This window comes from Dendrosporobacter sp. 1207_IL3150 (assembly GCF_036763085.1).
In the GTDB taxonomy this organism is placed as follows: Bacteria; Bacillota; Negativicutes; order DSM-1736; family Dendrosporobacteraceae; genus JBAIYU01.
In genome coordinates this window covers 57,672-105,891 of sequence record NZ_JBAIYU010000009.1, presented here as the reverse complement: position 1 = coordinate 105,891, position 48,220 = coordinate 57,672, and the positions used below count along the sequence as shown (strand labels likewise).

The window sequence follows — 48,220 nt, the reverse complement described above, 5'->3', positions numbered from 1 at the left end:
TGAAGAACCTTGATGGCTCTTTATAATTCGAAATTGCTTTTGTTAATTCGTTTGCACGATTAACGTTTTGTGCTCAATGAGCACCGCACATCTGGCATTAATTCTTCTTACATTGTTTAGTTTTCAGAGAACACTCAGGTTAACTTGCGTTCAACCTTATTTGTTTCGCCGCCATGTGACAGCTTATCTATATTAACACAATCAATTCATCGCGTCAACATATTTATTTTGGTATTTCGTACCACCGGACATCGGCGGCTCAGTTATAATATCACTTTTCGGCTTATAATGTCAATATGTATCTTATACCAATTATAATGTCTTTCAAATACTAACCGGCAATACCACAAGGTATTGCCGGTTAGTTCTACTCACACTCTTCTTCTTGAGTATTACCAATTGATGCTCCAAGTATATTCAAGGCCTCTTCTTGAGGCAATTCTTGAACATCTTTTAGTTTCCTTTCAATAGTTCGTGATTTACGCGCTGCTGTGTCAATTGAATTGCTAGCTTCTTGCAGTTTTTTGTGGGTCTTATCTAAAAGAATACCAAATTTCCCAAACTCGCTCTTCACTGCACCTAGAACACTCCAAACTTCTGAACTCCGTTTTTCAATTGCTAATGTTCGAAAACCCATTTGCAAACTATTTAACAGTGCTGCTAATGTAGTAGGTCCAGTAATGATAACTTTATGTTCCCTCATCAAAATATCGCATAGTCCAGCTCGACGTAAAACTTCTGCATACAAACCCTCTATCGGAAGAAATAGTATAGCAAATTCTGTTGTTGCTGGTACGCTTATGTATTTACTAGCTATATCTTTGGCTTCAGCTTTAATACGGTTTTCTAATGCTTTGGCCGACTCTTCAGCTAGATTAAAATCCCCTTGCTCCTGAGCATCTAATAACCGCTGGTAATCTTCTTGCGGAAATTTCGCATCGATAGGTAACCAAACAACGGTTCCCTCTTTATCTCTGCCTGGCAATTTTATAGCAAACTCTACCCTATCGTTACTACCTGGTTTAGTTGCAATATTTTGTGCATATTGTTCAGGAGTTAGTATTTGATCCAGTAAATTACCTAGTTGCATTTCTCCCCATATGCCTCTTGTCTTAACGTTTGTAAGTACCCGCTTAAGATCACCTACTCCCAAAGCAAGATTCTGCATTTCACCAAGCCCTTTATGAACCAGCTCTAATCGTTCGCTTACAAGACGAAAACTTTCACCCAGTCTTTTTTCTAACGTATCGTTAAGCTTTTCATCTACTGTTTTGCGCATCTCATCTAATTTTTTGGTGTTATCTTCTTGAATTGCCTTTAACTGTCCCTCGATTGTTTCTCTAAGCTTATCAATACGCTGTTCATTCCTTTGCGTTAGATGATTTAACTGCTTAGCAAAACTGTCTAGCTGAGATATCTGAGTTGAAGTGTTCTCGTTCATACGACTTACGACTGACTCATTAAAGCGGTTTAGTGCATTAAACACTTCTTCCCGCAGCCCTCTGGCATTATTTCCAGTCTCTACACGACTTTTCGCCATCTCATCTTGTAGTGATTTTTCAATTCTTTCTAGACTTTTTTCAATACTATAAATACTAACGGACCAATCCTTTCGACTATTCGCCGAACGTATTACAAAAAAAGTAAGTATTATTATACTTAATAAATTTACTATTGCTAAGACTGGTAATAAAAGATCCAAAATTACACCCTCATTTCTTTTTCAGGCCTATACCCTTCGATGGATAAAAAACTGCCCTCGTCCGAGAGCAGTAAAATGCTAGCCTAATATATTAATACAAACCGAACGCTGCCGTGGACCATCAAATTCACAAAAATAGATTCCTTGCCAGGTTCCTAAATATAATTTGCCGTTAACAATTGGTACTGTAACAGAAGCTCCGACTAAAGAAGCCTTGACATGAGCTGCAGAGTTACCTTCACTATGAAGATATCGAAGCTTAGGCACCATTTCTTCAAAGGCCGCAAGCATATCATCGATTACATCTGGATCCGCATTTTCATTGATTGTAATACCAGCCGTAGTATGCGGCACAAAAACTTGGCACATTCCGTTTAGAATCTTACATTCGGCTGCAATAACTGAGACTTTCTTAGTAATGTCAAGCAATCCTGTCTTGGGTGTTCGTAGTTGAATAACCTTCACTATAAAAACACTCCTATTAGCCAGTTATTTTTGAAATTCGCTCAGCTAGCCATTCAACCCATTTATCAGAAAAACCAGTCTCATTAATCAACATTGTTACACTATCAATTCGTTGCTGATCAAGAAACATAATTACCCGTTCTTTTAAAATATTCGATTCTGAATAAAATTCAATGCTTGGTGTTCCGTCAACTGGAAACAAAACAGTATATTCATTATAGATTTCTTCAGCCATCGATTCATATATATCCAGAGGCTTCCCAACGAAAGCATCAAATTTAGTTTCATTTACTCGAGTTAAATACCCATGTATCATCTTCGCTAATGCTGCAGTTTTTTCTTGATAATCTTTTACATATTGAACTGCATCCTCATTTGAAACAATAAGCTTGACTAGTACTTCACGAATTGCCATATAGCCTGACAAATTGTACTCTGTCAGCTGTTCTACATCAGTAATACTTTCAAGCCAAGATAAAATAATTTTATCGAATAGCTCATCAGCAGTTACGACAAACTGATTATCAAGCTGATTTACTTGCTTGCATAGATTATAGATTGCTTGTCTATCGTCTTCAGTATTTTTCAAACACTTTTCGTAACAATTTTCACAGTAACCAATTTGTTGGTAAACAATCGGCTCTCCTTTTTCTACAGCCGGAAAACTCAAGCCTAGTTTTGCATATAGGTTCTTTTGAGCTGATAACCGAGATTTTTCGATATGAACATTTCCATCATGCTTAAAACTTACATCATGACTTTCGCCACAAGCTGAGCATTTATAGTTCTTTTTACTAACTCGTATTGGTGCGTACTTATCAGACTTTGGAACAATAAAGTAATACATTGTAGTTTCGACAAACGTGTAATTGAAAACATTCTGTAAATTGCCTGTAACAGAATGACTTTGTTGATCTTTAATAGTCATATTGCACTCCTCAGTAAAAGTAAAAATTAAATTTAACCAATATTTTATTCGGGCTAAAACTAAAAAATCCTTTCAAGTAGAACCTCTACTTTTAAACCATATTAGTAAAAAACAAAATGACTAAAACCTCACAGAGTGTTGTTTGCATACATTTAACACATATTTTAAACACAAAAAAACTTCTGATTACTCAGAAGTGATTTTTAGAATGGTGCCGAGGACCGGAATCGAACCGGTACGGAGCTCACGCCCCGACGGATTTTAAGTCCGTTGCGTCTGCCAGTTCCGCCACCCCGGCAATATAAAGTTTTGGAGGCGGCACCCAGATTTGAACTGGGGAGTAAAGGTTTTGCAGACCTCTGCCTTACCACTTGGCTATGCCGCCGTATTATGGAGCGGAAAACGAGATTCGAACTCGCGACCCTCGCCTTGGCAAGGCGATGCTCTACCACTGAGCTATTTCCGCAAATGGTGCCTCAGGGCAGAATCGAACTGCCGACACGAGGATTTTCAGTCCTCTGCTCTACCGACTGAGCTACCGAGGCAAAATGGCGACCCGGATGGGACTCGAACCCACGACCTCCGCCGTGACAGGGCGGCATTCTAACCAACTAAACTACCGGGCCTCATAATTAAACGCATAATCTATATTATATCACTACGCGTTACTTGTCAATACTGCTTTTTATTTTTCTTAAGCACTTGTGACAACAAAGATTATTATACTAGCTGTTTATTTCTTTGTCAATACATTTTGTAAATATATTATGTCGCTAATACCTTGCGAATAGTTTCTACAACTTGATCCGAATTAAATGGTTTTACAATAAAGTCAGAAGCACCTGCCTTAAGTGCATCAGTAATTATTGCCTTTTGACCTAAAGCAGTAACCATTATTATTCTAACTAAAGGATTTTCGTCGTGTATAATCCTTACCGCCTCAATCCCATCCATATTAGGCATAGTAATATCCATCGTAATTAAGTCAGGCTTATGTTGACGGTACATTTGTACCGCCTGCTTTCCGTCCCCTGCCTCAGCTACTATTTCATGACCATTTTCGATTAGCACCTTCTTAAGCATCATTCGCATAAAAGCTGAATCATCACAAACTAAAACTCTAGCCATATCCTACCTCCATTAACCCTTAACATAAACCAGCTTTACGATATAAGTCAAAAAAATGATGCGTTGGGCCGACACCTTTACCAAGTGAAAAACCATTTGTTATAGCCATCGTAATAAACTTTTTAGCTTCAGCAACTGCTTCTTCGACCGATAGTCCTTTAGCTAGTCCAGAAGCAATAGCTGACGAAAAAGTACAACCAGTTCCGTGTGTATGTATTGTATTAATTCTCTCATTGGCTAAGGTGATAAATTCGCTGCCGTCATATAGTAGGTCACAAGCATTACCAGGTAAATGCCCACCTTTGACCACTACATATTTTGAGCCCATTTCATGAATTTTAATAGCTGCATTTCTCATATCGTTTTCATTTGCAACTTCAAAACCAACTAATTCAGATGCCTCATAAAGATTTGGGGTAACCACTAGGGCTAAGGGTATCAAATATTCCTTAAGTGTGTTGATAGCATCTTTTTTCAAAAGATGACTTCCACTTTTAGATACCATAACTGTATCGACAATAATATTTTTAGCATCATGACGAACTAGACTCGAGGATACTGTTTTGATTATTTCAGAATTTGACAACATACCAATCTTTACTGCATTAACCTTTATATCATCATAGATAGCATCAATTTGATCTACAATAATTTCAGCATCCATATCACGTATATTTGTAACTCCACAAGTATTTTGCGCTGTAATTGCTGTTATTACGCTCATTCCAAATACCCCAAGGGCTGCAAAAGTTTTTAGATCAGCTTGAATTCCAGCGCCACCGCTAGAATCAGAGCCAGCTATAGTTAAGGCTGTATTCAACATAAGTGTTTCCTTCCTGCTAATATATTTAACGCTTACTTAATCGATTTCTTCATCTGTTCTAATGTTGGAATAAGGTGAAGCGAAAGCTTATCTTCTAGATCTGATAATGTCTTTGACTCAAATGCCGAAGCCATCTGCGGAGTTCTATTTATCCTAATTTCTCCGAAAAATTCGTCTCGGTAAATATTATAATATATTATTAAATTACTTTCAGAAAAAAAATGACTATAGTCTAAGATAATGTACGAACCATTAATTATTTTAAGAGGCTGCTGTGGATTAATATAAAGATCAAATCCGGCGATATTTCTAGGCAATTGCTCTGAATAGTGCCAGTCGATTATTCTTTTTTCTCTAAAGATATAATCAAGATTATTTATATCAAATACAGCGAGCCTTAACAATGTTTTTTCTAGTTGTTGAATTAATACAGTTTCAAGCATCGATAAATCTGAAACTATATAACTAATATCGCAGTATTCAGTCAGCCCGACAGTTATACGAGCTACATATTCTTTGGTAGCAGAATCATAAACTACTGCAAACTGCCTGCGTGCCGATTCATTAATATATGTAAATATATTATATACTACTCCGCTATCGACCATGTTTTCAATAAGCCTAAAACCGTGTATCTCTTGCGGCAACTTACGTATGTATTCCCAGTCAGCTATTTTCTTTATTATTTCTTCCATTAAATTCTCCCTCTTCTAGACTATTTTCTTATTCTGGATCGATAGTTAAAAAACCTTCTGAGACTATCACCAAAATAGCTACTATAGAATAACATGCATTATCTTAATGCAACGTAGGAGGGAAATCATGAGAAAAAAGACGCTGACTAAGCTAATGGCATTGCTTCTGGTCGCTTTATTTTTAACCGCTTGTGCCGCACAGCCACAAGCCCAAGTATCAAAACAAGCACCAGCATGGGCACCAGGCCTTACGCCTTTGCAGCAGGAAACAACCGTTTTGGTTGGCATGAAACAGGTTATTTCTGATGCAGGCATCCTGATAGGTATGGCTAAAGGATATTACAAAGATCTAGGAATTAAAATTGAACCAGTACAATTCAACTCAGGTCAAGAAATGATTAACCAGCTTGCAGCCGGACAATTAGATGTTGGCGCTACTGTAACATCATCAGGTTTGCTAAATGCCATGTCCCGAGATATTCCAGTTAAAATTGTTGCTGACAAAGGAATAAACGTACCTGGTCAAGGATATTATCGATTAGTTATCCGTAAGGATTTAGTTGACACAGTAAAAGACTACGCTGACCTTCGGGGTAAAAAAATAGCCATAGTAGCAACTGCATCACTTGATGAAATCGCACTCGATCGAGTCCTCCAAAAGGGCGGTCTTAATACCAAGGATGTAGACGTACAAGTAATTCGCTCGTTCCCGGATATGTTGGTCTCACTAGCTAACAAAAGCATAGATGCCGCAATGGTAATCGAACCATTCGTAACTCAAGGCATTAGTAAAGGCATTTTAGATCCGTGGAAAGATCCATCCGAATATGACCCAGATGCTCAAACAGCTCTATTGGTATTCGGAACCAGTATGACAAAAAATCCTGAATTAGCCAATCGCTTCATGACTGCATATATTAAGTCACTGCGAGATTATAACGACGCCTTCTTTAAAAACAAGGGCAAAGCCGAAATAATTGATATCCTCTGTAAATATTCAGTCATTAAAGATCCTGCACTTTACGAAAAGCTATTCCCGACAGGCTTAAACCCTAACGGATACGTTAAAATCAAAGGAATTGAATTGGATTTAGCATGGTATAAAGCAAATAAACTATTAAAATCAGACATCCAACTACAAGACGCAGTAGAAAATAAGTTTGTCGATTTTGCTTTAAAAATACTTGGCCCGTATCAATGAATCTAAACTTTAATGAGGTGAGTGCATGGCAAAACTATCAAATAACACTACCGTAATTCGTACGCTTTCGATACTATCGCCTTTGACACTCCTTTTCATTTGGGAATTCCTTGCTAGAATAAACGCAATCGATGTTAGGCTTTTTTCTAGTCCCTCTCTTATATTACAATCATTCGTGCCATTACTACTTTCAGGAGAGCTATTATACAACACTGCCGTGAGTATCCAGCGTGTAATTTTAGGTTTTATCGCCGGATCAATTCCTGGTATACTAATCGGAATTAGCATGGGCCTATCACCTCTAGTTCGATCTGCAATAGAGCCTATGATAGCAGCTACATATCCAATTCCAAAGTTAGCATTAATGCCATTAATTCTCTTAGTATTTGGTTTGGGAGAAACATCTAAAATCTTTACTATAGCAATCGGTGTCTTTTACCTAGTTGTTATTAATACTATGGCTGGGGTTCTTAGTATCGATAAAATCTACCTGGATGTTGCCAAAAACTTTGGTGCAAGTCGAAAAGACTTTTATCTTACGGTAGCTCTGCCCGGAGCTTTACCAATGATATTTGCTGGTTTAAAACTTGGAATGGGCATGGCTTTGATACTGATTGTAGCGGCCGAATTATCAGCAGCTAAAGCAGGTGTCGGCTGGATGATCTGGCGCTCATATGATATGTTTGACATAGAGCAAATGTTTGTGGCTTTGATAATGCTGTCTATATTAGGCTATCTCTTCTCTCTTGTCCTCGACCTAGTCGAACGCTTAGTACTGCCTTGGAAGCAGCAATGTCCGTAAGGAGGTGCAGTAATAATGTTATCGGATGAACGAATAGCTATTGAAAACGTGAGCAGAGTTTTTAATACAAAACATGGTCAGGTAGCTGCACTTCATGATATTAATCTATCTATAAAAGATGGTGAGTTCTTTTGTATAGTCGGGCCCAGCGGGTGCGGCAAAACAACCTTGCTAAGAATATTAGCTGATTTAGAAACAGCTTCCAGTGGAAATATAAAAATTAAAGCCAGTGATACTAGCCGCCCTACAAATTCAATGGTTTTTCAGGAACAGTCCATCTTCCCATGGATGACTGTAATCGAAAACGTTTCATATGGTTTAAGGATGCGCGGTGTACCTAAAAAACTTCGTACAGAAATCGCTGAACATTACATAAATATGATTGGACTAACTAAATTTACTAACGCTTATCCATGCCAGCTTTCGGGCGGTATGAAGCAACGAGTTAGTGTTGCTAGAGCATTTGCTAATGATCCAGAAATACTACTAATGGATGAACCATTTGGAGCTCTTGATGAACAAAATAGAATTATTCTGCAACAAGAGCTGTTGCATATTTGGGAAACTAGTAAAAAAACTACAGTTTTTATAACTCATAGTATTGATGAGGCATTATGTGTCGGCGATAGAGTTATGATAATGACAGCTCATCCAGGAACAATAAAAACAATTATCGATATTGATCTCCCGCGCCCTCGCGATATTTCTGAAATTCGTACCACATTACGCTACAATGAGCTTTTCCAAACTATCTGGCTAAGCTTACGAGAAGAAGTTTTAAAAGTAAAAAATCAAGAGTTAGATAAATAAAAAGAAACAACCAACTGGGTACCCAGTTGGCTGTTTCTTTTTATTTCGTCTCGAAGGTGTGACAATTCGTTTCTTGTGAGTACCCTGCCTTGCTGCTGCCATTATCAACGTTTACTTCTATCTCCGATGCTGTACAACGGTGACCTTGGCTCCAGTATCTGCAGTTTTCAACGGTACACATAACGTCCTTTGCCATTATATCACCTCCAAATATATTATCTGCAAATTTTCGTTTAATATTTTAGAATAACTCATATTAGTTTTGGTAATTTATTATATTAAAAAAGAATATAACACCTTCTATCTAATCGATAGAAGGTGTTATTATAAGTAAAAATTAAATTTATAGTGGCAGGGGCAGTAGGACTTGAACCCACAACCAACGGTTTTGGAGACCGCTACTCTACCAATTGAGCTATACCCCTATGGAGCGGAAAACGAGATTCGAACTCGCGACCCTCGCCTTGGCAAGGCGATGCTCTACCGCTGAGCTATTTCCGCAAATGGCGACCCGGATGGGACTCGAACCCACGACCTCCGCCGTGACAGGGCGGCATTCTAACCAACTAAACTACCGGGCCAAACAGGCGTTATATTCACGCCTTACGGAAATATATAATATCACAATTACTCTTCAACTTCAACATCTATTTTTTTCCATTATCGGTAATCACTATTAAAATCCTCTCTTTTTCTCTCTTTATTAACGGTTTAACATATTTTACATAAGTTTTGATTTAGTAGATTAAGATAATATAATAGTTATAAATTATTTTGTGAGGATTACTATGAATAAACCTAGCTTTTCTAACTGGTCGACCGCCGAAAAGCACCTTTCACTTAAATCAGATATAATGTCAAATTTAATTAGCAAATATGGCCCTTGCTCACTTGAGCCTCGTGTAGATTTTTTTGCTTCCTTATGTGAATCAATTATTTCACAGCAATTAGCAACTAAAGCTGCAGATGCAATAAACCGAAGGTTTACTGCGTATTATAATTATAAAGTTGGACCAGAACTTATTCTATCTACAAGCATCGAACAATTAAGACAGTTAGGCTTATCAAATCAGAAATGTAATTATATATTTGATTTAGCAGCAAAATTTCAGGCTAATGAAATTACTCCTAATGCTTTTTTTACAATGAGCGATCAGGAAATTATCGATCAGTTGATAAACGTTAAAGGAATAGGTATTTGGACAGCCCAAATTTTTCTAATATTCGCGTTGAATCGTCCTGACGTATTCCCAGCAGACGACTTAGGTTTAAAGAAAGCGCTGCAAAATTTGTACTTACTAGACGCTTTGCCAAATAAAACGCAAATTGAGAATTTAACTACACCTTTCAAACCTTACCGGACTACAGCAAGCTGGTATTTATGGCGCAGTCTTGAAAACAAATAATATAAACTAAGCTTTAAACATAAACAAGCCCGGTTGCTCAGCAACCGGGCTTAAATTTCTTGACTAAATTTTTCTGCTGCCCCGTTTAGTCATAGGTATCCCACTTTGGCATAGAGGGCAATTATCTGGCTGATATGTTGTAACAGTAAGATTTAGCAGAGCTTTGTATGGAACGCTAAATTGAGCTTTTCCGCCGCTACGGTCAACAAGCATACCAATCCCCACTGGTACTCCACCTTGATCTAATACAACATCGAGCACCTCTTGAATAGAGCCTCCAGTAGTTACTATATCTTCGACTATCAGAACCCGCTCACCAGGTTTTATAACAAAACCACGTCTAAGAGTCATTTTTCCATTTTCACGTTCAGTAAAAATAGCGCGCGTTCCAAGACTTTTGCCAACTTCATGAGCTAAAAGTATTCCACCTGTAACAGGGCCGACTACTACTTCAACATTTTCATCTGCGAATTTCTTTGCTAGCGCCTCGCATAATTTAGCTGTGTAATTTGGATGCTGAAGCACTTGAAATTTTTCAACATACATAGGACTATGTAAACCTGATGTAAGCAAAAAATGTCCTTCCATTATAGCACCAGTTTCAATAAATAACTGTTTTACCTCATCTTCATTCATCTTTAAAGCCCTCCATCTCTTGCAATATCAGCTCTGCTGCCTCACGTGGGTTGGAGGCAGCCGTGATTGGACGCCCAACTACCAAATGACTAGCACCCGCATTTAGTGCGCCTAACGGTGTAGCTACGCGGCTCTGGTCATTCAAAGCTGCCCCTTTGGGTCTAACACCAGGTGTAACAATAAGGAAATCCTCGCCACATTCTCTTTTTATAAGAGTCGCTTCTTGCGGGGAAGCCACCACTCCATCGATTCCTGATGCTTTCGCTAAGCGTGACAAACGAACAACTTGATCAGCTATATCTGAGCTTTGACCTAGAGCCGACCATTCAGCTTGATTAATGCTTGTAAGTACAGTAACTGCTATTAACTTAGGACGGGGAACACCTAGTTTTTCTGCCTCCGCCTTAACGGCATGCGCTGCAGCTTCAAGCATTGCCGGTCCGCCAGACGCATGCACATTAAGCATAGAAACACCTAGTCGAGTAAGTGATGATAAACCCTTGGCCACAGTATTAGGTATATCGTGCAGTTTCAAATCTAAAAAAATCTCTTTATTTAAAGTGCGCAGATATTCAATTACCTCGACCCCAACACTATAAAATAATTCCATGCCAACTTTATAAAACTTTACTGTATCACCTAATTTTTCGACCAAGCTCTTAACACTTTCCATATCAGAAAAATCAAGTGCTACTATTAATCGATTATTGCATCTCATGGTTTCACTCCTATCGGGCCTACGCCTCGCCAATTTTGACTTTCCCGATTAGCTGCCCAACATGAGTCAAGCCTCTTTGAAGCAAGTATTTCTCAATACCTTCGGCTATTTCCATTGAGACACGCGGATTTACAAAATTAGCTGTTCCGACAGCTACCGCACTAGCGCCAGCGAGCAGAAACTCGATAGCATCCTCGGCTGTCATAATTCCACCCATCCCAATTATAGGTACTTTTACCGCGTTGGCAACTTGCCATACCATTCTTACCGCAACCGGTTTAACCGCAGGACCGGATAACCCTCCAACAACATTACCAAGTATCGGTTTCCAAGTACGTACGTCTATAGCCATTCCTAATAGTGTATTGATCAGCGATATTGCGTCAGCTCCAGCGGCTTCAACTGCTCTTGCCATTTCTGTAATATCTGTAACATTAGGAGACAATTTAGCTATAACAGGCAGCCTGGTGTTTTTCTTTACCATATCAACAACGCTTGCAGCACTATTACAATTGGTACCAAAAGCAATCCCGCCCTGTTTAACATTAGGACACGAAATATTAAGTTCTAAGCCTGCAACACCATCTACATCGAGAAGCTTTGCAATTTCCCCATATTCTTCAACTGTATTACCAGCAATGTTTACTATAATCGGAACATCATATTTCGATAAGCTAGGTAGAATATAGTTCAAAAATTCATCAGCACCCGGATTCTCCAAACCAATGGAATTTAGCATTCCAGCAGGAGTTTCAGCGATCCTAACTCCGGAATTACCGCTTCTTGGCATTAACGTTGTGCCTTTTACAACAACAGCACCAATTTTGTTTAGATCAACAAAATCGCTATACTCCATACCAAAACCAAAGGTACCAGACGCCGTCATGACCGGCGTCTTCATTTTGATACCAGCAATATCAACAGGCAGCAGATCTGCAGTCATTAAAACACCTCCCCAGCCCAAAAAACAGGACCGTCAGTGCATACTTTTTTCCTTTTACCTTCTTTTCCTGCACAGGTACAAGATAAGCAAGCCCCGACTCCGCAAGCCATATGTTCTTCAAGTGAAACTTGGCAGGGTATTGCGAAGTTTTTAGCAATCGCCGCTATTTTTTCAAGCATAGGACGCGGACCGCAAGAGTAAACCATATCATAATTTCCTGATTCTAATAGTTCAGGAAGTAAGTCAACTGTAAAACCACGCTGGCCGACAGAGCCATCATCAGTCGCTATGTGTACTCTGTCACATATTGTGCTATAAATGCTGCTCCAGAACATCTCTTGTTCACTGCGACCGCCCATTAATATCTCTACTGGACGCGGACATAGCCGCTGAGCCAAAAAGACCAGCGGCGCTAAGCCCATTCCGCCGCCAACAAGCAACGGCTTTTTACATTCAAGATTGAATCCTCTGCCCAAAGGGCCCATGCAATCGAGAACTTCATCAGACTTTAGTTGAGCTAATAGAGCAGTACCATGCCCAACAATACGATAAATAGTACTCACTGTACCCTTTGCAACATCTACATCAGAAATACTAAGCGGGCGCCTAAGCAGCGGGTGATAGCTGTCTGCGATTTTTACGTGAATAAATTGCCCAGGAACGGCTTTTCCTGCCAGTTCTGGTGAATAAATAGTAAGTCTCTTGACCAAGTTTGAAATAGTCTCATTCTTCAATACTGGGGCTTGGACTACCAATTTAGACAAGATTATCCCCTCCGCCGACATAGTCTTGCAGCGCTAACGCATAAACCAATCTACGCTCACGCATGAAATTGAGTACATGCAATACTTCCTTAGCAGTATCCATTGAAGTAAAGCAAGGAATTGCATGCTCAACTGTAGCTCGGCGAATTTTAAAACCGTCTCGTTCAGGTTCTTTACCTTGCGTTAGTGTATTTATTACCATGTTTATTTTACCTGTTTTTATCATCTGAATTATGTCAGGTTTATGTTCGTGTACTTTTTGAACAATGTCCACATTCAGCCCTAATGTTTCTAGATGCTGAGCAGTTCCAGTAGTAGCGACTATGCTATAACCTAACTCAGCAAAACCTTTCGCGAGTTCACCGGCCTCAATTTTATCTTTATCTGCAACTGTAAATAGTATTGTGCCTTGTTCCGGGACATTCATACCAGCTGCTGTTAAAGCCTTATATAAAGCCCTAGCATAATGATAGTCTGTACCCATTACTTCGCCTGTTGATTTCATTTCTGGCCCTAGTGAGATGTCTACTTGAAGCATTTTTGCGAAGGAGAATACTGGTGCTTTTACAGCAATATATGGTTTAGGCGGCATTAAGCCTGGCTTATAGCCGAGTGACCTTATCGTTTCTCCTAATGCAATCCTAGTAGCCACATTAACCATAGGTACATTAGTGACTTTACTTAGAAAAGGAATAGTTCGGCTTGAACGTGGGTTTACTTCGATTACGTAAACGGTATCTTCAACTACTACATACTGTATATTCAGTAAACCTTTAACATTCAATCCCACAGCTAACCGTTTAGTATAATCAACAATAGTATTGATAACTTTCGCAGGCAATGTTTGTGTAGGATAAACTGCAATGCTATCACCTGAGTGTACACCAGCTCTTTCTACATGCTCCATTATGCCTGGGATGAGTACATCCTCACCATCAGATATTGCATCAACTTCAACTTCAGTTCCTTGCATATAACGGTCTACCAGAACTGGATGCTCCGGAGAAGCTTTAACTGCGCGAGTCATATAATTCTTCAGTTCAGCTTCACTATAGACAATTTCCATAGCACGGCCGCCTAAGACGTAAGATGGGCGAACTACTACCGGATAACCGATTTTTGTAGCCTCAGTAACAGCGTCTTCAGAATTAGTTACAGTCGCTCCTTGTGGTCTAGGGATTCCTATGTCTTCGAGCAGTGCATCGAATTTTTCTCTATCTTCAGCCCTATCAATATTTTCTACTGAAGTACCAAATACTTTGATACCAGCTTTAGCCAGCGGCCCTGCTAAATTGATAGCAGTCTGCCCTCCAAATTGAACTATTACTCCTTCAGGTTGTTCCTTATCAATAATATTGAGTACATCTTCTGGAGTAAGCGGTTCAAAGTATAGGCGATCAGATGTGTCAAAATCCGTACTTACAGTTTCAGGGTTATTATTAACAATTATTGATTCTAATCCCATCTCACGGAGTGCCCATACTGAGTGTACTGAGCAATAATCAAACTCTACCCCTTGGCCTATGCGGATAGGTCCTGATCCCAATACCAACACTTTACGCTTATTTGAGATGCTTACTTCATCTTCTTGGGCGTAAGTTGAGTAATAGTAAGGAGTAGCCGCCTCGAACTCAGCTGCACATGTATCTACCATCTTGTAGCACGGCAAAACCTTTTGATCTTTTCGAAGCGTTCGAATTTCATCAGTATTCCTATTTGTTATTTCAGCGATAGATTTATCGGCAAACCCTATCTTTTTGACCGAAGCCATTAGTTCAGGAGAAAGTTCTTCATTCGCTAAACGATTCTCAAAGGAAATAATATTCTTAATTTTGTCTAAGAACCAATGGTCAATTCCCGTTATTTGATGAATTTCCTCTGGGTCAATATTACGGCGAATAGCCTCAGCTACTACGAAAAGCCGCTCATCGTTTGCGAGCTTAAGATTGCTTTGTATTTCTTCAGTCGAAAGCTTGGCTATCTCAGGTATATGGAGGCGGTGAAGCCCAATTTCTAATGAACGAACGGCTTTCAATAACGCCCCTTCAAATGTGCGATCAATTGACATTACCTCGCCAGTTGCTTTCATTTGCGTACCTAATATTCGATCTGCAAACATGAATTTATCGAAAGGCCATCTAGGGAATTTAACTACAACATAATCTAAAGTTGGTTCAAAGCAAGCCATGGTTTTTTGAGTTACAGCATTAACTATCTCATCAAGGTGATAACCGATTGCAATTTTAGTCGCTACTTTGGCGATTGGATAACCAGTCGCTTTAGAAGCTAACGCACTAGATCGACTTACTCGCGGGTTAACCTCAATAACGTAGTATCTATTGCTGTGAGGATCTAATGCATATTGTGCGTTACAACCACCCTCAATACCAAGTTCACGAATTATTCTTAATGATGCGCTGCGCAGCATTTGATATTCATAGTCGTTAAGGGTTTGCGAAGGGGCAACAACGATACTGTCACCAGTATGGATTCCTACTGGATCAAAGTTTTCCATATTACATACCGTGATACAGTTATCATTTGCATCACGCATTACTTCATATTCTATTTCTTTCCAGCCAGCTACACTTCGTTCAATCAACACTTGCCCAATCAAGCTGTATTTTAAGCCTCGAGTAACGATTTCGACTAATTCTTTATCACTGCTGGCTATACCGCCACCTGTTCCGCCCATTGTGTAAGCAGGGCGAACAATGAGTGGATAGCCTATTTCTTCAGCAAATTCCAGGGCACTTGCAATATCCTCAACTATTGTACTTTCAGGTATCGGCTCACCAAGAGCCTGCATAGTTTCTTTAAACAGTTCTCGATCTTCAGCCTTTTTTATTGCTTCAATCGACGTTCCCAAAAGCTCAGCATTGTACTTTTCAAAAATTCCTCGCTCAGCTAATTTAAAAGCTAGATTTAAGCCAGCTTGTCCGCCTAGAGTTGCCAAAACACCATCTGGCCGCTCTTTTGCAATTATTTCTTCGAGAAACTCAGGTGTAAGAGGTTCTATATAAACACGGTCAGCAATATTTGCATCTGTCATGATAGTAGCGGGATTACTATTAACCAACACTACCTTAATTCCTTCTTCTTTTAAAGCCCGGCAAGCCTGTGTTCCAGCATAGTCAAACTCAGCAGCCTGTCCGATAACAATCGGCCCGGAACCTATTACTAGTACCTTACGTAAATATTCCTTTTTAGGCATAATTTATTCCCCTTTCGTGAGCAGTGTCCAGAATTCATCAAACAGATAGGTGTTATCATCAGGTCCAGGCGCCGCCTCAGGGTGGTATTGTACGGAGAATAACGGTATATCTTTATGACGCATACCTTCAACAGTACCATCATTAACTGCCCGATGGGTAATTATTAGATTTTTGCCATCAAGTGAATTCTCATCAACCGCATAACCATGGTTTTGCGATGAAATGTGTATTCTGCCAGTTGCCAAATTCTTTACAGGCTGATTAGAACCACGATGACCGAACTTAAGCTTATAGGTATCAGCTCCAAGTGCTAAGGCTAGCAGCTGGTGGCCTAAGCATATCCCAAAAACAGGTTTCTTACCTAACAATTCTTTTACTGCTTCTATTGCTTCAGGCACATCTTTAGGGTCCCCAGGTCCATTTGATAAAAATACGCCATCTGGGTCCATAGACATAATTTCTTCAGCTGTTGTATGAGCTGGCACCACTGTTAGATTACAGCCAATTTTGTGAAGCGAGTTTAGAATATTCTGTTTAACGCCGAAATCCATTACAACAACATGCGGCCCATCGTTAGCCATGCGGTAGACTTCTTTAGTTGTTACTTCTTGGACAACTTTAAGCTGAGGCGGTGTTGCAAATAATTCAGCAATATCAGCATTAGAAGCACCTTCAGGCACAATTATGCCTTTCATAGTGCCTTGCGAACGAATGCGTCTTGTGATTGCTCTAGTATCGACGCCATAAATACAAGGAATATTTCTTGCCTTCAAGTAATCAGCTAGAGTACCTTCAGCCTGCCAATTGCTAGGTTCGGTACAAAGCTCACTAATTACAAAGCCGCGGACAAAAGGCTGTCTTGCTTGCTCAAACAATTCAGCAACTCCGTAGTTACCTATAAGTGGAAATGTTAATGTTACAATTTGACCGCAGTAAGATGGATCGGTAAGAATTTCTTGATAACCCGTCATTCCAGTATTGAAAACTACTTCACCAACTGCACTGCATTCTTGCAGCATATTTCCATAAAAAACACTGCCATCCTCTAGTATTAATTTACCCTTCATTCATGCACCTCGTTATTTTGCATAATAATTTTACCATTCACGATAGTTGCTACAGCCTTACCTTTTAATTTACTGCCATCATAAGGTGTATGTTTTCCTCTTGTATAAAACTTCTTGCTATCTACGACCCATTCAAATTCAGGATCTATTATAGTAATATCAGCTGCTGCGCCAACTTTTAGCTCACCACGATCTAGCTTAAGTATACGCGCAGGTGAAGTGGACATTCTTTCTATTATTTCAGTTAAGCTAAATTTACCTGTATGATATAAATTAGTTAGGATTACACCAAGAGCTGTTTCTAAACCCGCAAAGCCGCTTGGAGCATAGCGGTATTCCCTGTCTTTTTCTTCAAAGGCGTGCGGCGCATGGTCTGTAGCAATAGCATCAATTGTGCCATCCTTTAGACCATCGATAAGAGCGTCAACATGATCTTTCGATCTAAGCGGAGGATTAACTTTTGTCGCTGTATCAAAAGAGTTTACTGCTTCATCAGTCAGCGTCAAGTGATGAGGAGTTACTTCAGCTGTAACTTTCACCCCACGTTTTTTCGCCTGACGGATTAGTTCAACAGCCCCTTTACTACTGATATGCGCAATATGAACTTTTGCGCCAACATATTCAGCCAGCATTATATCTCTAGCAACTGCTATATCTTCAGCAACTGAAGGCCTTCCTTTCATTCCGAGCAAAGCCGAAACAGAACCCTCATGCATAAATCCGTCACCAGCAAGCGCTTCGTCCTCGGCATGTGAAATTATCGGAGTGTCAAAAGGAGCTAAATACTCAAGTCCATTCAAAAGTAGGTTTGCATTATCAACATAATGACCGTCATCAGATATAGCTACAGCACCAGTAAAAATCATATCCCCTAATTCCGCTAATTCTTTGCCCTCTTGCCCCTTACTTAGTGCTCCAATTACCTTAACATTGACAACACCCTCTGTTTGAGCACGATGCAGCAATCCGGCAACTAAAATCGAATTATCAATTATCGGTTTTGTGTTAGGCATGCATGCTATGGTTGTGAATCCACCAGCTGCTGCTGCCCTAGTACCTGAGCCAACATCCTCCTTAGCTTCAAGTCCAGGTTCCCTTAGATGTACATGCATGTCAATCAGACCGGGAGTAATTACCAAGCCTTCTGCATCAAACACCTTTGCATCACCAGCCGATAAGTTTTCACCAATTTGGCTTATACTTCCGTTTTCTATTAGTATGTCTGCAATACCATCGAATCCATCGACAGGATTGATTAACCGTCCAGATTTAAGCAGTAGTTTCAATGTTCTTACCTCCCATTAGCACTAAATACAGCAATGCCATCCTTACTGCAAGTCCATTTTTAACTTGCTCCTGTATAGCTGATTTTTCGCTATAAGCAACATCAGGCGCTATTTCTAGACCTCTATTCATTGGACCTGGGTGCATAATCAATGCATCCGGTTTAGCTAAAGCAAGTCTTGCTTGGTTTATTCCAAAGATACGAGCATACTCTCTAGCTGATGGGAACAAGCCTTTTTTCTGGCGCTCAAGCTGTATTCTTAGCACGTTAACAACATCTGCCTCGTCTAATGCATCCTCTACTCTATTATGAACATGTATGCCGGCTTGGTCTAAAAACCGTGGAAGTAGTGTTTGTGGACCAGCTACATGTATTTCCGCCCCCATTTTCTTTAAACCCCAGATATTTGATCTCGCTACACGGCTGTGTAAGATATCACCTACTATTGCGACCTTTAAGCCTTCGATACGGCCTTTATATTGCCTAATTGTAAACATATCAAGTAAACCTTGCGTTGGATGCTCATGTGCGCCATCTCCAGCATTTATAATTATTGGGCTAACGGTGTTGGACGCATACTGAGCTGCCCCCTCGGCTTCATGACGCATAACAATTACATCTACACCCATTGCTTCAACTGTCATTAGCGTATCCCGAAGACTTTCTCCCTTAACTACACTGCTTGCGCTGGTAGTAATATTTACTACATCAGCTCCCAAGTATTTTCCCGCTAGTTCAAATGATGTACGAGTTCTGGTGCTAGGCTCAAAAAATAGATTAATAATTGATTTACCACGGAGAGTGGGTACTTTTTTTATATCCCGATCAATAATATGCTTCATTTCTTTTGCAGTATCTAATACAAGCTCCATCTCGGATGCCAACATATTCTCTAATCCGAGAATGTTTTTACCGCGAAGCGACACCTGACCTTTATTCATAATCATTCCCCCTAATAAATAAACTCCCTGCCGTGGGCGACAAGGAGTTATACAGAGGCATCGGGTATAAAATACCATACCAAGCTAACTTCCTTGCCGACCTCTCTGGATCAACTTAAAGGATAGTATTTGTACTTTTGTATGCAATAACACCTTTTTAATCGCGCGCTACCTTCCCGGTTTCGCAGAACCGACTTAAAGGTCAACTTATAATTATGCAATATTTGTTTATATATATACTACCAAAAGTATCTATATGTGTCAACGGCAGAGCATACAAAAAACGCCTTCTAGCGTGTGAAGACGCAAGAAGGCGTAAGTTATACTTATGCATTATTTCCTTCCCGGCCTCACAGGACCAGTTTAAAGGCACTATTCAATTGAATTAATTTTACCAGATATATATATTATTGTCAATAAAAAACCTATGATAGTTCATTAGCCACGGAATGCTAAGCTTACTTATATTATGCGTTAGAAGATAGAGCCATGATTATACGACCATATCTTTTTAGATATTATAAGTTTCCGTTTACGACATTAACTGGCTTCCCAGCTATAAAGGATTTAATGTTATCAGCCATTAGATTTACTAGTCTTTGTCTAGATTCATAACGACGCCAGCCGATATGAGGGGTCATTATAACGTTTTCCATAGTAAATAACGGATTATCAATTTCTGGCGGCTCAGTTTCTTGCACATCAAGAGCTGCTCCCGCAATTTGCTGGTTATTTAAAGCGTTGATTAAATCAGTTTCATTAATAAGCGGTCCTCTAGATGTATTTACAATATACGAAGTAGGTTTCATTAAGCTTAAGCTATCTTTATTAATTATGTGTTTCGTGTTGGCTGTCAGCGGGCAATGTAAAGTAATAAAGTCGCTTTGTTGAAGCAATTCCTCTAATGAAGTGTTTTTTACATTCGGTTCTTCCCAGTTCCTAGGAAACGGGTCGTATACAAGTACATTCATACCAAGCGCCAAAGCAAGCTTTATCGTATGCCTTCCGATTGCACCCGCGCCAATAACACCAAGATTTTTTCCCTGTACTTCAAAATGAGGCACCTGTAAGTACTTGGTAAAATTATTAAAGTTTTTTTGTTCTAGCATATGCTGCTGCTGCGGTAATGAAGCACTCAAATTTAATATAAAAGTTATAGCTAACTGTGCCACCGCTTCGGTACTGTAGCTAGGAATATTGCAGACGACAATATTTTTTTCACGAGCTGCAACAATATCGATATTATTGTAGCCAGTACCAGCTTCACAGATTAACTTTACTGATGGAGGAAATTGAGAGATTATATCTCTTCCAACAGGCATTTCTTTTGTAATTATTATATCTTGATCCTGTACTCTGTCCAAAATTTCATCATTAGTGCTTTCATCGTAATTTGTTAATTCAGTGAGCTTTGTTAATAGTGAAAAATCTAATTTATTATCAAAATCCAATTTAGCAGCATTCAAAAATACCGTCTTCATTAATTAACCCCCAAAATATAATTATTAATTTTACTTTTCCTTTTACTAATCTTGAAACTTAATTAAGTTTAGTCCAACACCATCATTAAATTCTCTAGTAACATTTCCGTCAAATACATCAATAATAATCTCTGCAGTACAACTTACCCAAGCAGCACTTAAATGTCCACCAAATGCATTATAGGAGCTATCTGAAAGGGTGGCATGTACATGGATATATACCTGTTCTTCCATTCGGCTTATATTTCCAACGAGACCGGTAATTTCCATATCCTTATTGAGTTCAACTGTATGGTATTCCTTGGTTTTGGGCTCGAATAGTCCGATTATGGCCTTATCGACTGCTCCAATTCCTGTAACACTCGCTGCTTTTACGTTTTTGTCACTACAGACCTTTTTGATACTATCAATTATTTCGTCGTTTTTATCGCACCTAATTACAATTTTTGAGCCAAATTCCCGTAATTCCATCTAATACCTCCATTAGTAACTTAAGTTATAAAGTTATTTTATATAATTTATTCTTATAAATAAAATATATAATTAGCATGCTTATTATGAATAAATTAGATAGTTTGAATTAATATTCAAAACACCTTATGTATTCTAGGTCATATTTAATCGATAGTATATTTATACAAATATTAAAAATAAAAAATGACCCCCAATAGGGTCATTTTTATAACGAATAAATTATTCATATGTTATTAGTTAAGTTTTTGGTGCGGTTGGTGGGATTTGAACCCACACGCCTCTCAGCGCCACCCCCTCAAGATGGTGTGTCTGCCGTTCCACCACAACCGCTTTACTCTTAAATAATGGACATATATTAGCATAATGCCCTGAACTAGTCAAGAACAATGCTGTTTATTTTGAAATTAAACCAAGCTCCCACGCATTCCACAGATTACCTGCAGGTGTTGGATTGGGCTTGTAGTTTGCAACATTATTCTTAACAGCGTCAATATTGGCACGGTAATAAAGCGGAATGATAGGGTTTTCTTGCCGCAGTATATCCTGAATCCTAAAATAAACAAGTTTTCTAGCATCAACATCGACGACAAGCGAGCCTTGTTCAGTTAAATTGTCAATTTCAGCATTCCGCCACCCAGGATAGTTTTGTCCCTCGTACCCATTTGACCTACTAGGTATACTTTTCGAATGCCACAATGTTTTATTCTCAGGATCGACTCCTGCAACCCAAGCATACATGGCTGTCTCAAACCGACGGTTCTTTAGTATGTCACTAAAAAAGAGAGGTGCTTCGATAAATCTAACCTCAGCTTCGATACCCACTTCTCTAAGTTGTCCAACAATTGCTTGAGCAGCATACTCTCTGACTTTATTTCCGGATGTAGTTGCTATAGCAAAGGCTAGTTTTTTACCATCTTTAGCAAAAACTCCGTCTGGGCCCTGCTTCCATCCTGCCTGCGTTAATAAGTCACGTGCAGAATTTATATCCCTGCCAACAGGTGATAACGCCGGATTATACGCCCAAGATAAAGGGGATTGATCTGATAAGGCTGGACTAGCCACATTCTTTAAAACATCATTAACAATAGCCTGCCTATCAATACTAAGTGAAATAGCCGTGCGCACCCTCACATCTTGAAATAAAGAATTATCGAGATTGAAGTCTAGATGCTCCCAGATCATATTGGGGGATATTACCGTATCGTATCCAGCCACCGCTTTTACCTGGTCAAATTGTGAGGCATTTACATTGCTTGCTATATCTATCTGACCAGCTTTAATTTGCGTCAACATAATATTGGTATCTGGAAAGATCTTATAGATAATTGTATTTAAATTAGGTTTTCCCATAAAGTAAGATGAATTAGCTTCAAAAACTATAGCGTCGGCAATACGCCATTCTTTGAACTTAAACGCCCCTGTCCCAACTGGAGCACGATTAAATTGGCTTTTATTAATATCAGCTGACTCTAATAGATGTTTAGGTAAAATAGTCGGAAACAAAGTTAGATAAGGTGCATAATACTGTTTAAATTTAATATGTACTGTATAAGGGTCAGGTGTTTCGATAGAAGCTATTTTATCGTAACCATCGCGTAAAACAACATTGTTTTTGGAATTAATAATAGTTTGCCAAGTAAAAACAACGTCTTCTGCCGTAAACGGAGCACCATCATGCCACGTTACACCTTGCCGAAGTTTGTAAATTACATTAAGGCCATCACTACTTACCCCGCCATTTTGTATTGTAGGCACATGCTGTGCTAGATCAGGCATCCATTCGCCTTTATCATTAGTAATGACTAATCCGTTGAATATAAGTCTTCCAATTTCAGAAGTTGCCAGCATATCTGATAAAAGCGGATTTAGTGTATTGGGTTCTTGGAGGCTGCCGTAGCTCAGCTGCCCGCCAACTTGAATGTTAGCTTTGCTAGAGTTTTTAGTTTCGACATTTACCCCTCCACACCCAGATAATAAAACCATTAGTGTAAGTAAAATACTTAATATAACTCTGTAATTCAAAATTCATCCCTCATCTACCATACAACTCTTGATATTTTTTCTTACTGCGCTGAACTCTTCCAACATATTCCTTGGTTTCTTTAAATGGTATTTGATCTATATCAGCAAAAGTCATAGACCAGCCATATTTCTGCATCCATTGCTTAACATTGCCTCGTCCGCCGTTATAGCCTGCGAGCATTAATACTTCGTTACCTTTAAATTCTTTCTTTAAAGACGCAAGATACCAAGTCCCAAACTTAATATTAACCTCAGGATTTTCTAGATCACTTAATCTAAAATCTTGATATTCCATTTGTGTTGCTATCCACTCTGCTGTCTCAGGCATTAGCTGCATAAGGCCCATTGCACCTTTGGGCGAACGTGCCTGTGGTATAAATTTACTTTCAGTTCTAATCACACCAGCCACTAACATCGGGTCTAATTCATATTCTAAAGCATACTGATATACCAAATCACGATATGGATAAGGATAAAGGTACTTTTTTTGAAACCAGTCGCTATTAAATCCGATATATGCACCAAATATAACAATCATCACACCAATTACCAGGATTTTCATCCAGGCTAAAATACGCAATCTTAATCACTCCGCTTTTTTTACTCTAACAAAAACTATGTGCTGATAACAGAAAAAATGCGAAGTTATTGCTGTTGGCTTACTGCTCGCTCCCAACTAGCATGCACCTGGCATTTGGTATTATTGATATCTTTGCTATTGTCGATAACTTTATCCGCAAGCTCAGCTTTTATTGTAAGATCCATTTGCGAGTTAATTCGAGCACGAGCTTGCTCATAGGACAGGTTGTTTCGCTTCATTAAACGTTGAATTTGCGTTTCACGCTCTATATAAACCACCCAAACTTCATTCACCATATACTGCCATCCTACTTCGTATAACAAGGGTACATCCAAAACTAAAATCCCGCAACCCACTCTTACAAACTCACTTATTCTCTCTTCGATATAGTTTTTTATAATTGGGTGTGTAATGCTATCAAGGCTTTTACGAGCTTCACTATCATTGAAAATCTTATTGCCTAGCAGGTTTCTATCTATAGTCTTGTCTGGGCGTAAGATATCTTCACCAAAGAAATTAACGATAGCGTACCAAGCAGGCTCATAAGGTTCCATCAGCTTATGAGCACATTTATCCGCATCAATTATACAAGCACCAAGTTCGGACAGCATTTTACTAACTGTACTCTTACCACTCGCTATGCCCCCCGTAAGTCCTATAATATACATTTTAAAACTGCTCCCTTACTTTTGGCACACTGGGCAAAAATGCGTTCCCCTGCCGGCAACCTCTTTCTTTTCGATCGGCGTGCTGCATCTTATACAAGGCTGACCTTTGCGTCCGTAAACAATTAGATGATGCTGATGTGTGCCACTTTTGCCCGTTCCATCCCGGTAATCCCTGAAGGTAGTACCGCCATGCTCAATTCCGTCTGCAATAACTTTATTAATGGCAGAATGAAGCTTTTCTATTTCTTCTTCGTTTAAACTATTAGCAGTACGTTCTGGATTAATCCCTGCAATAGCTAAACATTCATCAACATAGATATTGCCTAATCCGCCAATGTACTTTTGATTTAGAAGAATAGCTTTAATCTTACCCTTACTTTTATTTATAATACTTCTTAGATATTCTAAAGTAAACTCCGGAGATAAAGGTTCAGGTCCCAGGGAAAATAACCCCGAAATGCGCCAAAGTTCGTTCACTTGCATTGCGTAAAGAGTTCCAAGCGTGCGACTATCAGAATAGAGTAATTTATCTCCATTATCTAATGCAAAAACAATCCTGGTGAACTTATCATTTATTTCATCACCACTGACATAGTATAAGCGCCCTGTCATTCGAAGATGTATAACAACAATAATTCCGTTATCTAAATGAAGAAGAAGATATTTACCATTTCGCCCTAAACTAGCAATTGTTCTATCAGTGATAATGGCCTTAAACTCATCTGCCGATGGCCACTTTATCAACCTCGGAAGCTTGATTTCTACATTAGTTATCCGGCAGCCTGTTATTTTATCAACAAGAGTCCTTCGAACCGTCTCTACTTCTGGCATTTCAGGCATTGAAACATCCTCCGTTACTTAGCTTTTGCCCAATTTTCACCTAACTTAACATCAGCAACTAATGGTACGTTAAGTTGCACGGCATTCTCCATCGATTGTTTTACTATATTAATCACTTGCTCGACTTCTCCATCAGCTACTTCTAATACCAATTCATCGTGAACCTGTAGGAGCATTCGACTTTTAAGATTCTTATCATTTAAACTATTATGTACATTTAGCATTGCCTTTTTAATTATATCTGCTGCGGTTCCTTGAATCGGCGTATTCATTGCAGTACGTTCAGCAAATGAACGCTGATTAAAATTACTGCTATTAATATCAGGTAAATATCTTCTCCTGCCAAAAATTGTTGTAACATACCCAAATTCGTGAGCTTCTTTTACAACCCGATCAATAAACACTTTAACTCCAATGCATTTATTGAAATAGCTTTCGATATATTGGGCTGCCTCTTTACGTGTTACACCCAAGTCACGCGACAATCCATAATCACTAATTCCATATACAATACCAAAATTTACAGCTTTAGCTTTACCGCGCATTTCCGTTGTTACATCATCCATATTTACGCCAAACACTTCAGCCGCAGTTCTCGTGTGGACATCTTGATTTTGTGTAAAAGCTTCCATTAAATTATTGTCACCAGACATATGTGCCAATACTCTCAATTCAATCTGCGAGTAATCGGCAGACATAAGGTGCTTGTAACCATTTCCCGGAACGAATAATTCTCTAATTTGCTTTCCAACCTCAGAACGTATCGGTATATTTTGTAGATTGGGATCTGAACTGCTTAGCCTTCCTGTTGCTGTTACCAGTTGATTAAAGGTAGTATGAATACGGTTAGTAGTCTTATTAACCAGTCCTTGAAGCCCATCAAGGTAAGTGGATTTTAACTTAGTCAACATTCTATATTCTAAGAGTTTTTCGATTATCGGATGATCTCCGGATAATTTTTCCAGAACTTCAACATCAGTAGAATACCCAGTTTTAGTCTTTTTAATAATCGGCAATTTCAGCTTATCGAACAAAATACTTCCAAGTTGCTTTGTAGAATTAACATTAAAATTTTCATCCGCTAAATTGTAAATATCAGCAAGGAGTGAATCAATTTTGGCAGTCACATCCAAGGACATACTCTTTAACTGATCAATATTTAGCGTAATGCCGTTTCGCTCCATCTCTGTCAGCACTCTTGCTAACGGCAATTCAATATCATAGTATAGTTTCTCTAATGCAAGTTCTTTTAACTTATCTTCTAACGTTGTATGCAAACTTAGAATAGCTGCTGCCGCCCATGCAGCATAATCATAATCCATTGAAATCTTACCAGTTTGACTAGCTAACCCCAAATATTTTTCTTTCAAGGCAGAAAGTGGATATTGGCTAGCAGTTGGGTCCAATAAGTACGCCGCTAAAGCAGTATCAAATATTGCCCCTTTGATATCTGAATTCGTCTGCCAACATGCTGCGTATACACTTTTGACATCATGAGTAATCTTTTGAATACCTTCATCTGCAAAAAGCTCTAATACTTCCGGCCACCCCTCAGCTGATGAAGGAATATAACAAGTGTTATTTTCATCAATAACAACTCCTATGCCATCAAAAAACATTTCCGGAGTATGCCCTTCCACAATTGCGAAAAAATACATTTTCCTACTTCTACGAATCTCATCAACTATTCCAGAGATTTTATCTTTAGTACTGATAACTAATGCTTGAGGGATACTTTCTTCAGTAACCTTAGGTATGTCGACATTGCCGGGAAATATTTGATCCATACGACCTAATAAGCTTTTAAATTCGAACTCGGCAAATATGCTGCGAATACTATCATAGTCTGGTGTTATCTTAAAACTGTCTTGATTGAACTCTAGAGACATGTCTCTAACAATTGTTGCTAGCTTTTTTGAAATAATGGCCAAATCAGCATTGCCACGCAAATTTTCTTGGAGCTTTTTACCTGATACTTTATCGATATTTTCGATAAGATTTTCGACAGTGCCAAACTCAATTATTAATTTAATGGCAGTTTTTTCACCGATTCCCGGAACACCAGGTATATTATCTGATGTATCTCCCATTAGGCCTTTTAGGTCCACAAGTTGTTCGGCATCGACACCATATTTTTCTCTAAAAGCTAAATTATCGAATATCTCCATATCAGATATTCCTTTTTTTGTTAGCATGACTTTTACTGCAGGCTGTAGTAACTGCAAAGCATCACGATCACCGGTAACAATTGTCACATCATATCCAGCTGCTACTGCTTTGGTCGTCAGGGTGCCAATAATATCATCAGCTTCAAACCCTGCTTCTTCCAATACAGTTATGCCAAAAGCATCTAGTAGTCTGCGCACCAAGGAAAACTGTTCCGACAACTCGGAAGGAGTAGCTTTGCGGTGAGCTTTATATTGCGAATATGCCTCGTTGCGAAAAGTTATTTTCCCTTTATCAAAAGCTACAGCAATAGCATCTGGCTTGGCATCGGCTAATAGCTTCACAAGCATTGTTGCAAAACCATAAACGGCGTTTGTAAACTGCCCGCTGGCTGTCGTTAATAGTGGTAACGCATAAAAGGCTCTATGTACAAGACTACTTCCATCAATTATAAAAAATTTATGGGACATTTGGCCCCTCACCTCATTAATTTTAATCTTTAACTTTTATAGTATTTGCCAAATTCGACAAAAAACCTTTATTACTTTTGAAGGAAAAGCATTCTATTTTCATATCTACTAAATCTTAAAAAAGTTTAAGGTTAGAAAAAAACCTGCCCTCACAGGCAGGAAGACTATATTACCCCTTAAAAGGATAGGTCAATTCGATTGTGTGCTGCTTTTCATTCCAAAAGACATAGGCCTTAAAAATATCGTATATTTTAGTTATTTTGATATATGGCTGGTCATCAATCATATGGATAGGAACAATTTGCCCCTGAACTGTAAAATTTTGCTTGGCATCATCCCATTTCGACTTATGCCCTAACACATTTGCTAGCTGAATTACGGGAACTGCAAGAATATTATCTACTGTTTTAACGTCATTTGTAATTACTTTACCATTTACAAGAAGATTAATTTGATTTATTTCTAGACAATTTTCTTCGTCACTCCATTGTTGCTGCCCTGCATAAAGCTTTGCTAGACTTTCAGGTGTTACGTAAATTACATCACCTTTTATGACACCTGGAGCACTATTTTTTTCAATACGAACTATTTGATTTCGTTCATCCCATATAACATTGCTTTTTTTCACTGCAGCTACTGGCCAGATTGGTACATACATTACATCGTCAATTCTTACCCCTCGCTCATTTAAATCAATACTGTCAACCTTGATTTTGAATAACCGGGCAAAAACAACCTGCTTATCTGGCTCAGTTCTTATCTGATTTAATAAGAACTGTTCACTAGCAAATCCTGCTAGACCAGTTTTAGCTAGTTTGCTATATATTTCGCTTAAACTTACTTGGCGATAGCCGTATATATCAGGATATATTCCGAGCGAAACATCTCCTTTATCATTAATTCGGACTTTAACTCGCTCATAAATAATAGCAACTTTTGTTCCATAATCAACTAACTCATAAAGTTCTTCAACATCCTCTTCGTTCATTCGAACACAGCCGTTTGATACTGCCATACCAATGGCCCACGGTGCGTTGGTGCCATGAATTCCGTATAAAGGCAGAAACCCTATCCACCTATACCCCAAGGGATTATCAGGGCCGGATGGTACAACGTAACCCTTTCTAGGCGGCATCCAGACAGGGTTTACCTCTTTATTAATAATTGAATAATTACCCATTGGCGTTGGCGTTGATGGCTTGCCAATAGCTATAGGATACTCCTTAACTAACTCATTTCCAGAGTATAGTTCCAACGTTCGGCTTGGTAAATTAATCGTAATATTCGGTGATACCACATCCTGAAGCTGCTGAGCATGAACATTCGGAGCTACAAGTAAAACCATTAAAACAGCTGCAAAAGCTATCAATCTGAAAATGTACACGAGCATCCCTTCTTTTAACAAAATTTACGACATTAAGAAGATATGAGGGATGCTCTGCACGTATGACATTTAATATTTTTATACTGCTGTTATTGTAGGTTAAGGATTTGTTGGTGTACAACTGTAAGATGGCGAATTTTATCATCAAATAGTGGTAGATAAATATGTACCTTAGTTCCTCCATTATTACCGGCACTAATATTAATAAACCCACCATGTTCTGTTATTATACGATGTGCTACAGGTAACCCAAGTCCCATTCGGTCTATTTTAGTTGTATAAAACGGCTCAAATACTCTTGGCAAAATCTCTGGTGTTACTCCAGCTCCTGTATCATTTATAGCTATAACAATCATATTAATTTCAGCATTTAACCAAGATTTAACTGACAACTCTCCTTCTTCCGGCATTGCTTCCATTGCATTTTGCATTATATTGACAATTGCTTGCTGTAAAAGATTACCATCACCACATATTGTTGGTAATTCTTTCGCAAGCTGCTTTTTAATTGCAATATTGTCGCCACCCAGTTGTTTAAATACTAGCAACAATGCTTCGTCAATAACACTGTTAATACTTGTTCCAGGATTCTTTTCGATAGCTGGTTTAGCGAACATTACAAGTTCCTTTACAACGCCATTTATATATGAAACTTCTTCAAGCATAGTATCTAGGATCTCACGCCGCACCATATATTTATTATCATCATCCAATCTATTCAACATAACTTGTAGATACCCGCTTATAGTAGTTAGCGGTGTTCTCACATGGTGAGCTACACCTGCTGCCAATTCTCCCAAGGACATAAGCATCTGTGTTGTCTGGATCTGCTTAATTGCAGCCCTTACAGCTGAAACGTCCTGCAATATTACAATAATTCCACTTACTTCTCCATCAGAGTCAAGCAGCTTTAAAGTATCAACATGGAGATACACATACTGATCTTTTATTTTAACTTTAAGGTTTGTAGTATTTAAATCATCATATTCGGCAATGGAGAATATTTTAAGAAAGCGATCGCCGTACTCACTAAAAACCACGTCTGCTCGACGTCCAAGAATCTGAGCTCTTTCTATTGAGCAAATTCGCTCTGCTTCTCGGTTAAGATTTTTAACTCTCATTTTGGCATCTAAATAAATTACACCTGTCGTTGTAGTATCAAAGTATTCTTTATATTCATCATCTCGGAGATACATTACTTTATTACTTAACGCCTCTGTTGAATACATCTTGCGTCACACTCCAATTAAAGTAAATTCGTGTTAAATAAAATTCTTGTAATTTAATGTATTTCCTGCTAAAATATTTCAATTACTTTTCGTAAAAAAACGACATAATAACATAATTTATGTGGTTTTATTCGACAAAGTTTTTAGTTCGGCAAGTTGATTAACTTTGCTTATATCCTATTTAACAGATATTTAGACAGCTTTTGATAATAACAACCTCTTCCTTTGACCTTAAACGTAATATTTTTCCAGTTTATTACATTTTTTTAATGTTATTCCATAATTTTACATATTATTTCTCAATATTTAAATGAAAAATGCACCTCCAAGTGTTAGATTGTGTATCTAGCATTAGGAGGTGCACTTTATATTACTGAGCGTATGAATTATTCACCAATATATTTCTGATGAAAGTAGTCTGGGTTTATATCTTGAGGCACAACGGCATGAAAGCGTATCCATTCATTCTTACCGTCATCTTTAGTTAACATATAGGTTCTAGCTCGAAAATCTCTTTTATCGATACTAAGAAGCTCACTGCTGTCTGCAGCACTTTCAAGGTCATCACGAGAATTACGCTCTGTATAAAAATACTGATCAACCGTCATCAGATCACCATCATTATCGTATACTGCGCCAAAATATACCGCCCCGCAGTCGATAGTGAATTCATAATTACCAGTTTCATTCGCATTTTGACTGTCCAAATAAACACGTTTAACAGGTATTTGACTCATCTGTATCAAAATATAGCCACCTCACTTTAATTTTATACGATACCATTATTCCCTTTGAACCACTACTTATTCAAGACTAGCTTTTTAGCACCCTTAATTAACGTAATATAAAACCTTACAATTATATACTTGACAATAATCTATCGAAGTGATATTATATCAATTGTCCGGTTAAGGACAGCAACTTAATAATGCCGAAGTGGCGGAATTGGCAGACGCACTTGACTCAAAATCAAGCGTAGTAGCCCTACGTGCCGGTTCGAGTCCGGCCTTCGGCACCAGTAAATAATACTTCTAGATAATTCTAGGAGTTTTTTTATTTTTAAGCTTTAATATACTTTCAATATAAAAAGAGCCTTGTAAAACCAAGGCTCTTTTTATGCTAATCCATTAAACGTTTAATTCTCTCGTAACTAACCATTTCACGAATCTTAGCATGAGTAGTAACTTCCAATTCTCTTGTTAATTCATTTTCTATATATTGCAGCTGATCCTCTGATGCTTCTGCAAAGTAATTTTTAATTAAGTCTCTTAGCATCTCTTGCTTAAACATAAAACTCACTCCTATATTCGCTATTCTTTGACAATATTTTACCATAAATTACATAAAAAAGAAAGTCCTCTCTATTTAGGACTTTCTTTTTTATGTAATTTAAAGAATAAGTTCTATTCATCAACTATTTCCGAAAAATAAATTACAGTGACAATATCATCATGAGTAATCGTTCTTTGGTAAATTTTCTCAAAAAAACTAATAAGTTCATCAACCGATTTTATCTCAGGGTTTTGATGATCTAAATCATGAGAAGTAAGTTCAGCAATTTTCTTTATTTGTACTCTATCTAGTATTGCAGAATACAGTTTTCTTTTTGGTTTATATTTTGTTCCTACCGTTATCCAAACTATAGAGTTTTCAGGGTATTTATCACTTATATCTCCTAATCTGACAGTACAGTTCTTCTGACGGCTAATAAGTAACTTCTCATGGTTTTGAGATTGAAAATTAAGTGCAAACATAGCTGTCTCTCCTTTGATATTAAGATTTAAAAACTACGTTTTTATATATATTATATATCATACTAGATAAGTAAACTAATAATATTTTTGAGAATTCTATTTTTTACTAATCGAACAGGAAAAATCTAACCCCCTAGTTCAAATCGAACAAGGGGGTTTTCTCATATAAAAATATTTATAAATAGCTCAATCATTGAAACTTTTTACCTTTATTAAGGCTTGAAAAGGTGTAATATTCCACCAAACACTAGTAAAGATCCTGCCATAAAAGCCATATACTTTAATCCATCTACTAAATTTGTCTGTGGTTTTGTTTCTGGCGTCATTATCAACAGCTCCTTTTAATATTTATTTCTTCAACTATAAAACGTCTACTTCATATGTCAACTAAATTATCTAAGCTTTGACTAATCAATCAAGGTTTGAAGAGGTGCAAAATTCCACCAAATACTAGTAAAGATCCCGCCATAAAAGCCATATACTTTAGTCCATCAATTAGATTAGTTTGTGGTTTTGTTTCTGGTGTCATTATCGTCATCTCCTTTTAATAGTTATCTTTTATTGAATATAAGCTATTTCTACTAGTCTTTACTATTAAGGTTTGAAGAGGTGCAAGATTCCGCCAAACACTAGTAAAGATGCTGCCATAAAAGCCATATACTTTAATCCGTCTAGTAAATTAGTTTGTGGTTTTGTTTCTGGTGTCATTATCGTCATCTCCTTTAACATTTAGCTTGTCTTAATTATACGTAATTGTACGTATTTTGTAAATATTCTTAAAATATGAAATATTCGCATACAATCTTTGGTCTGTTATTCTTTTTTGGAATGATATCCATTCCTTTGTGGAATGTTTTATATTTCCTTAAATAATATAATCCGTATTTTAAAACACTAATACTGAATCAAAATCACTTTAGGAGGGTTTATAATGAAAGAATCAGATAAAAAAAGGTTTGAAAAAGAACTTGGTCAAAAAAAGGATAGCCCTATAAATAATTTTGAGTTAAGAAGTTTAGGCAGCCAAGCTAAGCAAAGATCGGAACAGACAGTCGCTGAGATGAGTACTAAATATGAATCTCTAGACAAGTAATAATACTGAACCTAACATAATAAAATGCAGATAGCGCGGCTATCTGCATTTTATTATGTTAGGTCGTTTTATTTTACTATCGTTATATAATCCACTTTGTGATTTAGGACACATCTACAAAAACTTAATTAAATTAAACTAAAATTACTAAATTGCTAAGGGGAGAAATACGAAATGACAGATACAAAAAATCTTATAAGACAGCATAACGATATTAAAGAACTTGCTGAAAAAATCAACGCATACCGATCGGAACAACTGGTTACAGAAAATGCCTTCAACATAACTATGTTAATTGGGCAATTATCAGGTAAAATTAAAGTACATATGACCACTGAGGATAAATTCGTCTATCCTACCTTGGCTAAGCATTCAGATAGTAACGTACGAAATATTAGTGGTATGTTTTACGAGGAAATGGGAGATTTAGCAAAGGTTTTTGAAAGTTATAAAACTAAGTATTTAAGTACTAAGAATATAGTAACAAACCCAGCTTCTTTTATTGCAGAGACTAAAACAATAGTACACGCGATAAGCAAACGAATTGACAAAGAAAATACACAGCTTTATCCTTTACTATCCTAATAGTATACCAAACACTATTTTGCCGATTTGTGTGGCTAAAACGACATAGAAAAGCCAGAGAAAGCCTTTTGCTGAACTCTGGCCTTTATGCTATATATGAACTTTACAATCTCACTTTCATTTGGTAAAGTTATAATTGGCTTTCATTTCGACAAAAGAAACTTTTATTCTTTTATCTGTAAATGTTAACCCTTATAATAGTTTATTGAAAATAATTATTGCAACATATTGGGAGGTTCAAAATGTCTAACCATGAGATAGCTCCACTAAGACCTGGCCGCGATTTAGATCTTAAGGTCGCGTTAGAGATAATGGATTACATATGGGTTACCCATTGGCTACGTTTCAGCGCTGAAATGGCTGTAAAATGGATTGGTACGCAGCAAGAAATTGATGAAGCTGGCGGCGTTTTCACTACCGTAAAACCTGCAGATTTTCAAGAATTAAAACACCGTGAAAACTTTGACGAAGCTGTTCCAAAATACACGACCGATATTACGCAATCAATGAAAGTAATAGCAAAAATGACAGATATTGGATTTGAATACACTCTAACGGAAGAAATCTTAAATGACCAAATTAGATATTGTGCTGAATTCACAAAAACCGGCAGCCAAGCCAGATTCTGTGCCGAAACTAAAGCTGAAGCCATTACTAAAGCTGCCTTATTAGCTATTTTAGGATAATTCCATCTTGCTTTTTTACTCACGAAAAAGAGGGACTGCGCAAAATAATCTGCATTCAGTCCCTTTTTTTGTTTTATATTTATATGTAATTAACCATTTTCGTCAAAGGATAAACATTATGCATTTAATTAATATAGCAGGACGTCAAATACAATTTACCTTAGTCTTTAAAAAAAGGAAAACAATCCAATTGAAAATAGTTGGACCTAATATGATTCAAATTAGCGCTCCAACTAAAACTCCTAAAGATGATATCTGTGCTGTTATACAGTCAAAAAAAAAGTGGCTTATTGAAAAATTAGATCATTTACAAAAACTATCTGAAAACCCTATAAACAAATCTTTATCACATGGCTCAGAAATTTTGTTTATGGGCACATCCTACTTACTTCAGTATGATCATATCAGTAACTGCTTACCTAGTGTCCAAAGAGAATCTGGGATTATTAGAATAAGCTTAAATGAATCGAGTAATCCAAACTCCTTATTAAAAAAATGGTACATAGACCAGGCGACACAGTTATTATACGAAAGGACTACACACTGGAGCAAAAAAATTGGCGTTCAGCCAAAGCGAGTTGTTCTGAAAGAACAGAAGTCACGTTGGGGCAGCTGTTCCTCTTTGGGTAACATTAATTTAAATTGGCGCATCATAATGGGTCCGAATGAGATAATAGATTATGTTATAGTCCATGAAATTTGCCATCTGATAGAACTTAATCATTCCTCAAAATTCTGGCACTTGGTTAACCTATATCTCCCGAATTATAAAGAATGTCGTGGTTGGCTTAAACAAAATGGTTGCCTATTATCATTACCGTTTTAATCTATGCATAATTCTTCTAAGTACGTTGATTATATTTTCTTAGACGTTTGCTTATTATCAAGGAGAATATAGCTCCTACAACAGCAGTAATAATCTGCGGCCAGCTCATTGCAAAAAGTAAGCTTGCCTTTAATTTCTCAGGCATATTAACAGTCGAAGTCAACCACAAAAAACTGTAGAATAGAGCTGCTGTTTTAGCAAAAGCTGCAGATAAAATACCTAACCATAAATGCCTTTTATAAATAGCATAAAACACCACAATAAACAGTAAACTACCTAATGCTACTGGGAAAATAAATATCGGTAAATATAAAATTTGTTGAAAATAGGCAATGATAGGTGCAATTAGAGCAATAATTACTGCTGCCTGTAAACCTATAGACTGAACAGCAACTAAAAGGCAACAATTTACTAAACTGCCAATCAGAAATATCGACAATACAGGTGGTATAGGTATAACCAGTCTAAGTGACTGTAATACTATCGTTAACGACAGCAGTAACCCTGTTCTGATAATTTTTTGATGATTAATCACTATAAGATCACTTCCCAATAAAATCCTCAAATAAATTAAGAATCAATAAAGAAAAACACGGCTTGCGCCGAGCCTTAGCGACAGCGCAAGCCGATACTCACCCCTTATGCATGTAAGGAAATTTATGCATTCTTATCGTACAAAAAAGCGCCTACTTTTAAGTAGAGCGCCTCTTTTATGTAATTATCTTCTACGACGTCCTCCGCCTAAGCCACCACCGAAAATCATATAGGCCAATAAGGCTAGTACCGCTATATTACCTACTTCCCCACCTACAACACCTAAGTCAACAAGTACCGAAATGGTAGTTAGAGCCCCTAGATACGACATACTCTTTTTAAGATCAATATACGGATGTCGTTTAAGTAATGCGTAGCATATCCCTAATACGGCAAGATCAATTCCGACCCACATTAATTGATTGGAAAAAACATATTTTAATGCACTACCGCCGATCATAACCGCAAAGACTTGAAGCCAAATTTGATTCACTATTACAGCCCCCTACTCTTAAATAATTCTGTTTCTATGGTAACATTGGTGTAACCATTAAGTCAATTTATAATAATTTATATTATCTATTGTAATTTATAAACTGATACTCAATAGTCTAGTATTTTGTATATACAATATCTTAATTAAAAATAAAACGAGGGAACACGAAGTTCCCTCGTTTCAACTAGTGACAACCAGCCGACTCATTATTTTGCCCGCGTATTACTAGTTTGCTTGAGTCTTGGTCTTCAACATCAATCTTGAAATTAACTGTACTATCTAGCACTTCACTATTTTTGTACTCATATACGTCAATACCATTAGTCATCAACTTAACGTATTGGTCTGCTTCTGAGCCATCAGGTTTTCCCAGTCTCACGGACGGGATAGTAATAACCCTTGGACCTCGTCAGCCAAATTTCATTTGTTGTATTATCTTAGTTGAAACAGCATTTCCATATTTCGTTACTAAATCTTGTGCATCAGGACTTATCAAGTATCTCATGCTTTGCCCTCCTTCTGCTATATCTACTGCGTTTTTAATACGAAACATTTTTAGTTTTAACAATGTTCTTATTAAAATCCAATGTAAAATAAACCACAACAGAAGGAAAAATAAGCTGAAACTCATTTACAAAGAGCTTCCATAACTTCATTTATATGATTTGCCACCTTAACTTTTCGAAAAATATGTGAAATTATTCCATACTCATTAATAATAAAAGTTGAACGCTCTATACCACGAACTTTCTTACCATACATATTTTTGTCCTTTATAACATCGTACATACCGCAAACATCTTCATCGACATCACTGAGCAGTACAAACGGAAGTGTTAGTTTCTCAGCAAATTTAGTGTGCACTGAAGCACTATCACGACTTATTCCTAATATAACCGCATTAAATCCAGTTATTTTATCAAATGCTTCACTAAAGAGTCGTGCCTGATTAAAACAAGCTGGAGTGTTATCCTTTGGATAAAAATACAAAATTATCTTTTTACCTTTGAATTGACCTAAACTTACGTTAGTACCATCCGAAGCAGGTAGACAAAATTCAGGTGCTTTTGAACCTACTGTGAGTTCCTCCATGAAGCCTTTCCCCCTAGCAATATTTTAGATATTGTATAATAATACAGGAAAATTCCCAAAAAAATAGAATAATTATATAAAGTTGAATGTACTTTATGTTAGGAGATTTTATGTCCAAAAAAATAAATGCGCTTGAATATATTCGTGGTATATCTATGCTCGGTGTTATAGGTATACATACTGGTGCCTATTCCTTAACAAACCCCTTTGTTAATATACATTTATTTGCCTTATTTGAGATATTTACTAGATTTAGTGTGCCGATTTTTTTCTTCGTCTCATCCTTTGGGCTCTTCAAAAACCAAAATCTAAATGCCAGCCTAGACTTTGGAAATTTTATGATAAGACGTCTGCGAACAGTTTTAATACCTTATGTCGTCTGGTCATTATTATATATGCTTCACTATAGCTGGGTCAGCGGCGACTTAAATATTTGGAAACCTAATTTGTTTATTAAATTCCTCTTATTTGGTTTAGCATCATATCAACTGTACTTTCTTGTAATACTTTTATGGTTTTATTCACTAATGCCACTTTGGCGTTTAGTTGTCAAATATATTTGTACTAGACCTCTTACATACCTAAGTATTCTTTTTATTCTCCAGATAGCTTTCAACTATTATTCCAGCTATCTCCTCTCTCCTAATTTTCCTAATCACTATATTAACTTACTTGTACAACATCGCCTAAGTTATTGGGTTATCCACTATGTTTTTATTTTTTTATTCGGTGCGGTATGTGCCATTCATTATCAAGCTTTTTTGAACTATCTAGACAAATACAAAAAAACTGTTACCTGGGCATTCGCTCTATCACTAACCGGAATTCTAGCTTTCTATTATTATCTTTTATTTATAAAGGGATACACTCCAGAACAAGCTGTTAATACAGCTCATCAACTTAGTCCGATCGGAGTAGTTTATACATTAACCGCAACGCTTTACTTCTTCGCAATTTTTAGTTTTAATAAAATATCAAAAACATGGTCTAGCCTATTATCTCATTTAGGTCATAACTCATATGCGGTTTACCTAGTTCACCCCATCGTAATGTACTATTTAATCAGCTACATTACTGGTGCGGGAAAAATTATGACCGCTCCAATTACTATGGCCTTTTTCATCATAACTGTAGCAATAAGTATAACGTTAGCAATACTTATAAAAAAAATCAGCCAGTTTATACCCATTCTGAGCTTACTGCTCACAGGTACTTCTACCAGCCGAAAAAGCACTCAACCATCTTAACTTAAGCCGAATCGCTCTTTTTCTAATTCAGTTAATAATGAAGGTTCTGTCAACTCGTTTTTTTCTGGAATCCCCCGGCGAGCCTGCCGCTTTCTATTTTTCATCCAGTATAATAATATAAATTGGCAATACTTCTTAACCGATTTTTGATTGCCTCTCATATTTGGATAACGAGCCCAGCAATTATAAAGCTGGGCTATAATTTCGCCAGTTGAGCTCGTCATATCCTTCCTAGCTTGTAATGACGCTAGCATCACACTCTCCCTAACAATTAGGAATAATGCTTTTTGACGCATGTCATTGGTGTTGTCCATTAACCTCAATTCTGTGCCTAACAACCGTCTCCCCATGTCAAGTAAAGGATATGCTATCTTAAACCCGTCCTCAAGTTCATGTTGCGATATTGCAAGACGCGCAGTTTTTGCAGCAGCTGAAATAGCAAGCAACCAACATCTTTCATCAAAACGACGTTCCGAAGCTAAGAGTAGAAAATCTAGAATTTCTGCAGCCATACTTGATCGCGGATTTAGCACAGCCGTTCCGGCAAGATTCTGCCACTCATTAACAATTATTGCAAAAATTTTATTATTTATAGTACCTCGTTCATAAAATTCCAAAGTTGATTGCACAAAAATCGAGAACATAACCTTGTCCTCATTTTTTATTACCCTATGCAGCCACCCAGTTAATATGTGCACTATTTCAATTGAGATATCCTCTTCATCAAACTGGTTAATACTGCCGACTTTTAAACTTATTTCTCTGAATAAAGCTTCATCATGCCGCTTTAACGACATGGCACCAATTACTTTCAAACCTCGCAGACCGGAGATAATTACTTTTTTGCTAGTATTTTTATCTAACTGCTCTAAGAGCAAACAGATTAAATCGGTTATTTTTGCAAGCATGAAGGCATTTCGTGATTTTAAAGATACCATAGCAATAAGCGTAAGCTGTTCAATTGTACTTATTTTAGCTGTATCACTTAAATTTCGTATGAGTGGCTTATAGGCATCTAAAACATACCCAGCAACATCAGGCTGCTTTACTCGAAGGGCTGAAACCGCGACAGCCATTAGTCTCATTGGCTCATCACTGCGGTCTAATTTTTCGCCAAAGGCAAGTTTAAGTAAATCGATTGCCTGATAAGCTGCAGTTTGGTTCTGTTTTTCTATTGTAATATTTATATGGCTATAGATGTCTTTCAGTAAACTTTTGCTTCGCGCCTTATCAATATTTTTAACAGCCGTTATCCTAGCAAGTCTCATTTCTAAAAGTTTAATTTGCCAATCCAATCGACGTAAAAATAACCAGCGGAATAAAAGGATTACCCCTACCAAACCAGTCAATAATCCTAACCATAATTGCATAGGGAGCCTCCGCTCTATAAAATTACCGGGCGTTAATTTCGCCCTCGTAAACCGAACCTCTTGCCGCATCTATCGTTATGATAATATCATCACTTAGGCGGCCTGTTGCTCCATCTGCACCGACTATAACTGGTATACCGTAGCTTATTCCTACAATAGCAGCATGAGAAGTTAAGCCGCCCTCTTCAGCTACAATTGCGGCAGCCTTTGCGGCATATGGTGCAGTTTCATCGTCGACAGCATTTATAACTAAAATATCACCCGGTTTGAATTTATCTCGTATTTCTTGAGCAGATTTGATTACGCTCGCTCTAGCAGTAACTGCGCCTTGCCCAATACCAGTCCCCTTGACAAGAACCTTACCAACAACATAAACCCGAAGCATATTCGTAGTGCCGGTCATTCCAACCGGAACACCCGCAGTGATTACGATTAGATCGCCCTCTTTAATAGCACCTTCTTTTAAAGCAGTAGTTACAGCGTTGGCTACCATTTCATCACTATTTTGAGAGTGGATGCCATGTAGAGCCTCAACTCCCCAAAGCAACTGCATCTTACGAACAGTTTTAGAGTGGGGTGTAACCGCTACAATTGGAGCTTGAGGACGATATTTTGATACCATTCTTGGGGTATATCCACTTTCTGTTGATGTTACTATAGCAGCAGCATTTAGTTCATGTGCTACTTGTACAGTAGCATGACTAATAGCATCCGTACTACTTGGTTGTACTGAAATACCCTTTGATAGCAAAAGCGTGCTATAACTTAGTGATTGCTCTGTCCGAATTGCAATTTTACTCATCATTTCAACTGCCTCGGCAGGGTATTGCCCAGAGGCAGTCTCACCACTCAACATTATGACATCCGTTCCATCCATAATTGCATTGGCAACATCACTTGCTTCAGCTCGAGTAGGACGGGGATTAGCAATCATAGATTCTAGCATTTGAGTTGCTGTTATAACGGGTTTGCCAGCTTTATTGCATTTATCGATCAACATCTTTTGCACGATAGGTACTTCTTCTGTAGGAATTTCCACTCCGAGATCGCCTCTAGCAACCATTACCCCATCAACAACTTTTAATATTTCATCGATATTCTTTACACCTTCGGCATTTTCAATTTTTGCAATTATATCGATTGATGCTTCGGCATCCTCTAGTACTTTCCGAATGGCAAGAACGTCTGCCGCTCTTTGAACGAAGGATGCGGCTATAAAGTCCATATCATTTTTAGCACCGAATAATATATCTGAAACATCTTGATCAGATAAAAAAGGTAAGTTAACGGCAACTCCCGGCACAGCTATTCGCTTAAATCCGCTAAGCTCACCGCTATTTAACACGGTTGTTATAATATCTTGTTCCGTAACTGATTCAACTTTTAACTCAATGAGTCCATCTGAAAGAAGTATCTTATTACCATAGACCACTTCTTGCGGAAGTCGTTTATGGTTAATAGATACCTCATCTTTTGTTCCAATAATATCTCTAGTTGTTAATACAAATTGCTGACCTTCTGTCAGACTTACCTTATTTTCGGCCATCTTGCCGATTCTCATTTCCGGACCTTTTGTATCTAAAAGTAGCGCAACAGGTCTTCCTGTCTTTGCCGAAGCAGAACGTACTGAATTAATCCTGACAGCATGATCTTGATGTGTTCCGTGAGAAAAATTAAAGCGAGCAACATTCATGCCAGCTTCTAACATAGATTCTAATACTCCTGGTTTGTCAGTGCTAGGTCCTACAGTACAGATAATCTTAGTCTTCTTCAATTCGGCACTCTCCTTATCAAATGAGACTTAATTCAGTTGGAGTTGTCTGTGCCTGCTCCATCTGTAATTCTAGTCGAATTTATCCAGGGACTTAGCAGCTTTCCTGTGCCCGTGCGCATATAGCGGATTAGTCATCGGATTAAAGACTGTTGAAATTTTTATTATTTAATTGCATTCTGACAAAGTATTGCATGCGCCTCATCAGCCTCGGACTCTAAAACCAATATCTCATAAAGTCCATCACCAAGCGCAGAAGCAACACCTGCTGGCCGCGTATTCGCAAGAATCCCTTCACTGCATAGCATATTTTTTAGCATTTCGGCCTGAGCACGGTTTGACGCAATATATATAACTGTCCACATCACTGCTGCCTCCTAAGGTAACAAAAAATTTGTAAATCCCGTAATATTATACATGTTTTTTCTCCATATTAATCTGTATTCCTGCTAAACTAAGGTATATAGGGAAATAATTCGAGGCTTTCAAAAACAATATTATCTTGGAACAAAACTATGTCCATTCATCTATAATAAAAAAGCAACTCTACCGGAGGTTACTCATGTATATAGTAAAAAAACTTCGCAGCATCTTTTTAGCTGTAACCTTATTAATATTTGTCGTCATAGAGCTACCGATTATAGCCATCGGTAATACAACTGTACCACAGCCTGGAGATGTAATTATTGTACTTGGCGCTAAAGCAATCGGACGTGTGCCAAGTACAATGTTACAACTTAGGCTAGACGAAGCTTTAAAATTATATTCCAGCGGTTACGCAAAAACAATTATAGTCAGCGGCGGTAAAGGTGCTGATGAAGTATTAAGTGAAGCTCAGGTAATGTTTGATTATCTGATAATTCACGGCATACCAGCGCAGAACATTCTTATCGAGGATAATTCCTTTTCTACTTATCAAAATCTGGTTAATTCTCATCGTATAATGAAACAAAACGGCCTTAAAAAAGCAATCATAGTATCAAATACTTCACATATACGCAGATCTCTTGTTTTAGCACATAACTTAGGCATGGAGGCAAGTGGAGCCCCAGCCCCAATGGCTAATAATTATTATCTAACAGCTAAACAATATGTTCGCGAAGGCGCCGCAATGATTTCATTGTTGGTTTTCAACAAATAGCAACTACGTTATCTGCACAGCTCCTTTACCCAAAATACTCTCCAAAGCGATTACGGCCTCGTTTGTAGGTTTAACCCAGTACTTTCTTTCGGTCTTAATAACACGCTTACTATTGACCAGATACAAGTATACTATCGAATCACCGCTAAACCTAGCAAAAGTATTCTTTAGTAACTCAAATACTTCATTATTTTCTTGCTCTTTATAAATTCTTATCCGTACTTCTGGTCGAATTTCATCTATCAATGATATGCCTTCGGCAATTATTTTTATACCATCATCACTTGCATTAAGCCTGCCAGACACTACGACAGGCATGTCCGGCATTAATATATTGTTAGACCTATCAAAAACCCTTGGGAAAACTACTACCTCTATTTTATTTGTAAAATCCTCAACTTCGAGAAAACACATAGTGTCTCCCTTTTTTGTAACTATTCTTTTAGAAGTAATAATCAATCCAGCTATTTTCAACGCTTTGCCATCAGCAATTTCGCCTGAACCTAATTGGTCGATCTGTATATAGCTGCTAATTTGATCACGGTACTTATCCAATGGATGACCGGTTATATAAAAGCCGGTTATTTCTTTTTCTAAGGCAAGTATCTGTTCCTGCGGAATTTCATCAATATCAGGAAGAATTACCTCATCTGCGATACTTATAGTTTCCTCACAAAATAAACCTATCTGCCCATTGGTCTTGTCTCTCTGCCTGCTTGCTGCAGTTTCAACTGCGCGTTCTAAAACAGCGAGCAATTGAGAACGACGCGCTCCGAGCGAGTCAAAAGCCCCACATTTAATCAAACTCTCAATAACTCTCTTATTCACAACTCGCATATCAACCCGGGTGCAAAAATCAACTAGTGATTTAAATTTATCACCTTCATTGCGCGCTGCAATCAAATTATTGATAGCATTTTCGCCAACATTTTTTACGGCAGCCAAACCAAATCGTATTGAGTTTCCATCAACACTAAAGGCTGCCATACTAGCATTGATATCAGGAGGAAGTACGGGAATTCCCATTCTCTTGCATTGTTCAATATAGAATCCTACTTTATCATTTGTTCCCATTACGCTTGATAGCAATGCTGCCATAAACTCCTGCGGATAATGAGCTTTTAAATATGCTGTCTGATAAGCAACTAACGCATAGGCTGCACTATGGGACTTATTAAAACCATAATCAGCAAAGTGAGCCATGAGGTCAAATATCTCAACTGCTAACTTGGGGTCAATTCCGCGTTCACTTGCTCCCTGCAAAAAGCTATCTCGCTGCGCTGCTAGTACGGAGTGCTTTTTCTTTCCCATAGCCCGACGGAGTAGATCTGCTTGACCTAACGTAAATCCAGCAAGAACTGAAGCAATTTGCATTACTTGCTCCTGATAAAGAATAACTCCAAATGTTTCTTTTAGTATGGGTTCAAGTAAAGGATGCAGGTAAGTAACAGTTTTGCGACCGTGTCTTCCATTTATAAAATCAGCAACCATACCGCTTCCAAGTGGACCCGGTCGATATAACGCTACAAGCGGAATCAAATCGGCAAACCCTTCCGGCTTTAGATCTTTTACCAGTGTAGTCATTCCACTTGATTCCATCTGAAATACCCCGGCAGTGTCACCATTCGTTAGCATTTCACACGCTTTTTCATCGGTTAACTCAATAGTTTCAATATCAAGCTTTATGCCCCTATTTTTGTAAATTAGTTCAAGAGCGTCGCCAATTACCGTTAGCGTTCTTAACCCTAGTAAGTCCATTTTAAGCAGGCCAATATCTTCGACACGGTCTTTATCATATTGCGTAGTTATAAAACCCTCCGAAGAATTCTGGAGGGGGACGTATGTAGTTAATGGATCTTTAGCAATTACAAGACCTGCCGCATGAGTAGAAGCGTGGCGAGGCAACCCTTCTACAGCCCGTGCTAAATCCACTAACTTTTTAATCGTGGGTTCACTTTGGTATGTGGCTTTTAGTTCTTGATTATTCTGCAACGCTTTGTCTAGTGTAATTCCTAATTCATTTGGGATCATCTTTGCTATTTTGTCGACTTCACCGTAGGCCATATTCAAAGCCCGGCCAACATCGCGAATAGCAGCCTTGGCAGCCATTGTACCAAAGGTAATTATTTGTGCTACTCTATCTGCACCATAGCGTTCCGAGACATATTCAATTACTCTGCCCCGTTTAACATAACAAAAATCTATATCAATATCGGGCATACTTACACGTTCAGGATTTAGAAAACGCTCAAAAAGCAAACCATATCTTAAAGGATCAATATTGGTTATTCCTAGCAAATACGCAACTATACTGCCTGCTGCCGAGCCACGTCCTGGTCCTACTGCTATATCATTCTGTCTTGCATAATTTATAAAATCCCATACAATTAAGAAATAACTGGAGTAACCCATCTTTTTTATTACTGAAAGCTCGTAATTAAGCCTTTCATATACTTCACTTGTAACCTCTGAAAATCTATTGGGTACCCTTTCCTCACATAACTGCCTTAAATAGTCATCCGCTGTCAGCCCTTCAGGCATAGGAAACTCCGGCAAATGAAGCTGACCAAAATCGAATTCTACATTGCAACGATCAGCTATTTTCACAGTATTATAGAAAGCTTCCGAATAGCCGCCGAAAAGTTCGGCCATTTCCTGTGTGCTTTTTAAGTAAAATTCATTATTGGGAAATTTGATACGAGCTTCATCATCAACAGTTTTTCCCATCTGAATACATAAAAGTACATCATGACACTCACCGTCATGTTTATTTATATAATGCAAGTCATTGGTAGCAACAAGACCAATATCAAGCTTTTTGGCAAGCTCAATGAGCATGCTGTTAACCTTTTTTTGTTCTGGCATGCCGTGGTCTTGCAACTCTAAATAGAAATTATCTGGTCCCATAATTTCTTTGTATTCTTTAGCCAGTTTTTCCGCATTAGCTATATCACCTTTTAGCAGCATATTCGGTATTTCACCAGCTATACAGGCACTAAGGCAAATCAGACCTTCGCTATACTTCTGCAGTAACTCCTTATCAATACGCGGTTTATAATAAAACCCCTCGCTATAGCCGCGCGATACTATCTCTACAAGATTTCTGTAGCCAGTGTTGTTTTCAGCAAGTAACACTAAATGATAATAGGCTTCGCCTTCAACCGCGCTCTTTTCGAGTCGTGAACGGGGCGCAACATAAACTTCACAGCCGATGATAGGCTTAACTCCATGCTTTTTAGCCTGTTTGTAGAAATCTATTACGCCATACATAGAGCCATGATCAGTTATAGCAACCGCAGGCATTCCTAATTCTTTAACACGCATGACAAGATGCTCGATACGGCTGGCACCATCGAGCAAACTATATTCAGTATGAACATGTAAATGGACAAAATTTTTATCATAATTGCCAGAATTCATAACAAGATGCTACCTCTCCCAAGTAAAAATGGATGCAATTAGCTCGACAAACACGAGCACACTTCGACAAAAATATGATAAACTCCTTTTATACTGTTATTTGTAATTAAGGGCAAGATATTCAAAAATAGCTCTTCTTCTGCAAAATGTTCCACTAATTCACACGCTGTGAAGGTATTATTCCTTTTTATGTGGAAAATGTATAATTTATAATATTTAAAGAGGTGTTATGGTCTTGTATAATATAGGTATTTTGCAATTAACTCAGAATTTAGATGATGCGGTCCATGGTTTCAAGCAAGGATTAGCAGATGCCGGAATTTCAGCGAAATTCCATTACGTTAATGCTGACGGTAATCTAGCAGAACTCCCAAAACTTGCGGAAAAGCTTTCTGAGCTTAAAGTAGACCTAATTTTCGCTTGTTCTACCCCATCTGCTAATGCTGCTATAAGCCTAGCTGCTAATATACCAGTAGTCTTTACTCCCGTTTTTGATCCTGTAGGTGCCGGGCTGGTTAAAACAATGAATATACCGGGAGGCAAAGCCACAGGTGTATCAGGAATGGTAAAAGCTTCCGATAAAATTGCCTTTATAAAAAATTTGCTGCCTTCGGCAAACAAAATCGGCATTCTTTTTCACACTGCTGATAGTAACGCTATAGTAGAAACTAATAATTTTAAAACTGCAGCAGCTGAAGTTTTTGATTTAGTTGAAATTCCGATAAACACTCCAGAAGATATATCAAATTTAGAGGAATTACTGCCAAAAGATTTAGAAGCTGTATTTGTTCCGATTGGACGAGTTATTGAGGAGAACTTCGCTAGTGTCGTGTATTATACTGATGCTATAAACTTACCTATAATTGCTTCACATGCACCCAACGTAGCTGCCGGGGCATTAGGTGCATTAGTAGCTAATCACAGTAACCTCGGTCGAGAATGTGCAGTTAAAACTGTAGACATTTTAAAAGGAACTGACGCTGGCATTATTCCGGTAGGCATTGTTGAACAACCGGAAATACTGCTTAATTCATTTGTCGCCAACAACCTCGGCATTGCTCTGCCAGGTTCACTATTAGAAAAGGCCAAAGAAATTTACGAGTAAATAACCAGTATCTATAACTATGTAATTTAGAATGCTGGTCAATGTCAAGGAGATGAAACTATGTTACTATCAAGAGATTCCGTTGAACTTCTAGCTCCTGTCGGAACATGGGAGGTTCTCGAAACAGCTGTCGGAGCTGGTGCTGACGCAGTGTATTTGGGTGGTAAACGTTTTAATATGCGTATGCACCGAACAGATACAAATTTTGATGATGCGGGTCTTGCTCGTGCTGTTAAATTTGCCCACGGTAATAATGT

General features: G+C 37.9%; 47 protein-coding genes and 10 tRNA genes (1 of these 57 running past the window's edge). 13 read left to right on the top strand and 44 right to left on the bottom strand.

Annotation, left to right across the window (positions count from 1 at the left end; genetic code table 11):
• Positions 1-367: 367 nt before the first annotated feature.
• From rmuC to V6C17_RS03455, 11 genes are all read right to left on the bottom strand, one after another.
• A complete protein-coding gene (gene rmuC / locus V6C17_RS03505) occupies positions 368-1,702 on the bottom strand; it encodes a DNA recombination protein RmuC (protein WP_333521151.1) in 1,335 nt (444 codons plus the stop codon).
• Positions 1,703-1,780: 78 nt separating this feature from the next.
• Positions 1,781-2,167, bottom strand: coding sequence for a secondary thiamine-phosphate synthase enzyme YjbQ (locus V6C17_RS03500; protein ID WP_333521150.1), 387 nt, complete (start codon positions 2,165-2,167; stop codon positions 1,781-1,783).
• Between the two features lie 16 nt (positions 2,168-2,183).
• Positions 2,184-3,095, bottom strand: a complete 912-nt coding sequence (locus tag V6C17_RS03495; RefSeq protein ID WP_333521149.1) for a hypothetical protein — start codon at positions 3,093-3,095, stop codon at positions 2,184-2,186.
• Positions 3,096-3,304: 209 nt separating this feature from the next.
• Positions 3,305-3,393: transfer RNA gene (locus V6C17_RS03490), tRNA-Leu, on the bottom strand.
• Positions 3,394-3,405: 12 nt separating this feature from the next.
• Positions 3,406-3,480: transfer RNA gene (locus V6C17_RS03485), tRNA-Cys, on the bottom strand.
• Positions 3,481-3,486: 6 nt separating this feature from the next.
• A tRNA-Gly gene (locus V6C17_RS03480) sits at positions 3,487-3,561 on the bottom strand.
• A 3-nt stretch (positions 3,562-3,564) separates the two neighbouring features.
• Positions 3,565-3,640: transfer RNA gene (locus tag V6C17_RS03475), tRNA-Phe, on the bottom strand.
• A 4-nt stretch (positions 3,641-3,644) separates the two neighbouring features.
• Positions 3,645-3,721 (bottom strand) — tRNA-Asp (locus V6C17_RS03470).
• Between the two features lie 139 nt (positions 3,722-3,860).
• Positions 3,861-4,223 (bottom strand): response regulator, encoded by a 363-nt coding sequence (locus V6C17_RS03465; protein ID WP_333521148.1) that lies wholly within the window; start codon positions 4,221-4,223, stop codon positions 3,861-3,863.
• A 19-nt stretch (positions 4,224-4,242) separates the two neighbouring features.
• Positions 4,243-5,046 (bottom strand): bifunctional hydroxymethylpyrimidine kinase/phosphomethylpyrimidine kinase, encoded by an 804-nt coding sequence (thiD, locus tag V6C17_RS03460; RefSeq protein WP_442891430.1) that lies wholly within the window; start codon positions 5,044-5,046, stop codon positions 4,243-4,245.
• A gap of 32 nt (positions 5,047-5,078) precedes the next feature.
• Positions 5,079-5,741 (bottom strand): hypothetical protein, encoded by a 663-nt coding sequence (locus tag V6C17_RS03455; protein WP_333521147.1) that lies wholly within the window; start codon positions 5,739-5,741, stop codon positions 5,079-5,081.
• Positions 5,742-5,868: 127 nt separating this feature from the next.
• Here V6C17_RS03455 and V6C17_RS03450 point away from each other — a divergent pair, with 127 nt between their 5' ends.
• The 3 genes from V6C17_RS03450 to V6C17_RS03440 are packed head-to-tail and all read left to right on the top strand — an operon-like array spanning position 5,869 to position 8,554.
• Positions 5,869-6,942: an ABC transporter substrate-binding protein gene (locus V6C17_RS03450; protein WP_333521146.1), complete on the top strand. Its 1,074-nt coding sequence runs from the start codon at positions 5,869-5,871 to the stop codon at positions 6,940-6,942.
• A gap of 25 nt (positions 6,943-6,967) precedes the next feature.
• Complete coding sequence (locus V6C17_RS03445; RefSeq protein WP_333521145.1) at positions 6,968-7,744, top strand: ABC transporter permease; 777 nt, start codon at positions 6,968-6,970, stop codon at positions 7,742-7,744.
• 15 nt (positions 7,745-7,759) lie between these two features.
• The gene (locus tag V6C17_RS03440; protein WP_333521144.1) at positions 7,760-8,554 is read left to right on the top strand and encodes an ABC transporter ATP-binding protein; all 795 of its coding nucleotides are present in this window, start codon (positions 7,760-7,762) and stop codon (positions 8,552-8,554) included.
• A gap of 40 nt (positions 8,555-8,594) precedes the next feature.
• On the opposite strand, the gene V6C17_RS03435 is transcribed toward V6C17_RS03440, so the two are convergent.
• The 4 genes from V6C17_RS03435 to V6C17_RS03420 all read right to left on the bottom strand — a co-directional run bounded on the left by V6C17_RS03435 (position 8,595) and on the right by V6C17_RS03420 (position 9,135).
• A complete protein-coding gene (locus tag V6C17_RS03435; RefSeq protein WP_333521143.1) occupies positions 8,595-8,750 on the bottom strand; it encodes a DUF1540 domain-containing protein in 156 nt (51 codons plus the stop codon).
• 153 nt (positions 8,751-8,903) lie between these two features.
• Positions 8,904-8,979, bottom strand: a tRNA-Trp gene (locus V6C17_RS03430).
• A gap of 1 nt (position 8,980) precedes the next feature.
• A tRNA-Gly gene (locus V6C17_RS03425) sits at positions 8,981-9,055 on the bottom strand.
• A gap of 3 nt (positions 9,056-9,058) precedes the next feature.
• A tRNA-Asp gene (locus V6C17_RS03420) sits at positions 9,059-9,135 on the bottom strand.
• Positions 9,136-9,342: 207 nt separating this feature from the next.
• Between V6C17_RS03420 and V6C17_RS03415 the strand changes: the two genes are divergently transcribed.
• Complete coding sequence (locus V6C17_RS03415; protein WP_333521142.1) at positions 9,343-9,960, top strand: DNA-3-methyladenine glycosylase family protein; 618 nt, start codon at positions 9,343-9,345, stop codon at positions 9,958-9,960.
• A 63-nt stretch (positions 9,961-10,023) separates the two neighbouring features.
• On the opposite strand, the gene pyrE is transcribed toward V6C17_RS03415, so the two are convergent.
• The 19 genes from pyrE to V6C17_RS03320 all read right to left on the bottom strand — a co-directional run bounded on the left by pyrE (position 10,024) and on the right by V6C17_RS03320 (position 31,580).
• Positions 10,024-10,596, bottom strand: coding sequence for an orotate phosphoribosyltransferase (gene pyrE / locus V6C17_RS03410; protein ID WP_333521141.1), 573 nt, complete (start codon positions 10,594-10,596; stop codon positions 10,024-10,026).
• A complete protein-coding gene (pyrF, locus tag V6C17_RS03405; protein WP_333521140.1) occupies positions 10,589-11,314 on the bottom strand; it encodes an orotidine-5'-phosphate decarboxylase in 726 nt (241 codons plus the stop codon). The genes pyrE and pyrF overlap by 8 nt, the downstream gene beginning before the upstream one ends.
• A 19-nt stretch (positions 11,315-11,333) precedes the next feature.
• Positions 11,334-12,257 (bottom strand): dihydroorotate dehydrogenase, encoded by a 924-nt coding sequence (locus tag V6C17_RS03400; protein WP_333521139.1) that lies wholly within the window; start codon positions 12,255-12,257, stop codon positions 11,334-11,336.
• Positions 12,257-13,021, bottom strand: a complete 765-nt coding sequence (locus tag V6C17_RS03395) for a dihydroorotate dehydrogenase electron transfer subunit (protein WP_333521138.1) — start codon at positions 13,019-13,021, stop codon at positions 12,257-12,259. The genes V6C17_RS03400 and V6C17_RS03395 overlap by 1 nt, the downstream gene beginning before the upstream one ends.
• Positions 13,014-16,235 carry a carbamoyl-phosphate synthase large subunit gene (carB, locus tag V6C17_RS03390; RefSeq protein WP_333521137.1) on the bottom strand — a complete coding sequence of 1,074 codons (3,222 nt, stop codon included), beginning with the start codon at positions 16,233-16,235 and terminating at the stop codon, positions 13,014-13,016. The genes V6C17_RS03395 and carB overlap by 8 nt, the downstream gene beginning before the upstream one ends.
• Before the next feature lie 3 nt (positions 16,236-16,238).
• A complete protein-coding gene (gene carA / locus V6C17_RS03385; protein WP_333521136.1) occupies positions 16,239-17,303 on the bottom strand; it encodes a glutamine-hydrolyzing carbamoyl-phosphate synthase small subunit in 1,065 nt (354 codons plus the stop codon).
• The gene (locus V6C17_RS03380) at positions 17,300-18,589 is read right to left on the bottom strand and encodes a dihydroorotase (protein WP_333521135.1); all 1,290 of its coding nucleotides are present in this window, start codon (positions 18,587-18,589) and stop codon (positions 17,300-17,302) included. Before V6C17_RS03380 ends, carA begins: the two co-directional genes overlap by 4 nt.
• Positions 18,573-19,529: an aspartate carbamoyltransferase catalytic subunit gene (locus V6C17_RS03375; protein ID WP_333521134.1), complete on the bottom strand. Its 957-nt coding sequence runs from the start codon at positions 19,527-19,529 to the stop codon at positions 18,573-18,575. The genes V6C17_RS03380 and V6C17_RS03375 overlap by 17 nt, the downstream gene beginning before the upstream one ends.
• 518 nt (positions 19,530-20,047) lie before the next feature.
• Positions 20,048-21,010: an NAD(P)-dependent oxidoreductase gene (locus V6C17_RS03370; protein WP_333521133.1), complete on the bottom strand. Its 963-nt coding sequence runs from the start codon at positions 21,008-21,010 to the stop codon at positions 20,048-20,050.
• A 45-nt stretch (positions 21,011-21,055) separates the two neighbouring features.
• Complete coding sequence (locus V6C17_RS03365) at positions 21,056-21,481, bottom strand: PPC domain-containing DNA-binding protein (RefSeq protein ID WP_333521132.1); 426 nt, start codon at positions 21,479-21,481, stop codon at positions 21,056-21,058.
• A gap of 249 nt (positions 21,482-21,730) precedes the next feature.
• Positions 21,731-21,814: transfer RNA gene (locus V6C17_RS03360), tRNA-Leu, on the bottom strand.
• A 63-nt stretch (positions 21,815-21,877) separates the two neighbouring features.
• The gene (locus V6C17_RS03355) at positions 21,878-23,506 is read right to left on the bottom strand and encodes a peptide ABC transporter substrate-binding protein (protein WP_333521131.1); all 1,629 of its coding nucleotides are present in this window, start codon (positions 23,504-23,506) and stop codon (positions 21,878-21,880) included.
• Positions 23,507-23,516: 10 nt separating this feature from the next.
• The gene (locus tag V6C17_RS03350; protein WP_333521130.1) at positions 23,517-24,086 is read right to left on the bottom strand and encodes a lytic transglycosylase domain-containing protein; all 570 of its coding nucleotides are present in this window, start codon (positions 24,084-24,086) and stop codon (positions 23,517-23,519) included.
• Between the two features lie 65 nt (positions 24,087-24,151).
• Positions 24,152-24,754 (bottom strand): dephospho-CoA kinase, encoded by a 603-nt coding sequence (gene coaE, locus V6C17_RS03345; RefSeq protein WP_333521129.1) that lies wholly within the window; start codon positions 24,752-24,754, stop codon positions 24,152-24,154.
• A 15-nt stretch (positions 24,755-24,769) separates the two neighbouring features.
• Positions 24,770-25,594: a DNA-formamidopyrimidine glycosylase gene (gene mutM, locus V6C17_RS03340; RefSeq protein WP_333521128.1), complete on the bottom strand. Its 825-nt coding sequence runs from the start codon at positions 25,592-25,594 to the stop codon at positions 24,770-24,772.
• 14 nt (positions 25,595-25,608) lie between these two features.
• Positions 25,609-28,230 (bottom strand): DNA polymerase I, encoded by a 2,622-nt coding sequence (gene polA / locus V6C17_RS03335; protein ID WP_333521127.1) that lies wholly within the window; start codon positions 28,228-28,230, stop codon positions 25,609-25,611.
• A gap of 169 nt (positions 28,231-28,399) precedes the next feature.
• The gene (locus V6C17_RS03330) at positions 28,400-29,614 is read right to left on the bottom strand and encodes a L,D-transpeptidase family protein (protein ID WP_333521126.1); all 1,215 of its coding nucleotides are present in this window, start codon (positions 29,612-29,614) and stop codon (positions 28,400-28,402) included.
• 89 nt (positions 29,615-29,703) lie between these two features.
• On the bottom strand, positions 29,704-30,843 hold the full coding sequence (locus V6C17_RS03325) for a two-component system sensor histidine kinase NtrB (protein ID WP_333521125.1): 1,140 nt from the start codon (positions 30,841-30,843) through the stop codon (positions 29,704-29,706).
• A gap of 386 nt (positions 30,844-31,229) precedes the next feature.
• Complete coding sequence (locus tag V6C17_RS03320) at positions 31,230-31,580, bottom strand: hypothetical protein (protein ID WP_333521156.1); 351 nt, start codon at positions 31,578-31,580, stop codon at positions 31,230-31,232.
• Between the two features lie 193 nt (positions 31,581-31,773).
• Here V6C17_RS03320 and V6C17_RS03315 point away from each other — a divergent pair.
• Positions 31,774-31,861, top strand: a tRNA-Leu gene (locus V6C17_RS03315).
• 101 nt (positions 31,862-31,962) lie between these two features.
• Here the strand turns inward: V6C17_RS03315 and V6C17_RS03310 are convergent.
• Together V6C17_RS03310 and V6C17_RS03305 are read right to left on the bottom strand one after the other, a co-directional pair.
• The gene (locus V6C17_RS03310) at positions 31,963-32,133 is read right to left on the bottom strand and encodes a hypothetical protein (RefSeq protein ID WP_333521124.1); all 171 of its coding nucleotides are present in this window, start codon (positions 32,131-32,133) and stop codon (positions 31,963-31,965) included.
• A gap of 113 nt (positions 32,134-32,246) precedes the next feature.
• On the bottom strand, positions 32,247-32,597 hold the full coding sequence (locus V6C17_RS03305; RefSeq protein ID WP_333521123.1) for an ASCH domain-containing protein: 351 nt from the start codon (positions 32,595-32,597) through the stop codon (positions 32,247-32,249).
• Positions 32,598-33,528: 931 nt separating this feature from the next.
• Between V6C17_RS03305 and V6C17_RS03300 the strand changes: the two genes are divergently transcribed.
• From V6C17_RS03300 to V6C17_RS03285, 4 genes are all read left to right on the top strand, one after another.
• Complete coding sequence (locus V6C17_RS03300; RefSeq protein ID WP_333521122.1) at positions 33,529-33,690, top strand: hypothetical protein; 162 nt, start codon at positions 33,529-33,531, stop codon at positions 33,688-33,690.
• Positions 33,691-33,864: 174 nt separating this feature from the next.
• Positions 33,865-34,275, top strand: a complete 411-nt coding sequence (locus V6C17_RS03295) for a hemerythrin domain-containing protein (RefSeq protein WP_333521121.1) — start codon at positions 33,865-33,867, stop codon at positions 34,273-34,275.
• A 242-nt stretch (positions 34,276-34,517) separates the two neighbouring features.
• Positions 34,518-34,961 carry a hypothetical protein gene (locus V6C17_RS03290; RefSeq protein WP_333521120.1) on the top strand — a complete coding sequence of 148 codons (444 nt, stop codon included), beginning with the start codon at positions 34,518-34,520 and terminating at the stop codon, positions 34,959-34,961.
• A gap of 118 nt (positions 34,962-35,079) precedes the next feature.
• Positions 35,080-35,787, top strand: coding sequence for a M48 family metallopeptidase (locus tag V6C17_RS03285; RefSeq protein ID WP_333521119.1), 708 nt, complete (start codon positions 35,080-35,082; stop codon positions 35,785-35,787).
• Positions 35,788-35,803: 16 nt separating this feature from the next.
• On the opposite strand, the gene V6C17_RS03280 is transcribed toward V6C17_RS03285, so the two are convergent.
• The 4 genes from V6C17_RS03280 to V6C17_RS03265 form a co-directional block, all read right to left on the bottom strand.
• The gene (locus tag V6C17_RS03280; RefSeq protein WP_333521118.1) at positions 35,804-36,340 is read right to left on the bottom strand and encodes a hypothetical protein; all 537 of its coding nucleotides are present in this window, start codon (positions 36,338-36,340) and stop codon (positions 35,804-35,806) included.
• A gap of 165 nt (positions 36,341-36,505) precedes the next feature.
• A complete protein-coding gene (locus tag V6C17_RS03275) occupies positions 36,506-36,814 on the bottom strand; it encodes a hypothetical protein (RefSeq protein WP_333521117.1) in 309 nt (102 codons plus the stop codon).
• Between the two features lie 187 nt (positions 36,815-37,001).
• A complete protein-coding gene (locus V6C17_RS03270; protein WP_333521116.1) occupies positions 37,002-37,196 on the bottom strand; it encodes a hypothetical protein in 195 nt (64 codons plus the stop codon).
• 248 nt (positions 37,197-37,444) lie between these two features.
• Complete coding sequence (locus V6C17_RS03265; protein WP_333521115.1) at positions 37,445-37,909, bottom strand: peroxiredoxin; 465 nt, start codon at positions 37,907-37,909, stop codon at positions 37,445-37,447.
• Positions 37,910-38,019: 110 nt separating this feature from the next.
• On the opposite strand from V6C17_RS03265, the gene V6C17_RS03260 reads away from it, so the two are divergent.
• Entirely contained in the window at positions 38,020-39,156 is a 1,137-nt protein-coding gene (locus V6C17_RS03260; RefSeq protein WP_333521114.1) for an acyltransferase, read from the top strand.
• Here V6C17_RS03260 and V6C17_RS03255 read toward each other — a convergent pair.
• From V6C17_RS03255 to V6C17_RS03245, 3 genes are all read right to left on the bottom strand, one after another.
• Positions 39,153-40,526, bottom strand: coding sequence for a hypothetical protein (locus V6C17_RS03255; RefSeq protein WP_333521113.1), 1,374 nt, complete (start codon positions 40,524-40,526; stop codon positions 39,153-39,155). The two genes, V6C17_RS03260 and V6C17_RS03255, sit on opposite strands and share 4 nt — an antisense overlap.
• 22 nt (positions 40,527-40,548) lie before the next feature.
• Positions 40,549-42,300, bottom strand: coding sequence for a pyruvate kinase (gene pyk / locus V6C17_RS03250; protein WP_333521112.1), 1,752 nt, complete (start codon positions 42,298-42,300; stop codon positions 40,549-40,551).
• A 161-nt stretch (positions 42,301-42,461) separates the two neighbouring features.
• Entirely contained in the window at positions 42,462-42,662 is a 201-nt protein-coding gene (locus tag V6C17_RS03245; protein WP_333521111.1) for a putative signal transducing protein, read from the bottom strand.
• Between the two features lie 197 nt (positions 42,663-42,859).
• Here V6C17_RS03245 and V6C17_RS03240 point away from each other — a divergent pair, with 197 nt between their 5' ends.
• Positions 42,860-43,438: a YdcF family protein gene (locus V6C17_RS03240; RefSeq protein WP_333521110.1), complete on the top strand. Its 579-nt coding sequence runs from the start codon at positions 42,860-42,862 to the stop codon at positions 43,436-43,438.
• Between the two features lie 3 nt (positions 43,439-43,441).
• Here V6C17_RS03240 and V6C17_RS03235 read toward each other — a convergent pair whose 3' ends face one another.
• A complete protein-coding gene (locus tag V6C17_RS03235) occupies positions 43,442-46,858 on the bottom strand; it encodes a DNA polymerase III subunit alpha (RefSeq protein ID WP_333521109.1) in 3,417 nt (1,138 codons plus the stop codon).
• 235 nt (positions 46,859-47,093) lie between these two features.
• Between V6C17_RS03235 and V6C17_RS03230 the strand changes: the two genes are divergently transcribed.
• A complete protein-coding gene (locus V6C17_RS03230) occupies positions 47,094-47,963 on the top strand; it encodes an ABC transporter substrate-binding protein (protein ID WP_333521108.1) in 870 nt (289 codons plus the stop codon).
• 60 nt (positions 47,964-48,023) lie between these two features.
• On the top strand, positions 48,024-48,220 hold the 5' portion of the coding sequence (locus V6C17_RS03225) for a peptidase U32 family protein (protein WP_333521107.1). The gene runs 1,744 nt beyond the window's last position; 197 of the gene's 1,941 nt are visible here — the first part of the coding sequence; its start codon is at positions 48,024-48,026; its stop codon lies beyond the right edge, outside the window.

What these genes read in the sequence shown, in the direction of transcription:
- V6C17_RS03240 (WP_333521110.1), top strand. Translation starts at nt 42,860, where the DNA reads ATGTATATAGTAAAAAAACTTCGCAGCATCTTTTTAGCTGTAACCTTA.
- thiD (WP_442891430.1), bottom strand. Translation starts at nt 5,046, where the DNA reads ATGTTGAATACAGCCTTAACTATAGCTGGCTCTGATTCTAGCGGTGGC.
- V6C17_RS03245 (WP_333521111.1), bottom strand. Translation starts at nt 42,662, where the DNA reads ATGTGGACAGTTATATATATTGCGTCAAACCGTGCTCAGGCCGAAATG.
- V6C17_RS03450 (WP_333521146.1), top strand. Translation starts at nt 5,869, where the DNA reads ATGAGAAAAAAGACGCTGACTAAGCTAATGGCATTGCTTCTGGTCGCT.
- V6C17_RS03290 (WP_333521120.1), top strand. Translation starts at nt 34,518, where the DNA reads ATGTCTAACCATGAGATAGCTCCACTAAGACCTGGCCGCGATTTAGAT.
- V6C17_RS03445 (WP_333521145.1), top strand. Translation starts at nt 6,968, where the DNA reads ATGGCAAAACTATCAAATAACACTACCGTAATTCGTACGCTTTCGATA.
- V6C17_RS03325 (WP_333521125.1), bottom strand. Translation starts at nt 30,843, where the DNA reads ATGTATTCAACAGAGGCGTTAAGTAATAAAGTAATGTATCTCCGAGAT.
- V6C17_RS03235 (WP_333521109.1), bottom strand. Translation starts at nt 46,858, where the DNA reads ATGAATTCTGGCAATTATGATAAAAATTTTGTCCATTTACATGTTCAT.
- mutM (WP_333521128.1), bottom strand. Translation starts at nt 25,594, where the DNA reads ATGCCTGAAATGCCAGAAGTAGAGACGGTTCGAAGGACTCTTGTTGAT.
- carB (WP_333521137.1), bottom strand. Translation starts at nt 16,235, where the DNA reads ATGCCTAAAAAGGAATATTTACGTAAGGTACTAGTAATAGGTTCCGGG.
- carA (WP_333521136.1), bottom strand. Translation starts at nt 17,303, where the DNA reads ATGAAGGGTAAATTAATACTAGAGGATGGCAGTGTTTTTTATGGAAAT.
- V6C17_RS03300 (WP_333521122.1), top strand. Translation starts at nt 33,529, where the DNA reads ATGAAAGAATCAGATAAAAAAAGGTTTGAAAAAGAACTTGGTCAAAAA.
- V6C17_RS03455 (WP_333521147.1), bottom strand. Translation starts at nt 5,741, where the DNA reads ATGGAAGAAATAATAAAGAAAATAGCTGACTGGGAATACATACGTAAG.
- V6C17_RS03365 (WP_333521132.1), bottom strand. Translation starts at nt 21,481, where the DNA reads ATGGAATTACGGGAATTTGGCTCAAAAATTGTAATTAGGTGCGATAAA.
- V6C17_RS03440 (WP_333521144.1), top strand. Translation starts at nt 7,760, where the DNA reads ATGTTATCGGATGAACGAATAGCTATTGAAAACGTGAGCAGAGTTTTT.
- V6C17_RS03465 (WP_333521148.1), bottom strand. Translation starts at nt 4,223, where the DNA reads ATGGCTAGAGTTTTAGTTTGTGATGATTCAGCTTTTATGCGAATGATG.
- V6C17_RS03310 (WP_333521124.1), bottom strand. Translation starts at nt 32,133, where the DNA reads ATGTTTAAGCAAGAGATGCTAAGAGACTTAATTAAAAATTACTTTGCA.
- V6C17_RS03255 (WP_333521113.1), bottom strand. Translation starts at nt 40,526, where the DNA reads ATGCAATTATGGTTAGGATTATTGACTGGTTTGGTAGGGGTAATCCTT.
- V6C17_RS03415 (WP_333521142.1), top strand. Translation starts at nt 9,343, where the DNA reads ATGAATAAACCTAGCTTTTCTAACTGGTCGACCGCCGAAAAGCACCTT.
- V6C17_RS03260 (WP_333521114.1), top strand. Translation starts at nt 38,020, where the DNA reads ATGTCCAAAAAAATAAATGCGCTTGAATATATTCGTGGTATATCTATG.
- V6C17_RS03400 (WP_333521139.1), bottom strand. Translation starts at nt 12,257, where the DNA reads ATGACTGCAGATCTGCTGCCTGTTGATATTGCTGGTATCAAAATGAAG.
- V6C17_RS03305 (WP_333521123.1), bottom strand. Translation starts at nt 32,597, where the DNA reads ATGTTTGCACTTAATTTTCAATCTCAAAACCATGAGAAGTTACTTATT.
- pyrE (WP_333521141.1), bottom strand. Translation starts at nt 10,596, where the DNA reads ATGAATGAAGATGAGGTAAAACAGTTATTTATTGAAACTGGTGCTATA.
- V6C17_RS03435 (WP_333521143.1), bottom strand. Translation starts at nt 8,750, where the DNA reads ATGGCAAAGGACGTTATGTGTACCGTTGAAAACTGCAGATACTGGAGC.
- V6C17_RS03285 (WP_333521119.1), top strand. Translation starts at nt 35,080, where the DNA reads ATGCATTTAATTAATATAGCAGGACGTCAAATACAATTTACCTTAGTC.
- V6C17_RS03295 (WP_333521121.1), top strand. Translation starts at nt 33,865, where the DNA reads ATGACAGATACAAAAAATCTTATAAGACAGCATAACGATATTAAAGAA.
- V6C17_RS03370 (WP_333521133.1), bottom strand. Translation starts at nt 21,010, where the DNA reads ATGAAGACGGTATTTTTGAATGCTGCTAAATTGGATTTTGATAATAAA.
- V6C17_RS03495 (WP_333521149.1), bottom strand. Translation starts at nt 3,095, where the DNA reads ATGACTATTAAAGATCAACAAAGTCATTCTGTTACAGGCAATTTACAG.
- coaE (WP_333521129.1), bottom strand. Translation starts at nt 24,754, where the DNA reads ATGTATATTATAGGACTTACGGGGGGCATAGCGAGTGGTAAGAGTACA.
- V6C17_RS03375 (WP_333521134.1), bottom strand. Translation starts at nt 19,529, where the DNA reads ATGAATAAAGGTCAGGTGTCGCTTCGCGGTAAAAACATTCTCGGATTA.
- pyrF (WP_333521140.1), bottom strand. Translation starts at nt 11,314, where the DNA reads ATGAGATGCAATAATCGATTAATAGTAGCACTTGATTTTTCTGATATG.
- polA (WP_333521127.1), bottom strand. Translation starts at nt 28,230, where the DNA reads ATGTCCCATAAATTTTTTATAATTGATGGAAGTAGTCTTGTACATAGA.
- V6C17_RS03320 (WP_333521156.1), bottom strand. Translation starts at nt 31,580, where the DNA reads ATGAGTCAAATACCTGTTAAACGTGTTTATTTGGACAGTCAAAATGCG.
- V6C17_RS03265 (WP_333521115.1), bottom strand. Translation starts at nt 37,909, where the DNA reads ATGGAGGAACTCACAGTAGGTTCAAAAGCACCTGAATTTTGTCTACCT.